This window comes from Pseudonocardia asaccharolytica DSM 44247 = NBRC 16224 (genome assembly GCF_000423625.1).
Classification (GTDB): domain Bacteria; phylum Actinomycetota; class Actinomycetes; order Mycobacteriales; family Pseudonocardiaceae; genus Pseudonocardia; species Pseudonocardia asaccharolytica.
In genome coordinates, this window is the sequence record NZ_AUII01000033.1 from 1 (window position 1) to 46,432 (window position 46,432).

The window sequence follows — 46,432 nt, forward strand, 5'->3', positions numbered from 1 at the left end:
CGCTTCGACCTGCTCGTCGGTGACCGTGCGCGGAGCACCGGGCCGCGGCTCGTCGGACAGGCCGTCCAGGCGCGCCTCCACGAAGCGGCGCCGCCACTTGCCCACCGTCTGCGGCCACACCCCGAGATCGGCGGCCACGTCCTGATTGGACCCACCGTCCGCGCAGGCCAACACGATGCGCGATCGCAGCGCCAGCGCCTGCGACGACTTCGCCCGCCGCGACCAGCGCACCAGAGTCGCCCGTTCGTCGTCGGTCAAGGTCACCGCGGCCACCGGCCGTCCCGTGCGTGCCACGACGCCCATACTAGACATCATCAACGAATTTCAGGCGCAAGACACTAGAGGGGGGAGGCGGGACGGGGCTCGATCCGGCCCGCGGAGGCGGGCGGCAGTGGATCGTCGACGGGGGCGAGCACCCGGTGGTGCCCGGGGTCGGACACCGGGTTGTCGGCGGCGTCCCGGAAGACGAGCTCGCCGTCCGGGCCGAGGTCGGCGAGGAAACCGGCGGCCGCGAGCTGCTCCTCGTCAAGATCGACCAGCGCCTCCCAGCGGCTGGGCACGACCGCGTACTCCGGCCAGGACAGGTGGGCGTAGGCGTCGTGCAGGTCGGCGAGCAGCCCGGTGAAGACCTGCTGCCAGCGCAGCGGCATCGACTGGGCGAGAGACCGCGGCACCACGAGGTAGTTCTCGGTGGCCCCCCGGGCGGGGCGGTCGAGGTAGTCCCGCAACGGCGTGGTGGACGCCGGAGCGGGAAGTTCATCACGTGCCATGAGACCGATACTCCCGGTCGTGCTGGTGCCCGTTCGCGTCAGGCGGCATTGGGCGTGGTCCCGGGCCGGGTGGCCAGCGGCACGAGCTCGTGGTAGTCCCACGGGACCGGACGCACCCGGACCGACTCGCCGCTGTAGGGCGCCTCCACCATCTGCCCGTTGCCCATGTAGAGCGTGACGTGGTGGATGGTCGCCGGATCGGACGGATCGGTCGCGTAGAACAGCAGGTCACCGGCCTGGGCCTGCTCGACGGGGACGTGCCCGCCCGCGTAGAACTGGTCCCGGGATACCCGCGGCAGCTCGATGCCCGCGGTCTGGAACGCGCGCAGCATCAGCCCGGAGCAGTCGTAGGTGTTCGGCCCGGTCGCCCCCCAGACGTAGGGTTTGCCCAGCTCCCGCAGGGCGAACCCGATCGCCGCCCCGGCGGCGCCGGGCGGCAGCGTGGCGGTCGGTGGCCCGCAGCGGTCCGGGATGGCCGCGACGTCGGCCAGCTGATGCACGAGCTGCGCGGCCAGGCCCTCCCATTTGGCGTAGGCGTCGGGGAAGGCCGAGCGCTGCACGGTCTGCGCGGCGACGGTCACCGACAGGGCCTGCCAGCCGGGCACGTCGAGCAGGCGGTCGAGGAAGATCCGGGTGCTGTAGATCGGGTCGGTGACCTGCGCGGGGGTTCCCCAGCCCTGTGAGGGCCGCTGCTGGAACAGGCCCAGCGAGTCCCGGTCGCCGTAGTGGATATTGCGCAGGGTGGACTCTTGCATGGCCGTGGCCAGTGCGATCAGCCAGGCGCGGGGTGGCGCGCCCATCTCCTGGGCGACGCCGATGATGGTCGCGGCGTTGGCGCGCTGCTCGTCGGAGAGGTCGGCGAGCGTGGTCCCGGCCCGGCCGCCCCGGCCGAGCCCGAATCCGACGTCGGTGTCGCAGATCCCGTAGCCGCTCGGGGAGCCACCGCCGCCGATCTGGAACGCGATGAAGCCGAGCCCGAGAAACAGCCCCAGCGCCGTCACGAGCGCGACGACCGGCAGAAACAACCGAAGCGAGCGCATGACGATCAAGCCCTGTCGTAACCGGCGACCCGCCAGCCGCTCCCGGTGTCGACGACGAGCACGACCAGGGTCAAGGCGTCGGTCGGCACGTTCACCTGAACGGAGCTCGGGGCCACCCGCACCGGCGCCGGCGGCCCGGTGACGCGGGTGGCCGGCACGTTGTCCGGGTCGACCCCGGACAGCACGCCGAGGTACTCGTCGGTGGTGAACGGGCGCAGCCGGGCCAGCCACTGCTGCGAGGTGGTCCCCTCGGGGTGGTCGACCCAGGCCGCGGCCCAGGACGCCGCGGTCTGCAGCGCCGGTGCGGGCGCATGGTCCAGCGGCAGCGCGGTCGGAGTCAGCGGGGCGACCGGGGGCAGTACCTTCGGGGTGGCTGCGGTCCCCGGACCCGGCGAGCGGCTCGCCGTGCCCGGGACGGCCATGCCCGACGAGGTCGGCGTGGAGTCGTCGGCCGGCCGGAGCGCCGCCGCGGCGAGGCTGATCCCGACGGTCAGTACCAGCACCGCGGCGGCGGTGATCGCCAGCCGCAACGGGGAGCGCAGCGGCCACTGCCACAGGGAGCGGTAGGCGGCGGAGCGGCCGCGCGAAGTTCTGATCGGCATGGGTCAACCGTCCACATAGCGGATGGTCGGCCCGCCGTAGGCACGTTGGGCGGTTCTCGGTCGATAGATGCGGTAGACGGGCACGCCGTCGACGAGTTCGGGTTGCACCGGGCGGGCACCGGGGCGCAGCGGCACCGCATCGGACCTGCGATAGATCACCCGCTCGTCGACCTCACCCGGCTCGGTACGGCCGGGAAACGTCGTGCCGCCCCCGCTCCCGGAGGGACCGGACGGGAGCGCCGCGCGGCGGGCGGATCCCATCGCCTGCGGGGCCGGTGCCTCGCTACGCCGCGGCGCGGTGCGCGCACCGGGGCCGCCGACGACCATCGCCGTCGCGAGCACGGACTCCGGCCGGGTGCCGGGCGCATCGTCGGCGGTTCCGTCGGACCTGCGCCGCTCGTCCCACCAGCGGGACTGGCGGTCCGTTTCGGAGCCGCCGCGGACCCGCGACCAGAACCGCGACATCGGGCCGGTGCCCGCGCCGGGGACGATCCCGCCGAACTGGTCGCGGGTCAGCGACACCATCGACACGAGCCGGCGGAACGGGCGCGCCACCGCCCACATCACGACCGTCACCACCCCGGTGACGAGCAGCGCCAGCCACAGGTCGATGCCGGCCTCCGGCCGGAACAGCGACACTACGAGCAGGGCGTGCAGCCCGGCCAGAGCCCCGACCACGAGCGTGTTGACGATTGCGGCGCCGGCCACCCGCAGCAGGGCGGGCAGCACCTCGGGTTTCAGGATGGCGAGCACGGCGAGCGCGGGGGCGGTCATCACCATCAGGCGCAGCAGCAGCATCGCGACGAGCACGAGCACCTTGGACAACAGCTGGAACAGCGCGATGCAGGCCGCCTGCACGACGGCGAGCACCCCGACGCCGACCCGGCTGCCGGCCTTGCCTTGGAAGTAGGTGTACCGGTCGCCGAGCTGGCCCGCGATCGCGGCGAACTCGGCCTTCTTCTGCTCCGCGAGCTCCGCGGTGTCGCGGCCCTCCAGCACCTCGTTGATCGTGAACGTCTGGGCCCGCAGCAGGTCCCGGCCGTGCTCCTCGGCCTGCGGCACGTCCGGCGAGCCGAACTCGCCGCGCTCCCAGTTGCGGTAGATCACCTGGTCGACCAGCACCGTGGGCAGCGTGTCCCGGGTGCCCAGCCCGACCTGGCCGAGGAAGCCCTCCTGCATCTGGGTGACGCCGTCGAGCAGCAGCCCGTCGGCGGCCTTCGCCCAGTCGACCGGGGCGAGATAGGCCGCCGACCCGATCAGCAGCGCGAACGCGGCGAAGCCGGTGCGCTGCGCCTGTTTCGCGAGGTCGCCGCGGACCGCGAGGATGATCAGGAACACCGCGAGGATGAGCAGCGCAAGCCCGATCCAGGTGGTGAACACGGTCTCGTACATGGCCGTGGTGGCGTCGCTGATCAGCCGGTCGAGCGGGGAGAGCAGCTCGCCGCCGTCGGCGATCAGGTAGTGCGCCCAGTTGACCCCGGCGACGATGAACTTCGCGACGTTGAACGTCTGGTTGCCCAGCCAGGTGTCGGTGGTCGTCGCCGGGTCGAGCACGGCCGTGCCGGCGCAGCCGAGGTCGTAGTTGTGCCAGACGAGGCCCGCGTAGCCGACCTCGCGGTAGACGCTGCCGATCTCTCCACCGTCCGGGCGCAGCGAGTCGAGCGAGCCGACGAGTCCCGTTCCGGGGCGGTCGGGTTCCGGAGACTCCTTGCAGTCGAAGGGTTGGGCCAGCGCCGGGGTGCCGAGCAGCATCGAACCGCCGACCAGACCCATGACGACGAGGAGCGCGGCCACCCACCGCGACCGCGGACGCCGCGGGCCGGCCCGGCCGCGGCGGCGCCGACGGGCCGGCAACGCCCCCAGCGCGAGCAGCACCACCCCCAGGCCGGCTCCCAGGAGGAGCCCGACCGGATCGTCCCCGGTCACCGCCCACCCTCGCCGGCCACGCCCACCTCGGAGGCCGGACGGTCGGATTCCGGCTCCGGGCCCTCTTGCCAGGGTTCCTCGAGATCATCGAGCAGGTCGAGCGCCTCGTCGTCGAGCAGCTCGGCGTCCATCGGGATCACCGCGCCCCGGCCGGTGACGAGCTCGTCGGTGCGGAGCGGGTCGACGGCCGGCCGCGGATGGCCGTTGCGCGCGGCGGGGTCGCTGTCCCCGTCCAGCTCGACGTCGCCGGGACCGAGCGCGGCGGCGGGCTCGTCCGGGGCCCGCACCTCGGCGGCGCCCGCGGTGGTGCCGGGCAGGCCGCGCGCGGACACCCGCCGGGCGTCGGGGTTGGTGTCCAGGGCCTCCCGGACGTGTTCGAGGTGCGGCGCCTCGAGGTCGATCCGGATCTTCTCGACGCCGCCGTGGCCGTCGGCGAACACGAACTGGCGCGGGGTGTCGTCGGGCCGGTCATCGTGCCGGGGACGCGGGGAGAGCGTGCCGAGCAGCTGCTCGTAGCCGACCCCGGTGGGCACCTTCAGCAGCCGCAGCGCTTCGGCCTGGGCCTCCTCGTCGTCGGTCCGCCCGACGAACACGGCGTTGACCAGCGACGCGAATCCGGATACCCGCAGCAGGTCGCCGGCCAGCTGGGAGGCGAACAGGGCGCGGACGTTGAACTTGCGGGAGTCGCGGGCGAGCCGGTCGATGAGGACCTTGCCGGTGGGCACCTGCGAGAGGAAATGCGTCTCGTCGAGCGCGACGCCCTTGCGCAGGTTGCGGTCGGCGTCGTAGATCGTGCGCTGGGTCAGCCAGGACGCGAGGTTGAGCAGCTCGACGGCGAGCGACTCGCCGTCGGTCCATTCCTCTCGCGGGCTACCCGGCCGCGGCAGCGTCATGCCCTGCATGGTCAGCACCGTCAGCCGGTAGTCGCGGTCGGCGGCCCAGGGGTCGTCGCGGGAGGTGTCGGGGAACAGCAGCGCGGCCTGCGGCAGCTCGCGGCGTTCGGACAGGAAGTCGGCGACGACGCCGGCGTGCTCCTCCCCTTCCCTCGCGTGCCTGCACAGCGCCTCGATCACCTGCCCGGGATGGCGGTCGGGGGATCCGCCGACCTCGCGGACCGCGCGCAGCAGCACGATCCGGGTGTGCGGCAGCCGGGCGACGTCGTAGGGCAGCAGGCCGGTGAGGACGTCGAGCACGAGCCTGCGCCGGGTGGCGGCGGCCAGCGAGCGCTCGCGGCGCCACGACCGTTCCGGGTCCTCGTCGTCGGCGAAATGCTCCGGGCGCGGCTCGGCGACCACCCGGTACGGGTTGAGGATGCCCGGGTCGGCGCGCAGCAGGTTGATGTGCCGGGCGAACGGGGCCAGCTCCGGGAGCCGGGTCAGCTCGGCCAGCGGACCGGACGGGTCGAGCACGGTCCAGCGCGCGCCGGCCCGCAGCGTCTTGTAGGTGATCAGACCGGTCAGGAACGAGTTGTGCGTCGGGATGCAGGTCTCCCCGGCCAGGTACAGATGCTCGTCGTTGTCGACCTGGACGCATCGCACGGGCACGGGCTCGACGGGCACGACGTCGACGATGTAGCGGTAGCCGTTGGTCGATCGCTGGTTCGTCGTCTGCCGTGCAAGCTTGCGGCCGACCCGGAACACCGGATCGGCGGTCGCGAAGGCGACGGTGTAGGCGACCGACGAGCTCGGCGTGCGGCCCAGGACCGGTCTGGTCCGCAGCCGCGCCTGGTAGCCCAGGCTCTGCACGAGCTCGCGTGCTCCGAGCGCCAACCGCTCGTCGGTCACGCTGAACTCGATCGTGCCGCTCGGGGTGCAGTGGCCGTCGGTGTCCAGCAGGCCGGCCAGCAGCGCCCGCCGCTGTTGTTCGGAGGCGCGTAGGTACTGAGCCGGGATGTGCTTGTCCCCCAATACGCCCAGTGTGCGGAGGCGCTGCTGCAGGGTTCCGATCAGGCCGAACCGGTTCGGCGTGCGGTGGGGACGGCACTCCTGCCCGGCAGCCTCGATCGACTCGACGATCTCGCGGTGGTACACGGTGATCTCGGCCCGGATCGAGGTCCCGTCACCGAGCCAGGCGCCGAGCACGTACGGGTCGACCGGCAGGTCGGCGTCGGGCAACTCGAATGGCTCCGCCACCGGGACGGCGTGGTTGCGCTGCCCGTTCGGGCCCCAGGTCAGCGTCGCGGCGATCTCCGCGGTGGTGTGCACGATCGGCGTCCGGCTCGGCGTGGTCCGGATGTGACCCCGCCGGCTGTGCCCGCGGATGAACCGGAAGTGGTCGCCGGCCTTCAACCCGGCGGCGGCACGGGCGTACTCGGTCCGTCCGGTCGGGCCACCGCAACCGCACGTACAGCGACTCTCCGGTACCGCGCCGGCGAGCTCCCGCACCCGTGCCGCCTGGGCGAGACGCTCGGCGAGGCGATCGGCGGCCTTCCAGTCGTCCCGGGTCCGGGTCAGCCATTCGTGCTGGGCGTCCGCCCGGATCACGCTGCCGTCCGAGAACACGACGTCGTAGCACGGACGGCCGAACATCACCTCGGTCGCGGCGACGACCCGCGTCGGACTGCCGTCGCGCCCGATCAGCTCGTCACCGACCTGAACCTCCCCCATCGTGGTCCAGCCCGTCGGCGTGGGAAGCGGCGTGTCGAGAGCCAGCGCCTTGCCGCTGCCCAAACCGCCCACGATGGCCGTCAGCCCGGATGCTCGCCGCACCTCCTGGGCCAGCCACGGGTCCCAGGCCACCGGGCGCCGGGTCGCGGTGCAGGTCTCGCCGAGCATGATGCCGCGCCGGTCGCCGACGCTGGCGGTTGCCGTGGGCACCGCGGACGCCGCCCAGGTCACCGAGCCGCGGCGGCGGTAGGCGGCAGACGCGAGGGGCTCGCCCGGGATGAACTCGCGCGCGTAGCGGTACTGCGCCTCCGGATGCTCGATCTGCACCTTGGGCCGGTAGACGTCGAGGACCTGCTGGGCGCGGGACACGGCCTCGGCCTCGTCGCGGCCCGACACCGCGATCCGCCACCAGCCGTAGAGCCGGGTGTTGAGCTGGGTGAGCCCGCTGGTGACCTCGTCCTCGATCTCCAGGACCCGGTCGGCCTGGCGGGCCAGCGACATCGGCGGATCGAGGTCGTGGTCGTGGGTGTAGTGCCGGATCTGGCTGCGCACCTTGCCCATCTGGCGTTGGAGTTCCGCGGTCACGTCCTCGGGACGCCGCACGTAGATCCGTGCCGACCACTCCACGGGAAACGGCAGCCGGTCGGAGCGCTGCATCCACGGGTCGTCGACCTCGGGGATCCGCAGCCCCTCCATCAGTCCGACCGACAGCACCGCGACGTCGCGCTGCACGATCTGCGAGCGCAGCCTGCCCACCACCCGGACCGTGGGCGCGTACGGCTCCTGGTACATCTCGACGCCGTCGGTGAACGCGGCCAGGTCCTCGGTCTCCCACCGGCCCGCGCCGCCGGGCACCGCGGCGAGGGTCCGCGGCGCGGGCAGGCCCAGCGCGCAGGAGCGGTGCATCAACCAGGCGATGTCCTCGGCGGTGGCCGGGACGGCGTCGAGCCCGCTGCCGGAGACCAGCACGTCGAGGTGGTTGACCTCGGACTCCAGTGCGGCGAGCTCGGCCCGCACCGCCGCTGGGGCGATCTTGCCGAGTACCGGGGCGGCGATGTCCGCCCAGCGGTCGAGCATGCTGCGCCCGGAGACCTCGACGCCGAGGAACACCTCCTTGTCCGACATCGAAAGCCCCATCAGGTGGCGCTGCTCGCCCTCCAGGAACCCGTCCCAGCCGAGCGCGCCCGCGACGTCGGGCATCCGGTCCAGCGCGTTGTGGTCGAACGACTCGGCCCACATGTGCACCGGATAGGGGCGGGTGGTCACCCGCAGGTGCAGCCAGCGTCCCTGCAGCTCACCGAGCTGGGAGGCGATCTGGCGGATGAGGGTCTCCCGCTGGCCGTCGCTGCGGAAGCTCCAGGCCTGCGCGGCGAGCCGGTACCACGCCATGATCTGGCTGCCGGTGCGGGTGAGGTGCCCGTCGATCGAGCGCAGCGCGATCTCCGGGACGTATCGGGGAAGACCCGACTCGCCCGTCAGGGCGCGCCGCCCCCAGCCGCGGCGCTCCCGCCGCGGCTCGCTGCCCGATCCCTTCGGGCGGCGCTCACGAGCCACGCCGGGACCCCTTCCGTCCGGCGGGCCACAGGGATCGTCCCGAGCCGGTCCGGCCGCGCTCCGCGACGTGCCGGATCTTGACGTGGCCGGAACGGACCGGGCCGCCGCGGCCACCGGTGCGACGGCGCGGCGCGGTGATCTCGTGCCGGAACAGCGCGACGATCTGACCGAGCGGGCGTTCGTAGTCGATGCGCTTGCCGAGGAACCGCGTGATCGCGATTGTCGCGATCAGTGCCCAGGCCACGGAGAAGAAGTCGAGGCCGATCCCGACCCGCCGTTGCACGAACATCACGAACAGCATGACGAACAGGCCGAGGCCGTAGCTCACGTAGCGGGCGCGCCAGGGAAACGTGGCCCGCGGCGGCCCGAGCCAGACGGCGTCGACCCGGTAGACCTCGTCGTCGGTGCGGACGAGCACGCGATCACCCGGTGATGAGACTGGCGAGGAACTGCCCCACCTCCGGCCCGGTTCCGGACACCGCGATGCCCAGGGCGACCAGGCCGACCAGCAGCCCGACGCTGCGCCGCGCGACACCGGCGTTGTCCCCGCGCCCGCCTATCCACAGCAGGATGATCGCGATACCGAGCAGGATCAGCGGGACGATGTTGCTCTGAATCCAGCCCTGGAGGCCGTTGGTCGTCAGGTTCTGCGCGTACCAGAGTGCCATCGACTCCGGTGCGGTCATGACGACTCCTCCTCGCGATGCCCCGACCGTGCCACGAGCCGAACCTACAGGTGGGCGGGGACCCTTCAGCCCCCGAGTAGAGCATGTCGCCCTGGGGATCTCCAGAAGGTCGGCCGGCTTCCGACCCGAGGTCGAACGACGCACCGACAGCCAGCCATCGCTCTCGGCCGATCAGGTGATCACCGCTCGCCCGGTTGCCGGTCGCGGAGGAGCCGGCCTCGACCCTGATGACGCGGAGTGAGCGCCGCGCGGGTCGCGCCCGCGCCCGCGCCGTCACGACTCACCCGGGTAACGGCGCGTCGGGATGGCACGGGCCGGCCGGACGTAGCTTCGCCCACACTGCGCCACCAGAATGCCCTTATCGCCCCGAACACGGGATATCGTCACTCATCAACTGACTGGTTACCCTCCGGTAACTTACTGGATGGTCACCAGTGCGCGTTCCTGGGCAAACAGGGTGGGGGGTCTACCCTGCTGCCCGAGTGCGTTCGCGCCCCACCACGCGCGTACGCCGGTCGTTCAGGGAGGACCTCGTGGTAGTGAGACTGGTCGTCGGACTCGCCATGACGGCCGTCGTGGTCGCGCTCGCGGGACAACGAGTGCTCTGGCTCTACAGGCTGATCGCGGCGGGCCAGCCGGCGCGCGACCGCAGCGACGGACTGGGACGGCGCATCATGACCCAGTTCGTGGAGGTGCTCGGCCAGCGCAAGCTGCTGAAGTGGTCCATTCCGGGCCTCGCCCACCTCTTCACGATGTGGGGCTTCATCATCCTGCTGACGGTCTATATCGAGGCGTACGGAGCGCTGTTCAGCGAGCATTTCGCGATCCCGCTGATCGGCCGATCGCCCGTGCTCGGATTCCTCCAGGACTTCATCGCACTGGCCGTGCTGGTCTCGATCATCGTCTTCACGGTGATCCGGATCCGGCAGGCGCCGGAGCGTCAGCAGCGGGCGTCCCGGTTCTACGGCTCGCACACCGGCGGCGCGTGGCTGATCCTGTTCATGATCTTCCACGTCATCTGGACGCTGTTCTTCTACCGCGGCGTGGCCTGGGCGAGTGGCAGCCTGCCCTACGAGTCGGGGGCGTTCGCCTCGATCGCGATCGGCAAGCTGTTCACGGGACTCAGCCCTGACACGCTGTGGTGGCTGGACACCGTCGGCCTCTGGCTGCACATCGCCGTCATGCTGGCGTTCCTGCTCATCGTGCTGCACTCCAAGCACCTGCACATCTTCGTCGCACCGGCCAACGTCGCCGCGAAGCGCTTCCCCAAGGCGCTCGGTCCGCTGCAGCCGATGGAGTCGAAGGGCAAGCCGATCGACTTCGAGGACCCCGACGAGGACGACATGTTCGGCCGGGGCAAGATCGAGGACTTCACCTGGAAGGGCTTCCTGGACTTCGCGACCTGCACCGAATGCGGTCGCTGCCAGAGCCAGTGCCCGGCGTGGAACACCGGCAAGCCGCTGTCGCCAAAACTCGTGATCATGGACCTGCGCGACCATCTGTTCGCGAAGGCGCCCTACATCATCGACGGCAAGGCCATGCCCGAGGAGGGCGCGGTCGACTTCCCCGTGGCGACCGGTAACGGCAACGGGCACCACGGGGTGCCCGAGTCCGGCTTCGAGCGGGTCCGCGGATCCGGCCCGGAGCAGGCCGCCCGGCCGCTCGTCGGGACCGCCGAGCAGGGCGGGGTCATCGACCCCGACGTGCTGTGGTCCTGCACCACCTGCGGCGCCTGCGTCGAACAGTGCCCGGTGGACATCGAGCACGTTGACCACATCATCGATATGCGGCGCAACCAGGTCATGATCGAATCGGAGTTCCCCTCCGAGCTGGGGGTGCTGTTCCGCAACCTGGAGAACAAGGGCAACCCCTGGGGCCAGAACGCCAAGGACCGGCTGGAGTGGACCAAGGGGCTGGACTTCGAAGTCCCGGTCTTCGACGGCGAGCTCTCGGCCGACACCGAGTACCTGTTCTGGGTCGGCTGTGCCGGCGCGTTCGACGACAACCAGAAGAAGACCATCCGGGCGACCGCGGAACTGCTGCACCGGGCCGGGGTCGGCTACGTCGTGCTCGGCCCCGAGGAGACCTGCACAGGCGACCCGGCGCGCCGCTCCGGCAACGAGTTCCTGTTCCAGATGCTGGCCCAGCAGAACGTCGAGGTCCTCAACGCGGTGTTCGAGGGTCGTGAGCCCGGCACCCGCAAGATCGTGACCACCTGCCCGCACTGTCTCAACACCCTGGGCCGGGAGTACCCGCAGCTCGACGGGCACTACGAGGTCGTGCACCACACCCAGCTGCTCAACAAGCTGGTGCGGGAGGGCAAGCTCGTCCCGGTCGCCGAGCCGGCCGCTGACAAGGGCGCCCCGGTCACCTACCACGACCCGTGCTACCTGGGCCGGCACAACGACGTCTACGCCGAGCCGCGCGAGCTCGTCTCCGCCGCGGGCGCCAAGCTCACCGAGATGCCTCGGCACGCCGATCGCTCGATGTGCTGCGGCGCCGGTGGTGCGCGGATGTGGATGGAGGAGCGGATCGGGCAGCGGGTCAACGTCACCCGCACCACCGAGGCCGTCGACACGCTGGCCGGTACCGGCGGATCCGGCGGCACCATCGCGGTGGGCTGCCCGTTCTGCAAGACGATGATCTCCGACGGCCTCACCGAGAAGCAGGCGGGTGGCGTCGGCGAGAACGTCGAGGTCCAGGACGTCGCACAGCTGCTGCTCACCGCCGTCAAGCGGGGCAGCAACGGCTCGCCGAACGGCCACAAGCCGGCGGAGGAGAAGTCCGTCGAGCAGGAGACCCGCAGCTGACCGGCACCCGCCCCGGTGGGCCGCCCTGTGCGCGTCATGGCTCCATAACGTGCTGGGGCCGGGGCTGGGCGGTCTCAGCAGGGCTGGAAGCCGGTGATCTGGTAGCGGCGCGCCGTCGGGCTGGTCCAGGCGATCTCCACCCGGCCCAGCTGCGGCCCCGCGGTGCTGCCCCAGGACGTCGCGCAGCCGTCGAGCAGGTATGAGGGCTGGTCCGGCGGGAGCGTCGGCGCCGTCCCGGTCCCGGCGCGCGGGGCCGCGGTCGTCGGGGCCACGCCCTCGGCCGTGACCCAACGGGCGTGCATCGCGATGACCGCGGCGGCACAGTCCACGGCTCCCATCGCGCTCGCCACCTGCTGTTCCGCCGATGGCGAAAGGGTCCGGCAGACGGCCTCGGTGTCGGCCACCGGGCCCGTGATCGCGCGATCGAGCAGCGGCAGCACCTGCTGCGGCTTCTCCACCCCACCAAGGACCGCCCGCGCCTGGTTCCCCGCCTGAGCCGCGATCTGCTTCTGGTGCTCCGCCACCTCGACCGCGCGGAACGCGTAACCCACCATCGACACCGCGCACAGCGCCACCCCGACCACCACCAGCCGCCATCGCGGCAGCCGGAGCAGACCGGCGAGCAGCACCCCCACGCTCACCGCGAAGGCCCACACCCAGGGGTTCTGCCGGGTGCCCTCGACCAGCGCGGCCACCAGCACCAACCCGGCGACATGCCAGCTCCAGCGGCCCAGCAGCCGGTCGAGGCGGAGCAGCGTGAGCAGCGCCAGTGTGCCGACGCCCAACCCGACGGGGACCCACCAGCGTCCCGGCTCGTCCAGGAAGGGAAACAGCAGCAGGGCCGCGCCGGCGATGCCCGCGCCGGCGGCCCCGCGCAGGCTGCGCAGCCGCAGCCGGGCCCACGGGTTCGCCGGCCGGTCCGCGGGTGGTGGCGCGGAGGGTGGCGGCTGGAACGGCGGCGGCTCGTGGCAGGACGGGAGCCGCTCGGCGGGCAGGTACGGGTTGGGCGCGGCCGGACCGTTCGGCGGTCCCGGCGTCCGGGGAGGCTCCATCGCAGAGCACAGTACTGGTCAGATCGCGGATCGCGGGCGCGCCGCTACAGCCAGCCACGGTCCTGGGCCCACCGGACGGCCTCCGATCGGTTGCCGGCCCCGAGCTTCTGAATGGCCGAGGACAGGTAGTTGCGCACCGTGCCCGGCGACAGGTGTATCCGGCGGGCGATGTCGGACGCGGTCGCGGCGTCGTCGACGTTGCGCAGAACCTCCAGCTCGCGGTCGGTGAGCGGACAGTCCTCGGTGGTCAGCGCGGCCAGGGCGAGGTCGGGGTCGACGTAGCGTCCGCCGCCGTGTACCCGGCGGACCACGTCGGCCAGCACCGCGGCCGGGGCGCTCTTCGTGACGAACCCGGCGGCGCCGGCGGCGAGGGCCCGGCGCAGCACCCCCGGTCGGGCGTGCCGGGTGAGGATGATGCAGCGGGTGTCCGGCTGGTGCTCGGCCACCCAGTGCGTGACCTCGGCCCCGTCGCAACCGGGCATCTCGACGTCCAGGACGGCGATATCGGGCCGGTGCTCGCGGATCGCGTCGACCGCATCGTGGCCGGTCGCGACCTCCGCGACGACCCGCAGGTCGGGTTCGAGGCCGAGCAGCGCGCCGACCGCGCCCCGGGTCAGAGACTCGTCGTCGGCGAGGACGAGCCGGATCGGCGGGGTCATCGAGCGGTCCCGGGCAGCACGGCGTCGACGTGGAACGTCCCGTCCGGGCCGGGCCCGGCATCCAGCCGTCCGGAGTGATCGTCGAGATAGCGCCCGAGAGCCTTGAGGCCGGTGCCGCCGATCCCGGCCGACCCCGGCCCCACTCCGTCGTTGACGACCCGCAGCCGCGCCGCGCCGTCGGCGACCTCGATCTCGATCGTGCAGCGCCGCGGGTCGGCGTGCCGCAGCACGTTGGTCATGGCTTCGCGCAACACCCGGCCGAGCACGCTGCGGGCCGGTCCGGTGACCGTCGCCGGGTCCCCGCGGACGACGAGTTCGATACCGGCCGAGTCGAGCACGGTACGCGCCCCAGCGAGCTCGGCGGCCAGGTCGGTGGCCCGGGCGTCGCGGACCAGGGCGCGCACCTCCGTCAGCGACGACCGCGCGACCCGCTGCACCTCCTCCATCTCCGCCTTGGCCCGCTCGCCGTCGACGTCGAGCAGCCGGCTGGCCAGCTCGCTCTTGAACGCGACGACCTCGAGGGCGTGCCCGAGGATGTCGTGCAGGTCGTCGGCGAGCCGCAGCCGCTCCCGCGCGGTGGCGAGCTCGGCCGCGACGCGGCGGGAGTAGTCGAGATCGGTGACGGCCTTGAGCCACCACACCCGTTCGACGTCGACCAGCCACATCGAGCACACGTAGAACGCCGCGAGCGCGGGCCCGAGCCAGGGCGGCAGCGGAATCCCGTAGTCGCGCTGGTGGGTGATGAGCAGCCCGAGGCCGAGCACGGTCCCGGTCGCGACGACTACCCACAGCGCGATCCGGCGGGCCCGCATCCCGGACACGATGTCGCCCAGCAGCACGCCGCTGACCAGTCCCCAGAACCACCCCGACCACGCCGAGGCGAGCCCGACCAGCGCGAGCGCCAGCGCCACCGCGGAGGTCGCCACCACGAACGGCACCGAGGCGGGCCGGCCCAGCGAAGTGACGTGCTCGCGGATCCGCCACAGGTGCAGCGCCAGCGCCGCGACGTAGAGGGCGGCGAGTGACCAGGCGAAGCCGGGCGCGGGCAGACCGGTCCACACCACGAAGGCGGGCACCGCCAGCAGCCAGGCGACGGTGAGGACCAGGCCGATACGACCGAACCGGCGCGCGGCGCGCACCTTGCGTTCCTCCGCTCCGAACGGCACCACCGCGTCCACCCGTCGACCGTATCGCTCGGGTCCGACAGCGGGCCCATGCCGATGACAGGTGTCATGCCGGGTGGTGGCGGTTGTCAGCGGTAGGAGATGACCGTCGCGACTACCGCTGTGCCCGCCGCTGCGGCGAAGGTGGAGCCATGACTCAGACGACCGACCAGCCGGTGGAACCAGTCACCGGCCGGGGACCGGCCATCGAGGTGCGCGGCCTGCACGTTCATTACGGGGACTTCGAGGCCGTCCGCGGCATCGACCTCGACGTGCGGCGCGGCCAGATCTTCGCCCTGCTCGGGACGAACGGGGCGGGCAAGACCACCACGCTCGAGGTGCTCGAGGGCTTCGGCAGTCGCAGCGGCGGGACCGTCCGCGTGCTCGGCCTCGATCCGGCGACCGAACGCGGCGCGCTGCGGGAGCGGATGGGCGTGCAGTTGCAGGCCGCGGGGTTCATCGACGAGCTGACCGTCGCGGAGACCCTCGCGCTCTGGCAGCGCATGGTCGACCGCGACGACCGGCCCCAGCGGCTGCTGGACCGCTTCGAGCTCGCCGACCGGCGCGACGTCGCCGTCGGCAAGCTGTCGGGCGGCGAGAAACGCCGGCTCGACCTCGCGCTGGCGGTGTGGGGGTCGCCCGAGCTCGTGATCCTCGACGAGCCGACGACCGGGCTCGATCCCGAGTCGCGCCGCCGCGTCTGGGACGCGATCCACGAGCTGCAGGAGGCCGGCCGGACCGTCGTGCTGACCACGCACTACCTGGAGGAGGCCGAGGCGCTCGCCGACCGGGTGGCGATCATGCACGAGGGCCGGGTGGTGGTGCAGGGCACGCTGTCGGAGATCCTCGCCAGCCGCCCGGCCGGCTTCTCGGCAACGCTGCCCGGCCGGGCGGCGACGCTGCCGCCGATGAGCGGGACGGCCACCTGCACCGAGACCGACGACGGGCTCCGGGTGCGGGTCCGCACGGTCGAGCTGCAGCGCGACCTGACCGAGTTCCTCGGCTGGGCCGCCGAGCACGGGCTGCGGTTGTCGGATCTGCGTGCCGCGCCCGCCTCGCTGGCGGAGATCTACCACGCGGTGCGGACCGGTGAGGGGGAGGAAGACTGATGGCGAGCACGATGACCGACAAGATCCTGGCACTGGCCGGTACCGAGCTGAAGCTGGTGTTCCGCAACCGGACGGTCGCGGTGTCGTCGGTGCTGGTGCCGATCGCGCTCGGGTTGTTCTGGGCGTTCTCCTTGGGCGGCAGCGACCCGCGGGGATGGACCCTGGTGATCGCGCTGCAGCTCGCCGTCACCCTCGGCATGGGCATCTACGTGACGGCGACGCAGACCGTCGTCGCCCGCCGGCACAACCTGGTGCTCAAGCGGATGCGCACGAGCGGGATCTCCGACACCGGGCTGCTGGGCGCGACGGTCGCGCCGAGCGTCGTTCTCGGGATCGGTCAGCTGGTGATCTTCGCCGTGATCAACGCGGTGTTCGGGGCGCCGCTGCCGAGCTCGCCCGTCCCGCTCGTCCTGGCCCTGCTGGCGGGTCTGGCCCTGATGGTCGCCGCCGCGCTGGCGACGACCGTGGTCACCCCGTCGCCGGAACGCGCCCAGGTCACCACGCTGCCGCTGGTCTTCGTGGTGCTCGGCGCGGCCGTCGCGCTGCTGATGCTGCCGCTCGAGGGCTGGTGGCAGGCGCTGGTCGCGCTGCCCGGCGCCGGGATCGGGCAGCTCGTGCGGCTCGCCTTCGCCCCCGGCGGCGAGGCGGGCGGGTTGCTGCCGACGCTCCTGGCGGCGTTCACCGTGCTGGCCTGGGCGGTGCTGTTCGGGTGGTTCGCTCGCCGCCGGTTCCGCTGGGACCCGCGGAGCTGAACGTCAGCGCCGGGTGTCGGCCCGGTGGAAGTTGAGGTGCGCCCGCGACGGCGTCGGCCCCCGCTGCCCCTGGTAGCGGGAGCCGACGCCGGTGCTGCCGTAGGGGCGCTCGGCAGGGCTCGACAGCCGGAACAGGCACAGCTGGCCGATCTTCATGCCTGGCCAGAGCGTGATCGGCAGGTTGGCCACGTTCGACAGTTCGAGGGTGATGTGGCCGGTGAAACCCGGGTCGATGAACCCCGCGGTGGAGTGGGTGAGCAGACCCAGGCGGCCCAGGCTCGAGTTGTGCGTCGGGATGTAGGTCCGTCCTGCGAGGAAGATCCCGTCCGGCGCGCTCACCTGGATGCAGCGGACAGGGCGCGACGAGACCTGTTGTGCGTCGAGTATGCCGCGGTGGCGGTGGTTCCGTCCGGTCTTGAGGCGAGCGCTCTTCCGCGCGAGCCGGAAGACCGGCAGCCAAGGCGTGAACTTCACCTGGTATGCGACGCCCTGCTCGATCCCTCGGAACAGCACCCGCTTCTTCCGCTTGACCGGACGCAGTCCCAGTCCCGCGGCGAGATCGAGAACTGCGTCCGCCAGGCACTCCCTGGTGTTGGCGAACTCGCAGCGCCCCGCGACGTCGACATGGCCGTCGCTGTCCATCAGGCCCTGCAACAGCGCAAGTCGCTGGCCGACGCTCGCGCGGAGGTACGGCTCCGGAACATGCTTGTTGCCCAGCAGCCCCATCGCCCGGAGAACGCTGGACAGCGAACCGTCAGCGGCGAAGCGACCCGATGCGTCCCGCGAGCGTTTCACCCAACCGTGTGAGAGGCCACCGATGCGGAAGGCGCGCTCACCGCCCGACCCCCAGACCGCGTACCCGGCGGCCCTGATCTCGTCGAGAACCTGCTCGTCGCCGCGTCCGCAGGTGATCTCGGCCGCCTTGCTCGTCCCGTCCCCGAGCCATACCCCCAGCACGTACGGATCGATGGGGAGGTCCTGCTCGGGGTACTGCACGGGCTGGGCCAGCGCCACATGGTGGTTGACCTCGTCGCGGGCACGGAGCGTCGCAGCGATCTTCTCGGTGGTGACGAGTGTGGGGCCCTTGCCGTGCTTGCGGGCGTTCTTAGTGATCGTCACCCAGCGGTGCGCAGCGTCGGCGGTGATCGTCTGGCCGTCGGAGAAGAGCAACTCGTAGCAGGGACGACCGAACATGACCTCGGTCGCGGCGACGACGACGCACGGGGCTCCGTCGATCCCGAACACCTCGTCGCCGAGCTGCAGGTCGCCCATTGTCCGCCAACCGCGCGGGGTGGGGATCGGCGTGTCCACCGCGAGCGCCTTTCCCTCCAGCCGCCCGGCCAGGTCGTCGGGGAGGGTGACGCATTCGAACGTCGAGCCGAGCACGAACTCGCCGGGGTGCAGCACGAACGGCTCGTCACCCTCGGGTTCGACCGGCGTCGTCAGCTCGTCCTGCTGCTCTCTCGGGTCGATGTGGGTGTAGCGGGAGTTCTGGAAGACGCGAAAGTACCGGTCCAGCCGGACGTCGACGCTGGACGGCTGAAGCATCGCAGGGTCCCACGGGTCGAGAACGAGACGTCCGGCGTCGAGCTCCTTGCGCAGGTCACCGTCGGAGAGCAGCACCGGCGACGCACTCCTTCCCGCCGAGACGGTATCGGCCGAGCGCCACCCTAATCGGGGGCCGCGTTCACCCGTCGCTCGCCTTGGATGACGGCAGCTGCGGAGCGGGGCTCATCCCGAACATCCACGCGACGGCGGACTCGACGCGGGCGGCCTCGCAGCCGTCGGCGGTGACGAGCTCGGCGGCCTCGGCATGGAGATCTCCGAAGACCACGACCTCGATTCCGGGGTCACGCTCCAGCAGACCCTGCAGGTCCTGGGCGACCTCGGCGGAGGCCGGGCGGTCGAGCCCGGCGAGGACCAGCCGCGACTCGCCGGCGATGGCGCGGCGGACCAGTCGGGCGAAGCGCAGGTCCGCGGGCGGCGGGTTGGACGCGATCGTGTCTCCGACGGCGATGACGTTGGCGCCGGAGGGACCGCCCGGCCCGGGCTCCCGGTGGTGAGGAACAGGGAGGCGAGCTGGCCGATGACCCGGCGGTTGGCCTCCTCTGGGAAGGGGCTGGCCAGATCGTCGGTGGGGGCGCCGGCCTGCAGGTGCACCACCGGGATCTGCCGCCAGAACGCGACCTGCGCGGCGACGACGGCGGTCATCCCCCGCCGTAGACCATGATCGCGGGCGGGTCGAGTTCGGCCATGAGATCGTCGAGCCAGGGCATGAGCGTGGCGGCGACCGCGGCCGGGGCGTTCCCCGGAGGCTCGCAGAGCAGGAGCGTGATGTCGGCCGGCGCCCCGAGCGCCTCGAAGGCGCCGTGGACACCCATCGGGTCGGGACCGGTCGCGACGGTGAGCCCACGGATGCGGTTGGCGTCGGCAATGACGGTGGCCACGGGCGCGAGCCGGGCCACCGCCGGACGGCTGCCCGCGATGATCAGGATGTCGTGGTCACTGCCCAGCGCCGGGAGCTCGCCCGGGATCGGGTCGAACGCCGTCATCGTGGATCCTTCGGGATCTGGAGCGTGTTGGTGACGGAAGTCTGTCGTACGCAATAGTGCGGCGTCGAGCAAACTATCCGAACTGCGCTCGAACCAGGGACAACCACCCTGATGGCCGCGGCCGACCGGCCCGGTCGGCTCCCCCGCGCGGAATGCTAGAGTGCGTCTCGTACCAGGCGGATGTAGTTCAATGGTAGAACATCAGCTTCCCAAGCTGAGAACGCGGGTTCGATTCCCGTCATCCGCTCCAACCACGAAGGCCCAAGTCACCGGACGTCCACTCCGGAGCCGGTCTTCGTCGTTCCGGAGATCAACAGGGTTCGCAGCAACAGCCCAGCAACGACGCGACGGAAACGAGGGCGCCGACCGGCCGCCGTCGGGATTGTTCGGGTCCGTCCGGCGCCATCACCGCAGCGCTTCACCAGAACGCCGGCGTGTCGATCGCCGATGCAGTCGCTACGGCCCTCGAGGCGGCGGTCGAGCAGTTCCGCAGCCGCCCCCTCGACGCCGGCCCGCACACCTTCGTGGCGGCGGACGCGCTGGTGCTGGAAGGTCCGCGAGGGCGGCCGGGTGGTCAACGTGCACGCCCTCGCCGCGACCGGGGTCAACGGCGCGGGCACCGGGAGATCCTCGGCCTCCGGGCGTCACCGACGAGGATGTCTGACGTTGTGCGATACTGTCTGGCGTGGTGGATGATCTGTGGTGGCGGGAGGAGGACGCCGAGGAGGAGGCCGAGGCCGCCGAGCTCGAGGCCGCGCAGGCCGCGGCCGCGCTGGAGGTGCCGCTGTCGTTGCGGATCACCCGCGAGCTCGACACCGCGCTCAAGCAGCGGGCGGCCGCCGAGCAGGTCTCGCCCTCGGCGCTGGTGCGCCGCCTGCTGCGCCAGGCCCTGCACGCCGAGCCGGCGCCGGTGCTGACCGTGGAGCAGGTCGAGCAGATCGCCCGCCGGGTGATGCGCGAGTCGGCGTGACCGTGCCCTGACCACAACCCCGGCGGGAACCGGCCGGAGCCGATCGATCCCGCCGCGGGTCGCGAGGGATGGGCACGGTCGGCCTGGTCGCGGTGAAGTCGCGAACGGCGCGCGGCGACGGCGGCCGCGAGCGGCGCGAGCACCGCTGATCGACGCTTGTGCCGCTCGAGTGGCGGCGGCTACCTGCTGGTCGAGGTAGCACGCCGCGGCTCGGCCGGCGTCGCGGCCACGTAACCTCGACGACATGACCGCCGGTACCAGGGCGTTGCTGGAGTTCGACGACTCCTACGCGCGTGAGCTGCCCAGCCTGTGCGTGCCGTGGACGGCGGCACCGGTACCGTCCCCCGAGCTGCTCGTCCTCAACGCGGAGCTGGCCACGGAGCTGGGCGCCGAGCCGGAGGCGCTCACCGGGCCCGAGGGACTGGCGCTGCTCGTCGGGCAGGTGCCGGACGGCGTGTCCCCGGTCGCGCAGGCCTACGCCGGCCACCAGTTCGGCATGTACGTGCCACGTCTCGGTGACGGTCGGGCGCTGCTGCTCGGCGAGGTCCCCGACCGGCACGGGCGGCGCCGTGACGTGCACCTGAAGGGTTCCGGTCGCACCCCGTTCGCCCGCGGCGGCGACGGGAAGGCGACCGTCGGGCCGATGCTGCGCGAGTACCTGATGGGCGAGGCGATGCACGCGCTGGGCATCCCCACCACCCGCGCCCTGGCGGTCGTGGCCACCGGCGAGGAGATTGCGCGGGAGACGCTGCTGCCCGGTGCGGTGCTCGCCCGCGTCGCCGACAGCCATCTGCGCGTCGGCACGTTCCAGTACGCGGCCGCGACCGGCAACCCGGCGCTCGTCCGGACGCTGGCCGATCACGCCATCGCGCGCCACCACCCCGAGGCGGCCGAGGCGCCGAATCCCTACCTGGAGTTCTACCGGCGGGTCATCGACGTACAGGCCGCGCTCGTCGCCCGCTGGATGCTCGTCGGGTTCGTGCACGGCGTCATGAACACCGACAACACGACGATCTCCGGGGAGACCATCGACTACGGTCCCTGCGCCTTCATGGACGCCTACGACCCCGCGACGGTCTTCAGCTCGATCGACCACGGCCGCCGCTACGCGTACGGCAACCAGCCGCTGATCGCGCAGTGGAACCTGACGCGCCTGGGTGAGACGTTGCTGCCGCTGATCGATGAGAACACCGACGCCGCGGTCGAGGCCGCCATCGACGCCGTCGAGGGGTTCACCGGGCGCTACGAGAGCGACTGGACGGCCGGGATGGCCGCCAAGCTCGGGCTCGACGCCCCGGACCCGCCGCTGACCACCGATCTGCTGGCGCTGCTGCACGCGCAGCGGGTGGACTTCACGCAGTTCTTCCGTGGGCTATCGGCGGGCTCTGCCCGGGACCTCTTCCTCGACCGCGAGGCGTTCGACGCGTGGGCGCGGCGCCGGGAGGCACTGCTGCCGGCGGATCGCGCGGCGGTGGCGGCGGGCATGAACCGGGTCAACCCGGTCTACATCCCGCGCAACCACCGGGTGGAAGAGGCCCTCACCGCCGCGGTCGGCGGCGACCTCGCGCCGTTCCGGCGCCTCCTCGACGTCCTCACCCACCCGTTTGACGAGCGCCCGGGCCTGGATGGTTACGCCGAGCCCGGCCCCGCCGGCCGATACGTGACGTACTGCGGCACCTGACCGGCTGTCGACGGACGAACGGTGCCGGCCGCGGGAACGGGGATGCCCGAGCACTTGAAGCGCGCCCATCCGGTGCCCGGCATCCGCAGTCGTGCCGACGGGATCGGTCGCGCCGGCATGCTGTGCGCGGCCGCATCGTCGGGTCGGCCGGGTGAAGTCAGGCGCGGGCGCCGGGGATGACGTGGACGCACTCCGCGCGGCTCGACGCGGTTCCGACGAGCGCAAGCTCGCCGGTCAGGGCGCGCGACGGGCGACCCAGGCGGCGATCTGGGCGCGCCCGCTGAACCCGAGCTTGGCCAGGATGTGCTGGACGTGCGCCTCGGCGGTGCGCTCGGAGATGTGCGCGGCGGCGGCGATCTGCCGGTTGGTGAGCCCGCGGCCGACCAGCTCCGCGATCTCCGCCTCCCGGCGGCTGAGCACGCCCCCGTCCCGGGACGCGGCTGCGAGCGCCGCCAGCCGGGCCCGCAGCGGAGCCATGCCCAGCCGCCGCGCCGCCGTGTCCGCCTCGACGGCGGCGGCCACGGCCTCGGCGGCGTCGCCCGCCCGGCCGCGGGCCCGCAGCGCCACCGCCAACCGGAACCGCGCAGTGGCGGCGAACGGGAGCAGGCCCGCCGCGTCGTTCACCGCGACCGCGGCGCGCAGGTGCCGGACCGCGGCGTTGAGGCGCCCGCAGCCGGTCGCGGCGACGCCGAGGAACAGCTGCATCGAGCCCTGGCTCGCGATGGCGCCGGCCCCGCCGCAGGCGTGCCGGTCGGCGTGCGGGAGCAACAGCCGATAGGCGGCCTCGGCGGCCTCGGCGTCGGCCAACTCGGTCGCCACCAACGCCCGGACGGCCTCCAGCCCGAGCGCGAGGAACGGCGGGATGCGTGGGTCGCCGGGTGGGGGCAGCGTCGCGTACCGGCCCAGCGCCTCGGCGCGGCGCCCGCGCTCGAGGTGCCACCGCACGGCGTTCGCCCGCATCAGCTCGGTGCCGGGCAGGCTCGCCTCCGGGACGTCCGGCACCTCGAGCAGCGGTTCGCCCTCCCCTGTCTCCAACGTCACCAGGGTCGCGAACGCCTGCGCGATGATCGCGGCGCCGCGGTGCCCGCCGCGCTCGGCGATCGCCGTCGCCTCGTCGTTCATCCGGCGCGCACGCTCCCAGGCCCCGCGGCCGTAGGCGATCGCGGCGCGGGCCCGCAGTTGCTGCATCCGGGCCAGCGGCTGACGCAACCGGGCTACGACCGGATCCAGCCGGTCGATCTCCCGCTCGGCGTCGCCGACCCGGCCGAGCTGAAGCAGGGCGTCGAACCGCCACAGATGCCCCCACATCGCGACGCCGAGGTCGCCGGTGCGGTCGGCCACGGCGAGCATCCGGTCGCCCAGCCCCATCCGCTCGGTCACGCCGTCCGGTCCGCTGCGCACCAGCTGCCGCGCGCGCAGCGCCGCGACCAGCGACGGCGGGTCGTCCAGCCGCTCGGCCATCCCGAGGGCCTGCTCGCTGGCCGTATCGGCGAGGGAGTCGGCCCGGCCGACGATGATCGCGTGCGCGAGCTGGGCGAGCAGCTGGGCCCGCAGCGGGTCGTCGCGTTCGGGCAGGTCGCGCAGCGCCTCCTCGCACCAGCCGCGCACCACCGGCATCCAGGCGTACTCCGACACGCCCTGCACGACGAGCGCCGCTCGGCCCAGCGCGGCCGGGTCGCCGAGCTGCCGGGCGAGGTCGGCGGCCGCGGTGCAGGAGGCGATCGCCGCGCTCACCTGGTGGCCCAGCACCTGGGCGCGGGCGGTCTCGACGAGCAGCTCGAGGCGATCGGCGGCGGGCAGGTGCCCGCGCCCGGCCTCCCCCGCCCGCACCAGCAGCCGCGCGGCCTCCTCGTGAGCCTGCCGGGCCGCCGCTTGCTCCGCGGCCCGCCGGGCCCAGCGCACCGCGGCCGCGACGTCACCCACCGGTAGCGCGGCGAGCGCGTGCCGGGCGAGCTCCGCAAGCACGTCGGGATCGTCTACCCCAGGTTCGAGCGCCTCGGCGAGGCACCGGTGCAGCCTGGCCCGCCGAGCCGGGGCCAGCCCGCCGAGCAGCGCCTCCCGGAGCAGGTCGTGCGCGAACCGCAGGCCGGCGGCACCCGCCGACCGATCGAGCACCCCGTCGTCGACAGCTGGGCGCAGCCCGTCGAGCGCCTCCTCCACGGGCACGCCCGCGACCGCGGCGACCAGCCCGAGGTCCAGGTCTGCGCCGGCGACCGCGGCCACCTCGAGCAGCTCCCGGCAGCGGGCGGGCAGCCGGGCGAGCCGGCGCCCGACGACGTCGCGGACCGCCCCGGGGACCCGGGCTCGGTCGGCGCACCCCCCGGCCAGCATCCGGCTGAGCTCGCCGACGAAGAACGGGTTCCCGCCGGTCCGGCGGGTGACCGCGTCGACGACGTCGGGGGCGGGGATCGCGCCGAGTCGGTCGGCCAGCGCGGCCGCGACCTCGGGTGCGGCGAGGCCGGCGAGCTCCAGCCGGGCCGAGCCCGGCAGCCGGGCCAGCGCCGCGAGGACCTCGACGCGGGCCGGGTCGCCGGCGACCTCCCCCGCCCGGCAGGTCGCGGCCACCAGCAGCCGCGCCGTCGTCGCCTCCCGGGCCAGATGGACGAGCAGGGCCAGCGAGGGGATGTCAGCCCACTGCACGTCGTCCAGGGCGAGGACGAGTCCGGTGTCCTCGGCGATACCGGTGAGCAGCCGGGCAGCCGCGTCGAACAGCGCGAAACGCTGTTCGGGACCGCTCGCCGGCGCCGGCCCGCCCGTGCCCAGGGCGGCCAGCTCGGGCGCGATCGGGGTGAGATCCGCACCGACCTCGCGGAGCCGAGCCGTTGCTTCCTCCGGCTCGGTGGTCGCCAGCCAGGCCCGCAGGATGCGCCGCCACGGCCAGTACGCCGGCGCCCCCGCCTCGTCGGTGCAGCCGCCCCAGAGCACCGGCACCGCGCGCGCCCCGGCCAGCCTGGCCAGCTCGGCGACCAGGCGCGTCTTGCCGATGCCGGGCTCACCCGCCACCAGCACGACGTGGGAGCGCCCGGTCAGGGCGTCCTCCAGCCGCGCGGTGAGCCCGGCCAGCTCCCCCGCGCGCCCGACGAACCTGCTGTCCATCGCCCCTCCGCGGCCGACCGTAGCGGTGCGGTGCGTACCTCGGGTACGTGGTTTCCCCGACGACGACGCGGCCGCGGGCCCGTAGAACTCGCGGTCATGACCACGACGACCACGGTCAGGGACCGGCGCACGCGCGTCGCGATCCGGGCCGACCGCCTGTTCGACGGCGTTCGCAGCATCGCCGAGCCGCTCGTTCTCGTCGAGGACGGCCGGATCGCTGCCGTGTACGCCGGGACCCGCGCGACCGCGCCGCCGGACGCCGAGCTGGTCGGGCTGCCCGGCGCGACGCTGCTGCCGGGGCTCGTCGACACCCACGTACACCTGGTGTTCGACGCCGGACCCGACCCGGTGGCGGCACTGGCCGGGCGCGACGACAAGGCCGCGCTGGCCGCCATGTCCGGTACCGCGGCCGCCCAGCTGCGCGCGGGCGTCACGACCGTGCGCGACCTCGGGGACCGGGACTACCTCGCCCTGCGGCTGCGCGGCACCCCGGGCCCGCTGCCGACGATCGTGGCCGCCGGCCCGCCGATCACCGCGCCGGGCGGGCACTGCCATTTCCTCGGCGGGCCCGCCAGGGGCGTCGAGGGCGTGCGCGCCGCGGTTCGCGAGCACGTCGAGCGAGGGGTCGACGTGATCAAGGTGATGGCGAGCGGCGGCGAGCTCACCCCGGGCAGCGACGTCACCGTCCCCCAGTACTCCCCCGCGGAGCTGCGCGCGCTGGTGGACGAGGCGCACCGGCACGGGCTCCCGGTCACCGCGCACGCGCACGCCACGGCGGCGATCGGCCAGGCGGTCGACGCCGGGGTGGACGGCGTCGAGCACTGCACGTTCCGCACGGCCGACGGCGTGCACGTCCCCGACGAGCTGGTCGCGGCGATCCTGGCGCACCGGATCGCGGTCGGCAGCACCGTCGGCGTGCGGAACCCGCACGGGCGCCCGGACGACCCGCCCCGCGATCTCCAGGAGATCCTCGCGGGCCTCGGCCAGGCCCGCGGGGAAGGGCCGGGGCCGCCGCCCGAGCTGGTCCGGCACCTGCCTGCGATCCTCGCGGCGCATGCCCGGCTCTGCCGGGACGGCGCGGTGATGGTGGCCGGGACCGACGCCGGGATCGCGCCGGTGAAGCCGCACGGGGTACTCCCGGTGGGGCTCGCGCAACTCGCCGGGCTCGGACTCGGCACCGCGGGGGCGCTGCGCGCCGGCACGTCGGTGGCCGCGCAGGTGTGCGGGCTCGGCGACCGCAAGGGCCGGGTGGCCCCGGGCTACGACGCCGACCTGCTCGCGGTCGACGGTGATCCGGTCGCCGACATCGGCGCGCTGCTGCGGCCGCTGCGCGTCGTCGTCGCGGGCCGGACGGTGTTCGACGCCGCGCCGGAGGTGACCCGATGAGCCTGCGGACCTGCCTGCGGTCGCTGGGCCGCGGGATCCTCCAGGGGCTGGGATCGGATAACGGCTGGTGCTGGGCCGCCTGCACGCTGGGCACGTTCCCGGTCGGGATGGCGCTCGCCGCTCACCGCGGCTACCGGCACACCGACCGGATCGGCCGACCGGGCCTGGACGAGCGGGGGGTACGCCCGGTTCCCCAGCGAACCCGGCGCCTTGCGCCGCGGCCCGGACCGCTCGTCGATCCAGTCCGCACAGTCCACGCCGGCGCGGCTGCCGGGCCCACGCCGCAACGTTGTCCTGCGGTCATTGTTGCGGGTGGAGAGCCCGGCGCAGCTCGCGTTTGAGGACCTTGCCGTAGGCGTTGCGGGGCAGCTCCTCGACCCAGTGGACGTGCTTGGGCACACGGTAGCCGGCCAGGCGCTCTCGGCAGGCGGCGCGGACCGCCTCGCCGTCGCGGCCGCCGTCGCCGGCCACCAGCACCGCAGTGACCGCCTCCCCCCACACCCGGTCCGGGGTACCGATCACCGCGGCGTCGCGGACCCCTGGCAGGGTCAGCAGCACCTCCTCGACCTCCCGGGCGTACACGTTGGCACCACCCGTGATGATCATGTCCTTGAGCCGGTCGACGACGAACAGGTAGCCCTCGGCGTCGAGATAACCCACGTCGCCGGTGTGCAACCAGCCTCCGACCAGCGTGTCGGCGGTGGCCTCGGGTCGGCCCCAGTAGCCGGCCATGGTCTGCGGGGCGCGGGCGAGGACCTCCCCCGACACGCCGGCGGGCACCGGGGCACCGGCGGCGTCGACGATGGCCAGCTCCACCCCGGCCAGCACCCGGCCCGCCGAGCGGGTCCCCGACCAGCCGGGCTCGCGCACGGCCCGGGCGTGGTCGGCGGCCGCGAGCGCGGTGAGGAACATCGGCGCCTCCATCTGCCCGAACGACTGCACCAGACGTCCGGCGAAGGCGGTCGTGGCCGCGCGCAGGGTGTCGGGCTGGATCGGCGAGCCTGCGTAGTACAGCCAGCGGAAGCCGTCGGGCACCGCCCAGCCGTCGGGCAGCGCGTCCAGCAGCATCCGGATCATGGACGGGACGAGGAAGATCCCGGTGACCCGGGCGGTGTGCAGCAGGGCCGCGGTGCGGGCGGCGTCGTAGGAGCGGCACAGCAGGTTGTTCCCGCCGGCCGCGAGGGTGGGCAGCAGCAGGAAGCCGGCGCCGTGGGTCAGCGGCGCGACGTGCAGGACGACGTCGTCGCCGCGGAACCCGAGTACCTCCTGGGCCATGTCGGCCACCGTGTGCCAGGACCGGTGGGTGAGCATGACCGCCTTGGGTGCGCCGGTGGTGCCGCTGGTGTACATCAGCGACAGCAGGTCGTCGGCGGCGCGGTCGACGGGCTCGGCGAGCGGCCGGCCCGCCCGGTCCGGCCGCTCGCGGTCGGCCAGGGCGATCCGCAGGTCACCTCCGGAGGGAACCCGGTCCAGCAGCGCGGACTCGGTGACCAGCAGCGCGGCGCCCGAGTCGGAGAGCATGTGCCGGAAGTCCGGTTCCCGCAGCCGGACGTTGAGCGGCACCGCGACGGCGCCGGCCGCGGCGACCGCCAGGAACGTCTCGACGAACTCGGTCGAGTTGTGCAGCAGCAGCGCGACCCGGTCGCCGGGGGCGATACCGGCCGCGGTCAGCCCACCGGCGAGGTCCGCGACCCGGCCGGTCAGCTGCGCGTAGGTGAGGGTCCGAGGCCCGCCGGGGGCGTCCAGGTCGGTCACGCAGGGCCGCTGCGGGTGGGTCCGCGCCCCGCGCCACAGCAGCTCCGCCACGTTCCCCGGCCGCGCGCCGGATCGTCGACCGTCCATCAGCCCGTCCGTTCCAGGATGGTCACCGCGCACGTCGCCTCCTCCAACCCGAGGACCCCGCCGCCGTTCTCGGCCAACCCGATCCGGGCGTCGGGCACCTGCCGCGCGCCGGCCTCGCCGCGGAGCTGGACGGTCAGCTCGTAAGCCATCGACAGCCCGGTGGCCCCGATCGGGTGCCCCTTGGAGACCAGCCCGCCGGAGGTGTTGACCGGCAGGCTGCCGCCCGGCCCGGTCGCCCCATCGGCGACGAACGCCCCGCCGTGGCCGGGCGGGCAGAAGCCCAGCATCTCCACCTGCAGGATCTCGCCGAACGAGGTGGCGTCGTGCACCTCGGCGACGTCCACATCGGATGGCGTGAGGCCGGCCCTGTGGTAGGCCCGGCGGGCGGCCTCGTGGGACAGCGTCGGCACGTCGGGGGTGCGCTGGTAGGTGCCGCCGGCGGCGGCGGTGGCCCGCACCCGCACGGCCCGCTCACGCACGGCGGCCGGCTGGGCGGCCAGCCAGTCCCCGGAGCAGACCAGCGCCGCCGCGGCGCCGTCGCCGACCGGGGAGCACATCGACCGGGTCAGCGGGTAGGCGACCTCGCGGTCGGCCAGCACATCCTCCAGAGTGGTGGTGAACCGGTACTGCGCCAGCGGGTTCAGCGCACCGTAGTTGTGGTTCTTCGCGCTGCTCGCGGCGAGCTGCTCGCGGGTGGTGCCGTAGCGCTTCATGTGCAGCAGCGCCTGGGTGGCATAGGTGTCCATGAACAGGCTGCGGTCGGCGCCGAGCGCGAAGGTCTCGCCCATCGTCTCGGCGGCCTCCTGGTAGGTGCACACAAGACGGTCCCGGGTCAGGTTGTCGGTGCAGCCCTCGATCAGCCGCAGCGCCGTGGGCCCGGCCGCGTCGGTGGGCTCGGGCAGCACCAGCTTCTCGATGCCCAGCGCGACCGCCAGCTCCGCCTCGCCGCTGCGGACGTCGCGCACCGCCCCGTGCAGGGCGAGCGAGCCGGTGGCGCAGGCCCCCTCGACGTTGGTCACCGGCAGCCGCGCCGGCAGCCGTCCCTCGTCGACGAGCTCGACCAGCGCCATCTGCCCCCGCAGATTCTCCTGGCCCCAGGCGCCCATGAAGCAGTTGCCGAACCACAGCGAGTCCAGTTCGGTGGCCATCGCGCCCCCGGCGGGCCCGGCGTCGGCCACCAGCAGATCCAGCGTTTGCCGGGCGAGCTCCCGGAAGCCGACCTCGCGGTGTTTGCCGAACGAGGTGCAGGCGACGGCGACGACATAGGCCTCGCGCATGGTCAAGATCCCTCCTCGGCCGGCCTGGGCGGCGGGCTGTGGATGTAGAGGTCGGGTTCGGGCAGGAAGATCGCCCTGACACGAGGCTATGGCGGCGATCGGTCCAGTCACAATGGATCCGGACATGAGTCCGCCCCACACATTTCGTAGCCAGATACGAAAGGGAAGAGCTATGCGCGACGGCCGGCAGGACGGGCTGGCCCGCGTGGCGCAGCGGCTGGAGGAGCAGTCCGGGCCGCTGGTGGACCAGCAGCTGGCCGCGCTGAGCCGGTTTCCGTCCTACCGCCGGGTACCGGCGGAGGATCTGCGTCGCTCGTGCGAGCGCAACGTGCTGCGCGTCGTGACCAGCCTGCGCGGCGACCCGCGGCTTCCCCCCGAGATCGAGGAGGACGAGCACGACAGCGGCCGTCGCCGCGCACTGCAGGGCGTCCCCTCCGACGATGTCGTCGCGGCCTACCGGGCGGTGCTGGGGGTGCTGCGCGACGCGTTCCTCGACGCGGCGGCGTCGCTGTCGATCCCGCTCGACGCCGTACTGGCGGGCACCCGTCGGCTGTGGGAGCTGACCGACCGGTTCAGCACCGAGCTCGTCTCGGCCCGCCACCAGCTCGACCTCGACCTGGTGCGGCGGGAGGAACGCGAGCGGCTCACCTTCCTGCACAACGCGCTGACCGGCACCCTCCGGCCCGCCGAGCTCCTCGAGGGCGGCGCCGCCTACGGCCTGCGCCCCGACCGGGAGTACTGGGTGCTGCGCGCCCGCGCGATGACCCGGAGCCGCGGTGCCGCGGAGCTGATCTCACCGCTCGAACGTGCGACCGCCACACCGCACCACCCACCGCTGCTGGGTCTGATCGGCGAGGACGTCGCCGGGATCACCGCGCGCCCCCCGGACCACGGCCCGGACGGCGCCCTGGTCGCCGTCGAAGGTCCGGTCCCGGCGACCGGCCTGCACGCGGCCTTCGTCGAGGCCACCCGCCAGCTCGAGATCGCGGCCCGCTTCGACCTGCGCGGCGTCGTGGACGCCGCCCGGCTCTCGCTGCGCGCCGCCGTCGCCGACCAGGCACGGCTCGGCGAGATGCTGTTCCGCCGGTACGTGGCCGGCGTGCTCGCCGACACCGCCATCGCGGCGACCATCCTGGACTCCGTGCGGGCCTACCTGGACCACCGCCGCTCCATCCCGACCACCGCCCGCGCGCTCAATGTGCACGTCAACACGCTGCGCTACCGGCTGCAGCGCTTCGCGACCATCACCGGCGCCGACCTGCAGGACACCGTCACCGCGATGGAGGTCTGGTGGGCCCTGCAGTACGCCCGCATCCGCCGACGACCCGAACCCTGATCCGGCCGGACCGGGTTCGTTTGATGGCCTGTCCGCCTGCGTTCCGCGCATAGTCCTGGTTCCGGATTTCGGCCTATCTTGCCCAAGCCGCCGAAAGCCGTGAATGCGGCGTTGCCGCCACTCAGCGAGGAGTTGATATGACGACCACCGTCGGTGCACCCGTTCTCAGTTACGAGGAACTGGTCGAAGCTCGTCGCGCGAGCGGGGTCCCGATGTTCAACGAGAACAAGATGAAGCTCGGGATCTTCGGCGCGAACTGCAGCCACGGACTCATGGCCACCCACGCCGAGAGTTCCTACGAGCTCACCTGGGAGCACACGCAGAAGATCGCCCAGATCGCCGACAGGCTCGGCTTCGAGGCCATGCTGCCGGTGGCCAGGTACCGCGGAATGGGTGGCGAGACCAACTTCAACGGGTCGAACTTCGAGACGCACACCTGGGCGGCCGGGCTGGCCCAGGCGACCGAGAACATCATGGTCTTCTCGACCACCCACGTGCCGACCAAGCACCCCATTGTCGCGGCCAAGGAGTCCGTCACCGTCGACCACATCTCGGGCGGTCGGTTCGGCCTCAACATGACCATGGGCTGGTACAAGGCCGAGATGGAGATGTTCGGCGGCACCCAGCGGGAACACGATGCGCGCTACCGGTTCGGATCCGAGTGGATCAGCATCGTGAAGCGGATGTGGACCGAGGAGGGGAGTGTGGACTTCAACGGCGAGTTCTTCGAGATCAAGGACGCCCAGTCGGACCCCAAGCCGATCCAGAAGCCGTATCCGGTGCTGGTGAACGCCGGGAACTCGCCGGCCGGGCTGGATTTCTGCGCGCGCGAATGCGACTTCAACTTCATCGCCTTCGCCGATCCACAGGAGGCCCGCAGCACCGCGGCCCGGGTTCGTTCCATCGCCCGGAACCTCGGTCGTGACCTCGGGATCCTGGGCTACGGCAACATCGTCTCCCGGGACACCGAGCAGGAGACCAAGGCCCTCCTCGACGGCATTCTCGAGAAGGGCGACTGGGAGGTGGCCCGCATGGTCTCCGGTGGCCTCGGGACCGAGAGCGGCTCCTTTGAAAAGATCAAGGCTCTCCAGGAGCGGTTCATCCTCGGCTACGGCGGATATCCTCTGATCGGCACCCCGGAACAGGTCGTCGAGCAGATGGTCGAACTCTCCGACGCCGGCGTCGACGGCATGATGGTCGGCTTCCTCGACTACGCCGAGGAACTCCCCTACTTCGGCGAGCGGATCCTGCCCCTGATGCGCGAGGCCGGGCTGCGGGAGTGAGGACGACGGATCCGGCCGAGGAGAGGCAGGCATGAGGCTCGCCACGGTCTACGGAAGTCCGACGCCGCCCGGGAAGCTCGCCCGCGCGCTCGGGCTCCTCGAACAGGGCGTTCGCGACCGCCACCCCGGCTGGGAGGTGGAACGGATCGCGCCCCGGGACTCGATCGCTCCGGTCGTCGCCACCTGGGGCGACGACGCGGTGGAGCGGATCGGCGGGGCGGACGCGGTCGTGCTCGCCTCGCCCGTGTTCCGCGGCTCGATCACCGGCACGCTCAAGATCTTGATCGACATGCTGCCGAACGAGGCGCTGCGGTCGAAGCCGGTGGGCATCCTCACGGTCGCGGCGGCCCCGCATCACTTCCTGTCCGCCGAGCGGCACCTGCGCGACATCCTGAGCTGGTTCGGCGCCCTGCCCACACCCAACAGCGCCTTCTTCGTCGATCGTGTGTTCGGCGACGCCGAGGTCGACGCGGAGGCCGTCACCGATCTCCGAGAGTTCGCCGACCAGCTGGTCGTCCTCGCCGAACGTCTGGACGGCCGGCACTTCGGGCCGGACCCGTTGACGGTCCGTTTCACAAGGAAGAGAACATGACCAGTAGCGTCACGGACAGCCGCCCGCCCCGCCGGGACACCGCCCCCGCCCGGCACTACATCGGCGGGCAGTGGGTCACCTCAACCGCCACCGGGGTGTCGCGCTCACCCGCGACCGGGGAGGCGCTCGGCACCTACTACGAGGCGGACGAGGCGCAGGTGCGGGAGGCCATTCGCGTCGCGAAGCAGACCTTCGCGACGCACGAGTGGCGCTCGAACCGCCAGCTGCGGGCCCAGGTCCTGAACGAGATGGCCGATCGGATCGAGGCCGCGACCGACGAGCTGGCCCTGCTGCTCGCCCGCGAGAACGGCAAGATCCTGCCCGAGGCCCATTTCGAACTCAGCCTCACGCCCTCGAAGCTGCGCTACTACGCGGCCCAAGCGCTCACCGACTCCGGTCGCGGGGACCGGGTGCGCCCCGGCGTCTACTCCATCCTGCTGTCCGAACCGGTCGGAGTCGCCGGCGTCATCGTCCCGTGGAACTCGCCGGTCGTGCTCGCCGTCCGGTCCTTCGCCCCGGCGCTGGCCGCGGGATGCACGGTCGTGATGAAGATGGCGGCGCAGACCGCGCTGGTCAACACCCGCCTCACCGAACTGCTCGCCGAATGCCCCTCCCTCCCGGCCGGTGTGCTGAACGTCTTCACCGAGTCCGGCAGCACCGGCGCCGAGCTGCTGGTCAGCTCGCCCGACGTGGCCGCGCTGAGCTACACCGGAAGCACCAGGGTCGGGCGCCAGATCATGGCCAACGCCGGCGCGACCCTCAAGCGGCTCTCGCTGGAGCTCGGCGGCAAGACTCCCATGATCGTGTTCGGGGACGCGGACCTCGCCGCGGCCGTGGGCACGATCGTCGCCGGCATCACGACGTTCACCGGGCAGTTCTGCATGACCGGCAGCCGGGTCCTGGTGCATTCGTCGGTGGCCGACGAGGTGCGCACGCGGCTCACCGAGGCGCTCACCCAGGTAAAGGTGGGTCCCGGTGACGCCGAGGGCTCCCAGATGGGGCCGCTGATCGACATCGCCGGCCGGGACCGGCTGGAGGCGCTGATCGAGAAGCACCTCGGGGACGCCGAGGTCATCGTGCGCGGCGGACGTCCCGACGACGAGAGCCTCGCCCGGGGCGCCTACTACCGCCCCGCGCTGCTCGGCGTACGGGGCACCGATTCCCCGCTCGTCCAGAACGAGCTGTTCGGACCGGTCGCCACCTTCGAGGTGTTCGACACCGAGGAGGAGGCCGTGCGGATGGCGAACGCCACCCAGTACGGGCTGGCAGCCTCGGTGTGGACGCGGGACGGCGCGCGGGGGCTGCGCATGGCCGACGCGCTGGATGCCGGAACGGTGTGGACCAACGGCTGGGCCGTGGTGCTGGACCAGTTCGAGGAGGGCGGCTACAAGCAGAGTGGTCTCGGCCGCCTCAACGGCCACCGGGCGCTGGAGGAGTTCCAGGAGTACAAGCACGTCGTCCAGATCGTCTGAACCGCCGTTCCACGGCGCCGCGAGTCATGCGCTGGGGAGGGCCCGATCAGCCCCGAGGGCCCTCCTCAGCGTCGCCGACGGCGTTTCGTCGTAGACGGACCGGTACAGCGAGGCGAACCGCCCGAAATTGAAGAACCCCCAGTCGGTGGCGACGGCGCTTACCATCAACTCGGCCGAGCGGGGATGCACAAGCGCGTCGCGCGCCCCACGAAGGCGAAGATCCCGCAGGTACTGCAGGGGAGTGCAACCGATCTCGCGGAGAAAATGACATTGCAGCGTCCGGGCGCTCACCCCGGCGGCGGCGGTCAGATCCGTCAGGGTCGGAAGGTCCCTGATGTGATCGTGGATGTGGTCGAGGGCGCGCTGCAACGCGGCCGGTTTCGGCATGTCGGCCGCATTCTGCAGAAGGCGCTGATGCGGCCCGGTGGCGGCGGCGAGCAGATTCGTGAGGATCATGGCCTCGAGGTGCCGCCGAGAATCGGCGTTCTGCGCCAGGATCCCGTTCTCGTCCCATTCGGTCCGCACGAAGTCGACACACCGCAGCAGACCCCGTCCGGCGGGCGTCGTCAGGTTCACGACGAGGTCGAAGTCGATGGGCTCGGCGACCTGCTTGCGGGCCAGTCCGGCGAGCTGTCCCTCGAGGTCCGCGCGAGGGACCTTGAGAGCGAACTGCGCCGCGTTCGCGTCCCAGTCGATGTGCTGGCTGCGATGGGGAAGCAGGATCGCCGCGCTGCACATGCCGGCCGTGGTCCCGCGGTGGCCGTCCTCCCGTGACACCCGGCTGCTGCCCGCGAGGGTGATGTTCACGTGGTACCAGCGCTCGTTGGGCGGCAGCGTGATCCGCGTCTCGGTCCCGTAGGTGAGATAGCCCAGGGTCAGGCTCCCGGTCTGCACGGCGTTGAGCCGGGCGTCGAGCCGGGTCCGGTTCACCGGGTCCAGAATGTGCGGTTCGTAGACCTCGGCGACGACCTTCTGCGCCACGGCCACATCGGCGGTTCGCAGCCGGCCGTACTGCCGAAGCGGCTCCGCGGGAGCAGGCGAGGCTGTGGCTGACGAGAGGGACATCGAGACCTCCACCTGCGACGCGATCGTCCTACACGATCCCCACGGCCGGGACGGCTAGAGCCATGGGGGTAGCTCGGGCAGGCCCGCCCGTGCGGGACGCCCCGCCAGCCAGGCGGCGAGCTCGGCGACGGGCAGCGCGACGGATCGTGGCTCACCGGCCCCGTCGATCGTCCACGTGGCGTCGCTGCCGGTGGCCGCGACGGTGAGCGCCGGGCCGTCCCCGGCGGTACTGCGCCGCGCGGCGATGTCCTCGACCAGCGCGGCGCAGAACCCGTCGGGAAGGTCCGCGAAACCGATCCCGGTGCCCAGGTCGACGGCGTGCACGCAGACCTCGCGGGCGCGCATCCAGGGCAGTTCGGCCGCCGGGACCGTGCGGCCCTGCGCCGTGACGACCTGGGCCTGCCAGGCGGGTTCGGGCAGGGCCGAGAACGCCTCGGCGAGCTCGTCGGCCGAGCGCCGCACCCAGGCGCACAGGTCGGCGGCGGGGCGGCGGGCACCGGCCTCGATGTCCGCGGCGCGCTGGGCGGACGAGGCGTACATCGGGGTCTCCCGCCCGGTCCGGGCCCAGCTCACCAGCCGTCCGATCGCCTCCGCGTTCGACGCGACGTGGGCCAGCAGGTGGCGGCGGGTCCAGCCGGGCAGCGCGGTCGCCGCGTCGAGGCCGCCGTCGCTCAGACCGCCGAGTCCACCGAGCAGCAGCGCCGTCCCCTCGGCGACCCACCCGGTGGTCCGGGTGGTCCCGGTGGCGACGGTCATGCCGGAACCGCCGCCGCCGACCGGGCGAGGTTCTCCAGCCGTCCGATGCCCTCGATCTCGGTGACCAGCACGGAGCCGTCGGTCAGGTAGCGCGGGGGCTTGCGGGCGTGCCCGACGCCGCCGGGGGTGCCGGTGGCGATGACGTCGCCCGGGTTCAGCGTGACGATCGCCGACACGTAGCGGACCAGGGCGACGGGGTCGAAGACCAGGTCGCCGGTGTCGGCCTGCTGCACCGTCTCACCGTCGACCGCCGCGCTGATCGCCAGCCGGGGTCGCACCCCGCCGGGCAGCTCGTCGGGGGTCACGAGCACCGGACCGAACGGCGTGGTGGCCTCGAAGGTCTTGCCCTGCAGCCACTGCGGACTGCGGTACTGCCAGTCCCGCATGGTGACGTCGTTGAGCACCGAGAACCCGGCGATCGCGGCTTGTGCGGCGGCGTCGTCGGCGCGGCGCACCCGCGTTCCGACCACCACCGCGAGCTCGGCCTCCCAGTCGACGGCCTGCGAGGCGGGGTCGAGAACGATCGGGTCGGCCGGGCCGACGAGGGCCTCGGGGAACTTCGCGAACAGCGTCGGGTGCTGCGGGAGCTCGCGGCCCATCTCCAGGATGTGGCTGCGGTAGTTGAGGCCGACGCACACGATCTTGCCGGGCCGCGGCACGAGGGGGGCGAGGTCGGCGGCGGCCAGGTCGTGCCGGGCGCCGCCGTCGGCGGCGGCCCGCTCGCGCCAGCCGTCTGTCGCCAGCAGCGCCCCGAGGTCGGGGGCGTCGAGCTCGACGGCGACATCGCCCTCGACGCGGGCGGCGCGGGTCCCGTCGGCCGTGCGCAGGGTCGTCAGTCTCATGTGGAGGCTCCCTCCAGCCGCACGCGGTCGGCGTGCAGCCGTTCGAAGATCGGGGTGTCACTGAAACGGAACAGGTCGAGGCCGGTGTCGGCGGTCAGCGTCAGCGGGGCCCAGGACGGCACGGCGACGAGGTCGCCCCGCTCGACCGGCCACTCCCGCTCGCCGACCTGGACCCGCCCACGCCCGTCGAAGACCTGCCAGACCGCCGAGCCGACCTCCCGGCGGGTGGTGGTGCGCGCGCCGGGGCGCAGGCGGTGCATCTCGGCGCGGATGGTGGGCATGACGTCCCCGCCGGTGGTCGGGTTGGTGAAGCGGACGGCGGCGTGGCCGGGCTCGACCACGCCGGGGTGGCCTTCCTCCTCCAGCGCGAGCTGGTCGGCGAGCGCGGCGTCGGTGTGTTCCCACCGGTAGGCGGCGATCGGCGAGCTGGGACGCGGTTCGGGCTGGGCGACCGGGCGCAGCCCGGGGTGGCTCCACAGCCGCTCCGACCGTGAGCGGGCCGGGGACGAGCGGTCGGCAATCTCGTCGGGACCGAACTCGAAGAACGTCGAGCCGGTGTAGTGGGCGAACGGGATGTCCAGCCCGTCGAGCCAGGCCATCGGGGTGTCGGCCTGGTTGTGGTGGCCGTGGAAGCACCAGCCGGGGGTGAGCAGGAAGTCGCCGCGGCGCATCGCGACCGGGTCGTCGTCGACGACGGTCCACACGCCCTCGCCCTCGACGACGAACCGGAACGCGTGCTGGGTGTGGCGGTGCACCGGCGCGTCCTCGCGCGGGTTGAGGTACTGGATCGCGGCCCACAGCGTCGGCGTGGCGAACGGTCGCCCGCCCAGGCCGGGGTTGGCGAGCGCGATCGCGCGACGCTCGCCACCGCGGCCGACCGGCACGAGCTCCCCGGAGCGCCGGGCCAGCTCGACCAGCGCCGCCCACCGCCAGCGATGCCCGGTGGCCGTCGGCCGCGGGTCGGCCGGCATCAGGTCGCCGATCTCGGTCCACAGCGGGATCAGCAGCTCCCGCTCGAAGCCGCGGTAGAGGTCCTCCAGCTCTGGGGTGGGGGTGGGCTGCCCTGGCACGTCGAGCGTCTGCAAGGTGACCGGCGAGGAGGTGGTCGCGCTCATCGGGAGTGGCTCCTTACCGAGAGTGACGGATCCGCGGTGGCGGATCCGGGGAGTTCGCTCTGGCGGTTGGTTGACCGTCCGCACATCGTACGTGTACGTACGGTATTACTCCGTCGAGCCTCATCGCAAGCGTGGTCGTGGTGGCTCAGGTCGCACACCGAACACCGTGGAGAACCGAATGAGCCAGGTCGTCACCCCGTGTCCCCCCGTTGAATCCCGGAGGACACGCCACATCGTCCGGCGCACGGTCACACCGCCCGGCCCCCCACCGCCAGGGCGGCTGGTGGTGCAAGATCGGCTCGACGAACTGGTCGGCACCCTGCTCGACCGGCATCGGATCGTCTGCGTGACCGCGACCGCGGGATCGGGGAAGACGACGGCGGTCGCGCAGACCGCCCGCACCCTCGGCCGCCCGATCGCCTGGCTGTCCGTCGACGGCACCCCCGCGGTTCCCGACGTGTTGTTGGCCTATCTGGAGGCCGCGCTGGCCCCGGTCGCCGAGGCCTGCGACCGGACGCCCGATCCGTGGGACTCCTTCCAGCAAACCCGCGAGGCCTATCGCCAGATGGCGAAGGCCGGTTTCACCAAGGGCTTCATCCCGAAGGAGTACGGCGGGCTCGGTCTATCTACAGTGGATCTAGCGATTGCCGCCGAGGAGCTGGCGCGGCACGACCTCAACGTCCCGACGCTGCTCGTCGCCTCCGGGGCGGGCCTGTGGCACGTGATCCACAACGGGACGCCGGAGCAGAAGGAACGCTTCCTGCGGCCGTTCGCCGAGGACGAGGAGGGCGACCTGCTCGCGGTCTACGCCTTCACCGACGAGGCCGGCGGCGCCAACTTCGACTCCGCGGACCCTGCGGCCGGGATGCAGACCTTCGCCCGGCGCGACGGCGACGAGTCGCTCGCCGTGGTGATGGTGCCCGGTGACCTCCCGGGGATCACCGTTCTCGACGTCTACGACAAGATGGGGTGCCGCGGCATCGTCTCGCCGAGGGTGCGTTTCAAGAATGTGCGGGTCCCGGCAGCCAATATGATCGGTACGCCCGGCAAGGCCGGGATGGAGTCGATTACGCGCGCGTTCAGCTGAACGTCCGCGCTCATCGGGGCCGCCGCCGTGGAAATCGCGCGTGCCGCTTTCGCGGAAGCGATGCAGATCGCCCGGACCGAGCGGGCCCTGGGATCCGAGCCGATCATTTCGCACCAGGTCGTTGGCTACAGCCTGGCTGACATCAAGACGCGAATCGAAGCCGCCCGTTATCTCACCTGGAAATCCTGCCACCACCTCGACCAGACCGAGGGAACCGAGGAGGAACTGGCGATCATGACGAAGGTTTTCGCCTCGGAGGCCGCGGTTCAGTGCGTGTACGACGCCATGCAGGTCGTTGGCGTCAACAGCTACGCCAAGGACCGGACCACGCTGGAGCGGCTCATGCGCGACGTGCTGGTCCTGCCCATCTTCGATGGGGGCAACATGGGAGTACGCAGAAGGCAACTGCACAACATCCTCATGCAGCCCGGATACGACCCGATGCTCGCCGCCGAGGGACGACGCTCGGCGTGACCGGCTCGGCCTTCGGCGTCACCCCCGCGGCCATCGACGGTCGCGGGGGTGACGCCACGGGCCACGGATATAGTCCTCGGCGATGGCACCCGGCGACGCGTCGACAGCATGGACACCGTGACGGTCCTTCGATGGGCGACGACGAGATTTCCATTCATTCGATGCCCGGGTTCATGATCCGGCGCCTGCACCAACTGCACGACAGCATTTGGGAGAAGGAGCTCGGTGGCGTCTTCACCCCTCCCCAGTTCGGCGTGCTGGCCACGCTCGCCGCGCGTCCGGGGATTCACCAGCAGAAGCTGTGTTCGTTGGTCGCGCTGGACTCCTCCACCGGATCCGACGTCGTCAACCGGCTGATCCGAGCCGGTCTGATCCGCAGACGCCGCGACGAGCACGATCGCCGGCGCTATCTGCTCGAACTGACCGCCAAGGGGCGAGCGTCGCTCACCGAAACAGCACCGTCCGTGGTCGAGGTCAATGCGCGTCTGACCCGAGCCCTGCCGGAATCCGACCGCGCCGCTCTCCTTGCCCACATCGATCGGATCCTGTCCGAGGAGCCCGGCCGCTGACCAGGTGACGTCCGCCCGAAGGATCCTGGTGCACGGAACACCGCCGAAGGGATGCGCCACGAGGGCGGGACCGGTTCGATGGCGACCGTGACTCCGGCTCACACTCGTGAGGTGGGCCGTCCGACGAAACGGAGGCTCGAGGATGAACTTCACGCTGGAGCTCGTGCTGCTCCCCGTCGCCGACGTTGATCGGGCGAAATCGTTCTACACCGAGAACGTCGGCTTCGCGCTCGACGTCGATCACCGGGCGGGCGATGACTTCCGGGTCGTCCAGCTGACGCCGCCCGGTTCCGGATGTTCGATCGCCATCGGGGTGGGCATCACCGACGCCCAACCCGGCTCGGTCCGCGGCCTGCACCTGGTCGTCACCGATATCGAGACCGCGCGCGCCGAGCTGACCGAGCGCGGCGTGGCCGTCACCGAGATCCGGCATATGACTCCGGACGGATGGGTTCCGGGTTCGGATCCGGAGCACCGCGACTACGGCTCGTTCGCCGACTTCGCCGATCCCGACGGCAATACCTGGGTGCTGCAGGAGCGCGGGCACAAGCCCTCGGGGTAGCGGATCACGCCCGTTCAGCGTCGAACTGCTTGCGCAGCCGGACCGGTGCCTTGAGTCGCCACGCCTCCTCGAGCAGCTCGACGAGCTGCTCGCGGCCGATCTTCGTCAGATCGACGAGAATCGCTCCGTAGCCGTCGTAGTGCGGCGTCGTGGAGAACGCCGGATCGCCCGAGGCCAGCATCGCCTCCTTCTCGTCGAGCTGGCACATCAGCACCAGCAGACCCTCGGCCTCGGTACGCAGCCGGGCGAAGGACTTCCCGCGCACCCGCAGCGCCGGCGTCCGATACGCCGTCGACTCCTCCACCTCGGGCAGCGCCATCCCGATCTTCACCACGTCATCCCAGGTCAGCATGGCGCCATCCTGTCCGAGCCGGCTGGCGGTGTCGTGGAGAAAACGGATCACGAGCGGCGAGCGCGAGAGCAGATCCGGCCCGTTCGGCTCTAGCCGGTCGAGGCGACGCGCGTCATCCTCGTGGCTCATCTTCGCCACCACGGAGCAGGGACGGCGCCGAAAGGGAGGCTCACATGAGTTCGATCGCCGTCAACGGGACCACCCTGTACTACGAACTGCGGGGAGAGGGGCCCCCGGTGCTGTTCATCTCGGGCGCCACCGGCGACGCCGGGCACTGGACCGAGGTCGCCGACGCTCTCGCGAACGACTACACCATCCTCGCCTATGACCGGCGGGCGAACTCGCGCAGCCCCCGGCCCGAGAACTGGGCCACGGCGCCGATCGATGAGCAGGCCGACGACGCCGCCGAGCTGCTCAAGGCGCTCGGGCTCGCGCCGGCGGTCGCGTACGGGAACAGCCAGGGCGCGATCATCCTGACCAGCCTCGTGCTGCGCCATCCGGACGTGCTGCGCGCCGCGATCTTCCACGAGCCCCCGTACGCCGCGATCACGTCGGACCCAGAGGCCGTGACGTCGTCCCTTCAGACCCTCGTCAGCGAGGGCACGGCCGAGGGCGGTCCGGCGCTTGCGATGGAGCGCTTCGTCCGCTGGGCGGCCGGCGATGAGGCGTATGAGGCGTTCGACCCCGAGATGCGGGCCCGCATGCTCGGCAATGCCGAAGTCTTCTTCGGCATTGAGTTGGAGGGCATCTTCGCCTACATTCCGACGTCGGAACAGCTCGGCCAGGTGCGGCTCCCCTGTGTCGTGGCCGCGGGCGTCGACAACCGCGAGCCCACCGCAACCCATCACTGGATGTACGAGGCGTCGCAGTGGCTCGCGGGGCAGCTCGGTGCCTCGTTCATCGAGACGCCCGGTGCACACGTGCCCCAGGCGACGCACCCGCGAGCACTGGCGGAACTGCTCCGGCCGCTGATCGACAAGCTGCCCGCGTCGCGCGCGTGAGGCCTACGGATCGGGGGTGTATTCGACGGATGGAGGCGGCGGGCTTCAGGTGCCGAGCGCACGGGACAGCAGCGCGCGGCGGCTGTTCACCCCGGTCTTAGCGAAGATCGACTTGACATGGTCCTGCACCGTGTGGTGCGACAGAAACATCCGGTGCGCGATCTCGCGGGTATCGCTGCCCTCCGCGAGGTGGCCCAGCAGCTCATCCTCCCGTGTGCTCAGCCCGAATGCCCTGGCGAACAGCGCCGCCCGGTCCATCGGCGAGGTGTCCTCGATGCTGACGGCGACGTTGCGCTCGTGCGGTGGGCCGGCGTCGCCGAGCCGGGCCGCCCGCAGCGTCAGCCACAGCCCACCGGACAGGTGCACACGCGCCGCGGGCGGGTTCGCATCGACACCGGCCTCGTTGGCCAGCAACTGCGCCGCGACGTTGTAGACACCCGCCGGCACGGGCGAGCGACCCTCGTCCGGAGGGACGAGAAGCCGCAGGTAGTCCTGGGTCAGCGGGGTCTGTCCGCGAACGTCGAGCTCGTGCGACAGCAGCAACACGACGGGACCGCGCGGGCCGTGCTCGCACACCGCAACAAAGGTGCTCGCCTGGGCGCGGCGGAGGGCGGCCGTCACCGGCGCGGCGATGTCCGCCAGAAAGGCGGCCTCGCTCGCGGTGAAGGAGTCAGCCACCCTCCACAGATCGAGGAACCCCCAGCAGCCGAACCTGTCCCGGTAGACCGAGGATGCGACATCTCCGATGTCGTGGTGGCTGAGCACCGCTCGCCACACCAGGCTTCGTGCGAGATCTCCGCCGGTCGCGTCGGTGAGCAACGCAACGGGCGCAGTCAGCGTCGTCCACCGGTTCACCTCGGTGAGGTATTTGAGCCGGATCAGTCGCGGCAACTCCGGCAGGCAGGGGACGTCCGCCAACGGCGACGAACCGACCGAGGTCTCCGGATCGGTCAACAGCCAGGCGTATGCATCGAATCCGACGACGCGGCCGATCTCGTCGAGCAGTTCCATCCGCAGGCTGCGCGCGTCGCGGGCTCGGCCGCAGATGCGGACGATCCGCTCCCTCGACCGTGCGTGCGCCGAGCTGGCCACGGCCGGGAGGGTACGCCGGGAACCCCCAGGTATCGGGGATATCCACCCCGGCCGACGGTCCATAGGGTCGGCGCACCCATCCACCGGAGGCGAGATCATGCCCACCTTGCACATCGAACACGCGATCACCGACTTCCCGACCTGGAAGGCGGCCTTCGACCGCTTCGGCGAGGCACGCGAGCGGTCCGGTGTGCGCCGGCACCACGTGCAACGCCCGGTCGGTGATCCCCACTACGTCGTCATCGACCTCGATTTCGACACCGTGCCGGAGGCAGAGGCGTTCCTCGACTTTCTGCAGGCGAACGTCTGGTCATCGCGCGAGAACGCCCCGGCGCTCGCCGGGACGCCGCAGGCCAGGATCCTCGAGCCGGTCGAGAGTCGGCAACCCGGGTGATGCTGACCCCGATCCGGCCGCTTCAACAGGAAGCAAACGGATCAGGGGATGTACTTGGCCAGGAAGTCACTTGGCCAGGAAGTCCTCGACGGCCGACCGAGCGGCGGGCCGGTCGGCCGGGTCCTTCCAGCGTTCGACGAGCTCGCCGTTGGGGGCGGCCGAGGCGAGCGCGCGCGAGGCGCTCTGCGGGTGGAACCGGTCGTCGCCCATCAGCACCAGGATCGGTGTCACGAACGCGGCGACCTCGGACAGCGGGACGCTGAAGAGCACGTCGCTGCCGCCGTACATGCCTTCGCGGAACCCGGTCCAGTCGTCGTCGGTGGTCTCGGGATGCGCGTCGCGCAGCTCGGCGGCCCACGCATCGAACATCTCGTGGAACGCCTCGCGGTTGCCCTCGAGACCGATCGGCTGCAGCGCTACCGCCGCAGCGACTCGCGCGGGCACCTCGTGCAACAGGTTGACGACGTAGGAACCGCCGATACACATGCCGAGCACGTGGAAGCGGTCGACGCCGAGGTGGTCGAGCAGGGCGAGCTGGTCGGCGGTGTAGGTGTCCCAGCCGTCGGAACCGCTCACGGGCCCCGTCGACGCCCCGGCGTTGCGCTGGTCCATCGCGATCACCCGGTAGCTGCCGGAGAGCTGCGCGATCGGGTTCCACGGCGCGCGGTCCCAGAACTCGATCGCCGAGCGCATCCCGCCCGGCGCGATGAGCAGCACCGGGAACCCGGACCCGTACTCCTCGTAGTGAATCTTGACGTCGTCTCGGATGAAGATCGCCATCGATGGACCCCCTTCCATTCGCCACCTGGCCTCACGTTGCCATACGGTCGGCTGGGTCGGGCGCACGGCTGGAGAGGTGGGTGCCGGTGGATGCGGTCAAGACAGCCAACGACGCGCTGGCCTTCCTCCTGGAACTCGCGGCGTTCGCGCTGTGGGGCGTCACCGTCGGCCCGAACCTGCTCAGCCGGCTGGTCCTGGGCCATGATCGGGTTCCTTTCTCGGAGGGTCAGCTCGACGGTGGGCGAGCGAACGGCGGCGGGCCGCCGATCGGGCTGAGGTGAATGCCGGCGAGCAGCCACCGGCCGTCGCGACGGACCGCGACATGGGTGGCGCGGAACTGGCCGTCGACCGGGTTGCCCTGGTAGCTGGCCTGCTGGGTGTGGCGGCCGACGGCGACCGCGGCGTCGCCGTAGTCGCGCACCTCGACCTCGTTCCAGACCAGGGAACGAGTCACCAGCTCGCCACCGCGGTAGCGCTGCAGCCACTGGCCCCGGTCGAGCACGAAGCCCAGCGGGCCGACGAGGGTGAAGTCGTCGGTGGTCATGGCGTCGAGGGACGGGGTGTCGCCGCGCTGCTCGGCCTCGGCCCAGCGCCTGCCCAGCTCGTGGATCTCTTCGACGGTGCTGGTCATGGTCTTTTCCCTTCTTCAATCGGTGAATCGGTCGACGTGGCGGGTGGTCCATTGGGTGACCGTGGCGGGCGGGCGGGCGGCCGAGCACCTCGGCGACGGTGGGCAACACCTCGGTGCCCTCGTCGGAGTCGCGGGTGCGGGCGAGGACCGCGTCGAGCACCTCGGCCGGCATGCCGAACCGGATCATGGCGGCGCAAACCTGGTCGGGTGGGGGTTCGACCGCGCGCAGCCGCCGGCCCAGCAGGCGGGCCAGCTCCGCGAGCTCCTGCGCGGGTGTGCGCACCTGCGGGCCCGACAGCCGGTGCACCGCCCCGCGGTGGCCCTCGGTGGTGAGCGCGGCGGCCACGACGGCGGTGATATCGGCGGGATCGAGCGGAACACCAGCGCGGCCCAGCGCGACGGACTGCCCACCGGTGCCGCCGCGACGCTCGTCGGCTGATCCATCACGGCCGTCTCGAATCAGGCCGACGGCTCGGCCACGGGCGCGGGCTCGGGCGTCCGACGCGGCCGGCGTCGGGGCAGCAGGAACCCGGCCACGACCAGCCAGATCAGGCCCGAGAGGCGGGCGACCGGCAGCAGGAACCCGGCCCCGTCCAGGAGCAGGGACACGGTGGCGATCTCGGCGACGGCCGCGATGGCCAGCCCGGCGATCGCGACCGGGCGCGGCAACAGGCCCAACAGCAGACCCGGGACCGCAATCCCGGCGATGAGCAGCCCGAGGAACACCACGTGGGCGACCCCGCCGGTGAGGAAGGACAGGTCGTGCAGGGCACGAACGACCGGCGCCTCGCCGCGCACCGCCGGGCGGGCGAGCACCCAGGCCAGCAGCGCGGAGAGGGTCAGCATCGCCGCGCTGAGCACCCCGCCGGCCAGCGCGATCGTGGCACCGGGCGCGGTGACGCCGAGCGTCCGCAACCGGGAGCTGGCGGTCGCCGCGAACAGGGCCAGCGGGACCGCCGAACCGAACAGGAAGAACGCTCCGACGCGCACGGCGTCCGGCTCGCTCACGAAGAAGCCGGTGATCGTCGCGGGCTCGGCGAACGGAGAGGGGATCGTCCCGCCGAGGGCGGCGCTGAGCGCGAGACCAGCGACCAGCAGGGCCAGCGCGAGACCAGCGAGCGGGGCGAGCGGCGGACCGCCCTGCGGGCGGGACCGGGTGGGGATGGGTGTGGTCATCGGTCGCGCTCCTTAGTGCTGCGTTCCTCAAAGCAGGTAGATGAACTTACGGCGGAGTGTGCGGTGGGGCGGTGGCAGCCGTCCCCACACCCAGGGTGTGGCGCGGGCGTTGAGCTGGGCGGTGGCCAGCGTGACGGCAGCGGCGATCTCGTGGGCGTCGGCGAAGGTCTGGCCGGCGAACGCGGCGCGGCGCAGCAGCCGCCACCAGCCTTCCTGCAGGTTGAGCCAGCAGGCGCGGACCGGGATGAACACCTGCCGGACGCGCGGATGCCGCGCCAGCCACTGGCGGACCTTGAAGCTGGTGTGGCTGGACAGGTTGT

43 protein-coding genes, 1 tRNA gene and 5 pseudogenes are annotated in these 46,432 nt (G+C 72.3%); 19 read left to right on the forward strand and 30 right to left on the reverse strand.

The genetic code is table 11. From position 1 onward, the window contains the following. The 8 genes from G567_RS30480 to G567_RS0121755 form a co-directional block, all read right to left on the reverse strand. Nucleotides 1-294 (reverse strand): helix-turn-helix domain-containing protein (locus tag G567_RS30480; protein ID WP_154667172.1); only part of this gene is annotated, 294 nt, incomplete at its 3' end. A 44-nt stretch (nucleotides 295-338) separates the two neighbouring features. Next, nucleotides 339-770: a hypothetical protein gene (locus G567_RS0121725; RefSeq protein WP_028931631.1), complete on the reverse strand. Its 432-nt coding sequence runs from the start codon at nucleotides 768-770 to the stop codon at nucleotides 339-341. A gap of 38 nt (nucleotides 771-808) precedes the next feature. Further along, nucleotides 809-1,810 (reverse strand): C40 family peptidase, encoded by a 1,002-nt coding sequence (locus tag G567_RS0121730; RefSeq protein ID WP_028931632.1) that lies wholly within the window; start codon nucleotides 1,808-1,810, stop codon nucleotides 809-811. A gap of 5 nt (nucleotides 1,811-1,815) precedes the next feature. Further along, nucleotides 1,816-2,412: a hypothetical protein gene (locus G567_RS0121735; protein WP_028931633.1), complete on the reverse strand. Its 597-nt coding sequence runs from the start codon at nucleotides 2,410-2,412 to the stop codon at nucleotides 1,816-1,818. 3 nt (nucleotides 2,413-2,415) lie between these two features. Continuing rightward, nucleotides 2,416-4,338 (reverse strand): hypothetical protein, encoded by a 1,923-nt coding sequence (locus G567_RS0121740; protein WP_037057852.1) that lies wholly within the window; start codon nucleotides 4,336-4,338, stop codon nucleotides 2,416-2,418. Then, the gene (locus G567_RS36380; RefSeq protein ID WP_245585748.1) at nucleotides 4,335-8,498 is read right to left on the reverse strand and encodes an ATP-binding protein; all 4,164 of its coding nucleotides are present in this window, start codon (nucleotides 8,496-8,498) and stop codon (nucleotides 4,335-4,337) included. The genes G567_RS0121740 and G567_RS36380 overlap by 4 nt, the downstream gene beginning before the upstream one ends. Continuing rightward, nucleotides 8,488-8,916, reverse strand: coding sequence for a hypothetical protein (locus tag G567_RS30495; protein ID WP_037057855.1), 429 nt, complete (start codon nucleotides 8,914-8,916; stop codon nucleotides 8,488-8,490). Before G567_RS30495 ends, G567_RS36380 begins: the two co-directional genes overlap by 11 nt. Nucleotides 8,917-8,920: 4 nt before the next feature. Next, nucleotides 8,921-9,184 (reverse strand): hypothetical protein, encoded by a 264-nt coding sequence (locus G567_RS0121755; RefSeq protein WP_028931635.1) that lies wholly within the window; start codon nucleotides 9,182-9,184, stop codon nucleotides 8,921-8,923. Nucleotides 9,185-9,717: 533 nt separating this feature from the next. On the opposite strand from G567_RS0121755, the gene G567_RS30500 reads away from it, so the two are divergent. Beyond that, on the forward strand, nucleotides 9,718-11,994 hold the full coding sequence (locus tag G567_RS30500; protein ID WP_037057856.1) for a (Fe-S)-binding protein: 2,277 nt from the start codon (nucleotides 9,718-9,720) through the stop codon (nucleotides 11,992-11,994). A gap of 74 nt (nucleotides 11,995-12,068) precedes the next feature. Here G567_RS30500 and G567_RS0121765 read toward each other — a convergent pair whose 3' ends face one another. Genes G567_RS0121765 through G567_RS30505 form a run of 3 tightly spaced genes read right to left on the reverse strand, consistent with a single transcriptional unit; the run spans nucleotide 12,069 to nucleotide 14,883 of the window. Further along, a complete protein-coding gene (locus tag G567_RS0121765) occupies nucleotides 12,069-13,046 on the reverse strand; it encodes a hypothetical protein (protein WP_028931636.1) in 978 nt (325 codons plus the stop codon). 44 nt (nucleotides 13,047-13,090) lie between these two features. Then, nucleotides 13,091-13,705 carry a response regulator transcription factor gene (locus G567_RS0121770; protein ID WP_028931637.1) on the reverse strand — a complete coding sequence of 205 codons (615 nt, stop codon included), beginning with the start codon at nucleotides 13,703-13,705 and terminating at the stop codon, nucleotides 13,091-13,093. Beyond that, nucleotides 13,702-14,883, reverse strand: a complete 1,182-nt coding sequence (locus tag G567_RS30505; protein ID WP_051233394.1) for a sensor histidine kinase — start codon at nucleotides 14,881-14,883, stop codon at nucleotides 13,702-13,704. Before G567_RS30505 ends, G567_RS0121770 begins: the two co-directional genes overlap by 4 nt. A 137-nt stretch (nucleotides 14,884-15,020) precedes the next feature. On the opposite strand from G567_RS30505, the gene G567_RS0121780 reads away from it, so the two are divergent. Together G567_RS0121780 and G567_RS0121785 are read left to right on the forward strand one after the other, a co-directional pair. After that, the gene (locus G567_RS0121780; RefSeq protein WP_028931638.1) at nucleotides 15,021-15,977 is read left to right on the forward strand and encodes an ABC transporter ATP-binding protein; all 957 of its coding nucleotides are present in this window, start codon (nucleotides 15,021-15,023) and stop codon (nucleotides 15,975-15,977) included. Continuing rightward, nucleotides 15,977-16,729, forward strand: coding sequence for an ABC transporter permease (locus G567_RS0121785; protein ID WP_028931639.1), 753 nt, complete (start codon nucleotides 15,977-15,979; stop codon nucleotides 16,727-16,729). The genes G567_RS0121780 and G567_RS0121785 overlap by 1 nt, the downstream gene beginning before the upstream one ends. Nucleotides 16,730-16,732: 3 nt before the next feature. On the opposite strand, the pseudogene dcd reads toward G567_RS0121785, so the two are convergent. The 6 genes and pseudogenes from dcd to G567_RS0121815 form a co-directional block, all read right to left on the reverse strand. Further along, nucleotides 16,733-17,068: pseudogene (gene dcd / locus G567_RS30510) on the reverse strand (dCTP deaminase); the annotation flags it as partial. Between the two features lie 189 nt (nucleotides 17,069-17,257). Beyond that, nucleotides 17,258-18,001, reverse strand: a pseudogene (locus G567_RS36935) (LAGLIDADG family homing endonuclease); the annotation flags it as partial. 45 nt (nucleotides 18,002-18,046) lie between these two features. After that, nucleotides 18,047-18,352: pseudogene (locus G567_RS32395) on the reverse strand (dCTP deaminase); the annotation flags it as partial. Nucleotides 18,353-18,416: 64 nt separating this feature from the next. Beyond that, nucleotides 18,417-18,563, reverse strand: coding sequence for a hypothetical protein (locus G567_RS36385; RefSeq protein ID WP_245585749.1), 147 nt, complete (start codon nucleotides 18,561-18,563; stop codon nucleotides 18,417-18,419). A gap of 284 nt (nucleotides 18,564-18,847) precedes the next feature. Then, a pseudogene (locus G567_RS37280) lies at nucleotides 18,848-18,940 on the reverse strand (hypothetical protein); the annotation flags it as partial. After that, a complete protein-coding gene (locus G567_RS0121815) occupies nucleotides 18,937-19,281 on the reverse strand; it encodes a glycosyltransferase family protein (protein ID WP_028931641.1) in 345 nt (114 codons plus the stop codon). The pseudogene G567_RS37280 and the gene G567_RS0121815, both read right to left, overlap by 4 nt. Before the next feature lie 176 nt (nucleotides 19,282-19,457). Here G567_RS0121815 and G567_RS0121820 point away from each other — a divergent pair. The 4 genes and pseudogenes from G567_RS0121820 to G567_RS0121835 all read left to right on the forward strand — a co-directional run bounded on the left by G567_RS0121820 (nucleotide 19,458) and on the right by G567_RS0121835 (nucleotide 21,932). Continuing rightward, nucleotides 19,458-19,531 (forward strand) — tRNA-Gly (locus G567_RS0121820). Between the two features lie 202 nt (nucleotides 19,532-19,733). Next, nucleotides 19,734-19,928, forward strand: a pseudogene (locus G567_RS34495) (transposase); the annotation flags it as partial. Between the two features lie 38 nt (nucleotides 19,929-19,966). Further along, entirely contained in the window at nucleotides 19,967-20,251 is a 285-nt protein-coding gene (locus tag G567_RS0121825) for a ribbon-helix-helix protein, CopG family (protein WP_211224014.1), read from the forward strand. A gap of 244 nt (nucleotides 20,252-20,495) precedes the next feature. Beyond that, complete coding sequence (locus G567_RS0121835; RefSeq protein ID WP_028931643.1) at nucleotides 20,496-21,932, forward strand: protein adenylyltransferase SelO; 1,437 nt, start codon at nucleotides 20,496-20,498, stop codon at nucleotides 21,930-21,932. Between the two features lie 234 nt (nucleotides 21,933-22,166). Here the strand turns inward: G567_RS0121835 and G567_RS0121840 are convergent, their stop codons facing one another. Next, nucleotides 22,167-25,028 (reverse strand): ATP-binding protein, encoded by a 2,862-nt coding sequence (locus tag G567_RS0121840; protein ID WP_028931644.1) that lies wholly within the window; start codon nucleotides 25,026-25,028, stop codon nucleotides 22,167-22,169. Between the two features lie 96 nt (nucleotides 25,029-25,124). Between G567_RS0121840 and G567_RS0121845 the strand changes: the two genes are divergently transcribed. Further along, nucleotides 25,125-26,414 carry an amidohydrolase family protein gene (locus tag G567_RS0121845; RefSeq protein ID WP_028931645.1) on the forward strand — a complete coding sequence of 430 codons (1,290 nt, stop codon included), beginning with the start codon at nucleotides 25,125-25,127 and terminating at the stop codon, nucleotides 26,412-26,414. 300 nt (nucleotides 26,415-26,714) lie between these two features. On the opposite strand, the gene G567_RS0121850 is transcribed toward G567_RS0121845, so the two are convergent. Both G567_RS0121850 and G567_RS0121855 read right to left on the reverse strand, forming a co-directional pair. Then, nucleotides 26,715-28,289, reverse strand: coding sequence for a class I adenylate-forming enzyme family protein (locus tag G567_RS0121850; protein WP_084796345.1), 1,575 nt, complete (start codon nucleotides 28,287-28,289; stop codon nucleotides 26,715-26,717). Further along, nucleotides 28,256-29,533 carry a thiolase family protein gene (locus G567_RS0121855; protein WP_028931647.1) on the reverse strand — a complete coding sequence of 426 codons (1,278 nt, stop codon included), beginning with the start codon at nucleotides 29,531-29,533 and terminating at the stop codon, nucleotides 28,256-28,258. Before G567_RS0121855 ends, G567_RS0121850 begins: the two co-directional genes overlap by 34 nt. Nucleotides 29,534-29,705: 172 nt before the next feature. On the opposite strand from G567_RS0121855, the gene G567_RS0121860 reads away from it, so the two are divergent. The 4 genes from G567_RS0121860 (at nucleotide 29,706) to G567_RS0121875 (ending at nucleotide 34,216) form a co-directional block, all read left to right on the forward strand. Beyond that, a complete protein-coding gene (locus G567_RS0121860) occupies nucleotides 29,706-30,869 on the forward strand; it encodes a PucR family transcriptional regulator (protein WP_028931648.1) in 1,164 nt (387 codons plus the stop codon). A 137-nt stretch (nucleotides 30,870-31,006) separates the two neighbouring features. Beyond that, complete coding sequence (locus G567_RS0121865; RefSeq protein ID WP_051233396.1) at nucleotides 31,007-32,152, forward strand: LLM class flavin-dependent oxidoreductase; 1,146 nt, start codon at nucleotides 31,007-31,009, stop codon at nucleotides 32,150-32,152. A 31-nt stretch (nucleotides 32,153-32,183) separates the two neighbouring features. Then, a complete protein-coding gene (locus G567_RS32400; protein WP_051233397.1) occupies nucleotides 32,184-32,744 on the forward strand; it encodes an NADPH-dependent FMN reductase in 561 nt (186 codons plus the stop codon). After that, entirely contained in the window at nucleotides 32,741-34,216 is a 1,476-nt protein-coding gene (locus G567_RS0121875) for an aldehyde dehydrogenase family protein (protein WP_028931650.1), read from the forward strand. The genes G567_RS32400 and G567_RS0121875 overlap by 4 nt, the downstream gene beginning before the upstream one ends. A 24-nt stretch (nucleotides 34,217-34,240) precedes the next feature. Here the strand turns inward: G567_RS0121875 and G567_RS0121880 are convergent, their stop codons facing one another. Genes G567_RS0121880 through G567_RS0121895 form a run of 4 tightly spaced genes read right to left on the reverse strand, consistent with a single transcriptional unit; the run spans nucleotide 34,241 to nucleotide 37,994 of the window. Continuing rightward, a complete protein-coding gene (locus G567_RS0121880) occupies nucleotides 34,241-35,281 on the reverse strand; it encodes an AraC family transcriptional regulator (protein ID WP_147201311.1) in 1,041 nt (346 codons plus the stop codon). 54 nt (nucleotides 35,282-35,335) lie between these two features. Continuing rightward, complete coding sequence (locus G567_RS30525) at nucleotides 35,336-36,037, reverse strand: maleylpyruvate isomerase family mycothiol-dependent enzyme (RefSeq protein ID WP_051233398.1); 702 nt, start codon at nucleotides 36,035-36,037, stop codon at nucleotides 35,336-35,338. Continuing rightward, nucleotides 36,034-36,879, reverse strand: a complete 846-nt coding sequence (locus G567_RS0121890; RefSeq protein WP_028931652.1) for a fumarylacetoacetate hydrolase family protein — start codon at nucleotides 36,877-36,879, stop codon at nucleotides 36,034-36,036. Before G567_RS0121890 ends, G567_RS30525 begins: the two co-directional genes overlap by 4 nt. Beyond that, the gene (locus tag G567_RS0121895) at nucleotides 36,876-37,994 is read right to left on the reverse strand and encodes a cupin domain-containing protein (RefSeq protein WP_051233399.1); all 1,119 of its coding nucleotides are present in this window, start codon (nucleotides 37,992-37,994) and stop codon (nucleotides 36,876-36,878) included. Before G567_RS0121895 ends, G567_RS0121890 begins: the two co-directional genes overlap by 4 nt. Nucleotides 37,995-38,277: 283 nt before the next feature. Between G567_RS0121895 and G567_RS32405 the strand changes: the two genes are divergently transcribed. The 4 genes from G567_RS32405 to G567_RS0121910 all read left to right on the forward strand — a co-directional run bounded on the left by G567_RS32405 (nucleotide 38,278) and on the right by G567_RS0121910 (nucleotide 40,686). Next, nucleotides 38,278-39,081: an acyl-CoA dehydrogenase family protein gene (locus G567_RS32405; protein WP_051233400.1), complete on the forward strand. Its 804-nt coding sequence runs from the start codon at nucleotides 38,278-38,280 to the stop codon at nucleotides 39,079-39,081. A 12-nt stretch (nucleotides 39,082-39,093) separates the two neighbouring features. Then, nucleotides 39,094-39,555, forward strand: coding sequence for an acyl-CoA dehydrogenase family protein (locus G567_RS32410; RefSeq protein WP_084796347.1), 462 nt, complete (start codon nucleotides 39,094-39,096; stop codon nucleotides 39,553-39,555). 131 nt (nucleotides 39,556-39,686) lie between these two features. Next, on the forward strand, nucleotides 39,687-40,124 hold the full coding sequence (locus G567_RS0121905; RefSeq protein WP_028931654.1) for a MarR family winged helix-turn-helix transcriptional regulator: 438 nt from the start codon (nucleotides 39,687-39,689) through the stop codon (nucleotides 40,122-40,124). A gap of 142 nt (nucleotides 40,125-40,266) precedes the next feature. Next, nucleotides 40,267-40,686, forward strand: coding sequence for a glyoxalase superfamily protein (locus G567_RS0121910; protein WP_028931655.1), 420 nt, complete (start codon nucleotides 40,267-40,269; stop codon nucleotides 40,684-40,686). A gap of 4 nt (nucleotides 40,687-40,690) precedes the next feature. On the opposite strand, the gene G567_RS0121915 is transcribed toward G567_RS0121910, so the two are convergent. Beyond that, complete coding sequence (locus G567_RS0121915; RefSeq protein WP_037057863.1) at nucleotides 40,691-41,038, reverse strand: MmcQ/YjbR family DNA-binding protein; 348 nt, start codon at nucleotides 41,036-41,038, stop codon at nucleotides 40,691-40,693. 173 nt (nucleotides 41,039-41,211) lie between these two features. On the opposite strand from G567_RS0121915, the gene G567_RS0121920 reads away from it, so the two are divergent. Next, nucleotides 41,212-42,039, forward strand: a complete 828-nt coding sequence (locus G567_RS0121920; protein ID WP_028931657.1) for an alpha/beta fold hydrolase — start codon at nucleotides 41,212-41,214, stop codon at nucleotides 42,037-42,039. Nucleotides 42,040-42,084: 45 nt separating this feature from the next. On the opposite strand, the gene G567_RS0121925 is transcribed toward G567_RS0121920, so the two are convergent. Continuing rightward, the gene (locus G567_RS0121925; protein WP_028931658.1) at nucleotides 42,085-43,131 is read right to left on the reverse strand and encodes a helix-turn-helix transcriptional regulator; all 1,047 of its coding nucleotides are present in this window, start codon (nucleotides 43,129-43,131) and stop codon (nucleotides 42,085-42,087) included. Nucleotides 43,132-43,228: 97 nt separating this feature from the next. On the opposite strand from G567_RS0121925, the gene G567_RS0121930 reads away from it, so the two are divergent. Beyond that, the gene (locus G567_RS0121930) at nucleotides 43,229-43,525 is read left to right on the forward strand and encodes a hypothetical protein (RefSeq protein WP_028931659.1); all 297 of its coding nucleotides are present in this window, start codon (nucleotides 43,229-43,231) and stop codon (nucleotides 43,523-43,525) included. 66 nt (nucleotides 43,526-43,591) lie between these two features. Here the strand turns inward: G567_RS0121930 and G567_RS0121935 are convergent, their stop codons facing one another. Both G567_RS0121935 and G567_RS0121945 read right to left on the reverse strand, forming a co-directional pair. After that, nucleotides 43,592-44,305, reverse strand: a complete 714-nt coding sequence (locus tag G567_RS0121935; RefSeq protein ID WP_028931660.1) for an alpha/beta hydrolase — start codon at nucleotides 44,303-44,305, stop codon at nucleotides 43,592-43,594. A 226-nt stretch (nucleotides 44,306-44,531) separates the two neighbouring features. Continuing rightward, entirely contained in the window at nucleotides 44,532-44,936 is a 405-nt protein-coding gene (locus G567_RS0121945) for a nuclear transport factor 2 family protein (protein WP_028931662.1), read from the reverse strand. Between the two features lie 43 nt (nucleotides 44,937-44,979). Between G567_RS0121945 and G567_RS0121950 the strand changes: the two genes are divergently transcribed. Next, complete coding sequence (locus G567_RS0121950) at nucleotides 44,980-45,375, forward strand: hypothetical protein (protein ID WP_028931663.1); 396 nt, start codon at nucleotides 44,980-44,982, stop codon at nucleotides 45,373-45,375. 20 nt (nucleotides 45,376-45,395) lie between these two features. Here G567_RS0121950 and G567_RS30535 read toward each other — a convergent pair whose 3' ends face one another. Then, a complete protein-coding gene (locus G567_RS30535; RefSeq protein WP_028931664.1) occupies nucleotides 45,396-46,112 on the reverse strand; it encodes a hypothetical protein in 717 nt (238 codons plus the stop codon). Nucleotides 46,113-46,139: 27 nt separating this feature from the next. Then, a partial coding sequence (locus G567_RS0121960; RefSeq protein ID WP_028931665.1) for a transposase occupies nucleotides 46,140-46,432 on the reverse strand: 293 nt, incomplete at its 5' end.

Coding starts and splice junctions, on each gene's coding strand:
- G567_RS0121725 (WP_028931631.1), bottom strand. CDS start 770: ATGGCACGTGATGAACTTCCCGCTCCGGCGTCCACCACGCCGTTGCGG.
- G567_RS0121730 (WP_028931632.1), bottom strand. CDS start 1,810: ATGCGCTCGCTTCGGTTGTTTCTGCCGGTCGTCGCGCTCGTGACGGCG.
- G567_RS0121735 (WP_028931633.1), bottom strand. CDS start 2,412: ATGCCGATCAGAACTTCGCGCGGCCGCTCCGCCGCCTACCGCTCCCTG.
- G567_RS0121755 (WP_028931635.1), bottom strand. CDS start 9,184: ATGACCGCACCGGAGTCGATGGCACTCTGGTACGCGCAGAACCTGACG.
- G567_RS0121765 (WP_028931636.1), bottom strand. CDS start 13,046: ATGGAGCCTCCCCGGACGCCGGGACCGCCGAACGGTCCGGCCGCGCCC.
- G567_RS0121770 (WP_028931637.1), bottom strand. CDS start 13,705: ATGACCCCGCCGATCCGGCTCGTCCTCGCCGACGACGAGTCTCTGACC.
- G567_RS0121780 (WP_028931638.1), top strand. CDS start 15,021: ATGACTCAGACGACCGACCAGCCGGTGGAACCAGTCACCGGCCGGGGA.
- G567_RS0121785 (WP_028931639.1), top strand. CDS start 15,977: ATGGCGAGCACGATGACCGACAAGATCCTGGCACTGGCCGGTACCGAG.
- G567_RS0121815 (WP_028931641.1), bottom strand. CDS start 19,281: ATGACGGCGTTCGACCCGATCCCGGGCGAGCTCCCGGCGCTGGGCAGT.
- G567_RS0121835 (WP_028931643.1), top strand. CDS start 20,496: ATGACCGCCGGTACCAGGGCGTTGCTGGAGTTCGACGACTCCTACGCG.
- G567_RS0121840 (WP_028931644.1), bottom strand. CDS start 25,028: ATGGACAGCAGGTTCGTCGGGCGCGCGGGGGAGCTGGCCGGGCTCACC.
- G567_RS0121845 (WP_028931645.1), top strand. CDS start 25,125: ATGACCACGACGACCACGGTCAGGGACCGGCGCACGCGCGTCGCGATC.
- G567_RS0121855 (WP_028931647.1), bottom strand. CDS start 29,533: ATGCGCGAGGCCTATGTCGTCGCCGTCGCCTGCACCTCGTTCGGCAAA.
- G567_RS0121860 (WP_028931648.1), top strand. CDS start 29,706: ATGCGCGACGGCCGGCAGGACGGGCTGGCCCGCGTGGCGCAGCGGCTG.
- G567_RS0121865 (WP_051233396.1), top strand. CDS start 31,007: ATGACGACCACCGTCGGTGCACCCGTTCTCAGTTACGAGGAACTGGTC.
- G567_RS32400 (WP_051233397.1), top strand. CDS start 32,184: ATGAGGCTCGCCACGGTCTACGGAAGTCCGACGCCGCCCGGGAAGCTC.
- G567_RS0121875 (WP_028931650.1), top strand. CDS start 32,741: ATGACCAGTAGCGTCACGGACAGCCGCCCGCCCCGCCGGGACACCGCC.
- G567_RS0121880 (WP_147201311.1), bottom strand. CDS start 35,281: ATGTCCCTCTCGTCAGCCACAGCCTCGCCTGCTCCCGCGGAGCCGCTT.
- G567_RS30525 (WP_051233398.1), bottom strand. CDS start 36,037: ATGACCGTCGCCACCGGGACCACCCGGACCACCGGGTGGGTCGCCGAG.
- G567_RS0121890 (WP_028931652.1), bottom strand. CDS start 36,879: ATGAGACTGACGACCCTGCGCACGGCCGACGGGACCCGCGCCGCCCGC.
- G567_RS0121895 (WP_051233399.1), bottom strand. CDS start 37,994: ATGAGCGCGACCACCTCCTCGCCGGTCACCTTGCAGACGCTCGACGTG.
- G567_RS0121905 (WP_028931654.1), top strand. CDS start 39,687: ATGGGCGACGACGAGATTTCCATTCATTCGATGCCCGGGTTCATGATC.
- G567_RS0121910 (WP_028931655.1), top strand. CDS start 40,267: ATGAACTTCACGCTGGAGCTCGTGCTGCTCCCCGTCGCCGACGTTGAT.
- G567_RS0121915 (WP_037057863.1), bottom strand. CDS start 41,038: ATGCTGACCTGGGATGACGTGGTGAAGATCGGGATGGCGCTGCCCGAG.
- G567_RS0121920 (WP_028931657.1), top strand. CDS start 41,212: ATGAGTTCGATCGCCGTCAACGGGACCACCCTGTACTACGAACTGCGG.
- G567_RS0121930 (WP_028931659.1), top strand. CDS start 43,229: ATGCCCACCTTGCACATCGAACACGCGATCACCGACTTCCCGACCTGG.
- G567_RS0121935 (WP_028931660.1), bottom strand. CDS start 44,305: ATGGCGATCTTCATCCGAGACGACGTCAAGATTCACTACGAGGAGTAC.
- G567_RS0121945 (WP_028931662.1), bottom strand. CDS start 44,936: ATGACCAGCACCGTCGAAGAGATCCACGAGCTGGGCAGGCGCTGGGCC.
- G567_RS30535 (WP_028931664.1), bottom strand. CDS start 46,112: ATGACCACACCCATCCCCACCCGGTCCCGCCCGCAGGGCGGTCCGCCG.